Here is a 57217-nt window from a genome sequence, read left to right as displayed (position 1 = left end):
CGGCCGGGTCGCCGGGGACGAGCCTGATGGCGAAGAAGATGAGCGTCGCGACGGCCCAGAGCACGAAGACCGCACCGAGCAGGCGGCCGACGAGCCACCGACCCGCCCGTCGCCACCGCCCCGGACCCACCCGGTCAGCTCGCCTTGTACGCGTCGTACATCGTCGGCGCCTGGACGGGCGGCAGGGCGCGGACGCCCTGGACGGCCGAGCGCACCAGGTAGTGGTTCTGCTGGTCGTACAGCGGCAGGACGTGCCACCCCTCGAGGATGATCTGCTGCGCCTGCTGGTAGAGATCGGCGCGCTCGTCGGCGTCGCTCGTCTCGGAGGCGCGGGTCAACAGGTCGTCGAGGGCCGGGTCGCTCGTCTGCGACAGGTTGGCGAAGTAGCCGCTCGGGGCCGGGGTGATGCCGTCGCTGTCGTAGAGGATGCGCAGCACGTCGGGGCCGACCTTCGTGTACGGCGCACTCACCAGGTCGTACTCGTTCGCGGCGAGGGCGCCGTACCAGCTGGAGAGGTCGAGGGGCTCGAGGGTGACGTCGAAACCGAGGTCCTTCGCACCGGCCTGGACCTGCTCGAAGAGCGACTGCTCGGCGGGGATCGACTGGTTCGTGCTGACCGGGAACGTCGCGGCGAGGCGTACGCCGTCCTTCGTGCGGAAACCGTCCGCGTCGCGGGTGGTCCACCCGGCCCGGTCGAGCAGGTCGTTCGCCGCGTCGGCGTCGACGTCGAAGAGCGACTCGTCGGAGAACGCCAGCGGTTCCACGCTCGACAGCGGGCTGTACGACCGCTTCGCCGTCCCGAAGAAGAGCGAGTCGATGCCCGAGTCGACGTCGACGCCGCGGATGAACGCCTCGCGGACGCTCGGGTCGTCGAAGGGCGCCTTGCCGGCGTTGAGCTCGATGCGGTTGGAGGCGCCCGGGCGCGGGGCGTCGATCTCGTCGAGCGAGTCGTCCTTCGCCGCGGCGACCAGGGTGTCGGGTTGCGCGTTGTCGATCACGTCGACCTGGCCGGCCTGCAGCGCGGCGTAGCGCGACGCCGAGTCGGGGATGAACCGCCAGACGATCTCGTCGAGGTAGGCGGGCCCCTGGTGCCCGGCGTCGGCCGGCGGCGAGCTGTAGTCGTCGTTGCGGGTGAGGACAACCTGCTGCTGCTTGGTCCACGAGTCGACCACGAACGGGCCGGTGCCGACCGGCGACTCGCAGTTGACCTCTTGGCTGCGGGTCAGGGCCTCGGGCGACTCCATGGCCAGCCAGGGCTGTGAGAGGGACTCGAGGAGGGCGCTGTCGGGCTCGCTCAGGTCGAAGCGTGCCGTGCGGGCGTCGACCGCCTCGACGCCCGTGACCTTGCCGAGGGCGAGGTACCCGGTCGACGACAGCGTCGTGGGGTCCTGGAGGTGGGCGACGTTGGCCGCCACGGCGGCGGCGTCGAACGGCGTGCCGTCGGTGAAGGTCACACCGTCCTTCAGCGTGAAGGTCCAGCTGAGACCGTCGGAGGCTTCCTGCCAGGAGTCGGCCAGCCACGGGACGACGTCACCGTCGGCGTCCTTCGACACGAGCGACTCGAGGTACTGCGTCGACACGAGCGCCTGCGGGTAGTTGCCGCCGACGTGGGGGTCGAGGCAGGTCGGTTCGGCGTCGCCCGAGGCGTAGGTGAGCGTGCCCCCGGAGATCGGGGTGGACGAGGCGTCGGGGTCGCCGCCGCTCGTGCAGCCGGCGAGCACGAGGCTCGCGACGGCGGTGGCGGCGATCAGGACGGGCAGGCGGCTGCGCATGGGGCTCCGGGCGTGGGGAGTGACGGGACGTCGGGTCTGATCCGACGACGCCGAGTAGAGGACAGCATTCGTGGACCGGGTGCAACAAGTGCGCCGTCGAGTCTAGCGGCATGATGGTGGCCATGTCAGATGGACCAGGCCCGACCCGCGCCCGACGGCCGGTCGGTCGACCACGCCGCTCGTCCGCCGAGATGCTGGCCGACGCGGCCGCCGAGCTGTTCCTCGAGAACGGCTACGCCGGGACGACCGTCGACGACATCGCCCGCCGGGCCGGCGTCAGCCGCGGCACGTTCTTCAACTACTTCGAGGCCAAGTCCGACCTCTTCTGGCTCGACCTCGACCAGAGCCTCGCCGGACTCGGGGACCTGCTGCGCGCCTCCTCGGGGCTCTCTCCGGTCCGCGCGGTCGAGGCCGCGCTCGTGGCGCTCGCCGAGGCCCACGACCCCGAGCGCGTGCCCTGGGCGCTGACCCAGTCCGAGGCGATGGCTCTGGGCGACGACCTGGTCGCGTCCGCCGCCGTCCGGTTCGTGCGCCAGCAGGGGGCCGTCGCGTCGTACGTCGCCGAGCGCTCGGGCCGCGATCGGTCGGACCTGTCGGCTCAGGTGGTCGGCTCGGCCTTGATCGCTGCCGCGGCGGCCGCGATCTCGACCTGGGCACGGGCCGGTGTCTCGCGCGGGCCCCTCGGGCCGGTCGTCGCGGCGGCCGTAGGGCCGGTCGCGGACGGACTCGACGCCCGGGAGGCGCGCTCGGCCTAGACGGTCGGGTTAGACGAGGTCGACGGCGACGTGGGGGAGAGCACGTCGACGAGCTCGGCGCGCTCGGGGAAGACGAACTTGTTCATCGCCCAGTACCGGAAGACCATCGCGATCATGGTGCCGATCACGGGGCCGCTGACGAAGTCCGCTACCTCTTGGTGGGTGCGCGTGACGTTCGGCACCTCGAGGTGGAAGCCGTAGCGAGAGAGGTAGAGGGGCGCCGAGTTGAGGCCGATGCCGATGACGCTGACGATCACGAAGAGGAACATCTCGTAGCCGGTGTGGCGATCCCCGCGGTCGTCGAACGACCACTTCTTGTTCATGACGTACGAGACGACGGTCGCGATGATCGTGCCGACGGCCAGGGCGGTGACCGGGTGCTGGGGGATGACGAAGAGCTTCAAGCCGTAGTTGATCACCATGGTGATGACGAAGCCGATGCCGCCGACCACGAGGAAGCGGAGGGCGGAGGGGTGGGCCTTGGCCAGCCGGATCAACGAACGCACGAATCCAGGCTACCTCCGCTACCTTGCCGAAGACCGTGGGCCCGGGGCGCGTCATCCTCGAGGATGACGCGTGCACGTCAGGCGGATGGACTCGGGCGGATGGACGGATGAACTGGTGAGTTCTGCTCGTCTGTCCGGCGAGCGAACCGATAGGTTCGGGTCATCGCCGCTCGAAGGGCTGCGGGAGCAGCGTCCGGGGGTGAGTCGGGGGGCGTTGTCGACACGCCCGGCTCACAGGACAGGACCACCATGAACAAGCCCTGGGAGGCGCTCCTCGCGACCTCCGCAGTCGTCTCCATCGCCCTGGGGGGCGTCGTCGTGACCTCGGTCTCCGCCTCGGCGGCGGACCTGCCGGTCACCGGCACGACGGAGGTGCCGGTCGACGTGGCCGCGCCCGGGACGGCACCGGTCGGGGCGGCCGCGCCTGCCGAGGCTCCCTCGCCCGCGGCGCCCGCAGCACCGGCGCCCGCCGATGTTCCGCCCACCGACGTCCCGGTCGCCGACGCGCCGACGGCGGAGCCGGTCGAGCCCGACGCCGCGCCCGTCGCCGACGGGGCCGCGGCTCCGGACGCCGCTGCTCCCGCCGCCGACGAAGAGATCGCCGCCGCTGCGCTCGCGCCTGCTCCCGATGCACCCGTCCTCGACGGCGGGACCATCGGTCTCTACGAGGTGACCCGCGCACAGGGGGCGACCGACACCGACGTCCCCCTGACCTTCACCGGCACCGGCCTCGCCGGCGCCGTCGTCAGCCTCGACTTCGCCCGGGCGGACGACGTCACGGACGCCGTCGACCCCGACGTCTCCGTCGTCGTCGGGGCGGACGGCCGGTGGTCGGCGTCCGTCCGCATCTCGGCGGGAACGTCGGTCTACACGGCCACCCAGCACACGGTCGACGCCGACGGCGCCGCCACGAGCGAGGAGTCCGCACCCTCCGCCGAGCGGCGCATCGTCGTCATCGCCCAGGTGCTCCCGCAGTGGGGCGTCGTCGACCAGGAGAGCGACGAGAAGTGGGTCGCCGACATCGTGTCCGACGACGGTGTCGAATACGCCGAGGTCTTCGTCAACGGCACCACCGGCACCCTCTACCGCGCCGAGATCAGCCTCGTCAGCGTCGACCGCTCGACGACCTACGAGGTCGTGCGTCCCGAGGAGTACGCCGACGGGAAGTGGGCACACTCGTTCGCGATCACGCCCGGCCAGTACCGCATCGCCGTGCGCCAGATCAGCGACGAGCCCGGCACCTTCCCCCGCTACAACTCGGGACTGAACTACTCGCCCGTCATCACCGTGGTGCCGTCGAGCGACGTCGTGGCGAGCGCCCCCGTCGTCACCACCCCGGGCAACGGCTCGACCCTCGTCGTCCCCGGCGGCCGTGACGGCACGCCCGTCACGCTGGCGGGGACGGGGCAGCCGGGGTATCAGGTCGTCGCGTACGCCGAGCCCCGCGACGAGGACGGCACCTACGCCTACTTCGACGGGGCGGGCGACGGTCCGCTCCTCGTCGGTGCCGACGGGCGCTGGTCGGCCGCCGAGCAGGAGCTGCCGGCGGGGGTCTACGACGTCACGGTGTACCAGTACGACTCGAGCCTGCAGAACCCCACCGCGTCCGAGACGACCACGCTGACCTTCGAGGTCCGTGCCGCGACTGCCGTCACCCCCGCGGGCACCGGCAGCGCCGTGCGTCCCTCGGCCGGCGGATCGTTGGCCTACACCGGCTCCGACGACGCGACCCGGTCTCTCGTGGGCGGCGGGCTCGCGATCGCCTTGGGCGCCCTCGGCCTCGTCGTGGCGCGCCTGCGCCGACGCTCCGCCACGGAGTCCGACGTGACGACGCTCTCGTAGTCGCGAGCGTGCCTCTGGCACGCCGTACCAGCACCAGGCAGGAGGCGGTGGTCGCCCCCGGGCCGGACGGGCACGTGCCCTTCCTGCCCGGTCGACCACCGCCTCCTCGTCCTCCCGGGGCGCACCGGGCCCGTCCTGCACCGGGGAGCACCGTCGTCCCGTCATCCGCGAGGTTGAGGAGAGCTCATCTCCAGGTCGCGTCATGTTCGTGGATCTGGGGACAGCGCCCCCCGAGGGGCCACGCCGGTGCGTACGGTCATCCCAGGCGGTCCTTTCAGCGGCCACCTCGCGGGGCCCGGGGGTGGGGCGAGAGCGCCGCGTCAGCATCGGCCCACACGAGAGAGAAGACCATGAAGAACACCCTGTCGGCCGCCGTGGCGCTGCCGACCGTCGTCGCCATCGCCCTGGGTGGACTCCTGATGGCAGCGCCGGCGGCATCCGCCGCTCCGGCTCCCGTCGAGCAGAGCGTCGGAGGCGCGGTGCCGGTCGACGAGACCGCCCCGGCCGAGGCGCCCGCCCCGCCCGCGACCCCGGAGCGGGCTCCCGTCGACGAGCCCGGCGACGTCGAGACGGAGGCCCCCGTGGTTGACGAGCCCGCTGCCGCCGCCGACGATGCGGTGGCCTCCACGCCGACCGCGGACGCCGCGACGACGCCGACCGCCGCCGAGGTCCCGACGGCCGAGGCCGCCGTCGAGCCGGCCTTCGCCGTCACCAGCCCGGCCCAGGGGCAGGTGCTGGCGTCCGCCGGGGTGCGCGTCGAGGGAACGGCGCCGACGGGCAGCCGGGTGGTCGTGACGTCGTCCGACGACGGCTCCGGGGTCGTGGTGCCCGTCGTCGACGGGACCTTCGCCGAGGCCGTCTCGCTCCCGGCGCTCTCGACCGCTGAGTCGTACACCGTCACCGTCCAGGTGACGGGGGCCGACGGTGCCGAGCTGGGCGTGATCGAGCGCACGGTCGTCGTGGCAGGGCTGCCGACCAACGCCGCTCCCACGATCTCGACGCCCGGCGACGGCAGCGTCGTCGAGGGCATCCCCTACACCTCCGGTGACTTCGACACTGGGGCCATCGAGATCACGGGCACGGGCACGCCCGGCGCGATCATCGACCTCGACCTCGACGGGATCGACCCCGACGTCTCCTACGGCTACGACTACGAGCCCGCCGTGGTGAAGGCCGACGGTACCTGGGCCGAGGCCGGCTACCGGCCGTACGGCACGTGGCGCGTCTCGATCCGACAGCTCACGGTCGACGCCGACGGCTTCGTGACGGCGCTGCCCTCGAGCTACGTCTCGGTCGTCGTCGACGTCGTGCCGCCCGCTGCCGCACCCGCCGCTGCTCCGGTCGTGACGTCGCCAGCCCAGGGCAGCACCGTCGTCGGTCGACCCGACCGCAGCCAGGGCGCGGGCGCGTCCCCGCTCGAGTTCACCGTCAGCGGCACCGGCACGCCCGGCAGCGCGATCGCGATCTACGGGTACTTCGACGACGGACGAGCCGCCATCGACCGCTACGCCGCGGCTGCCCGCGGAGAGAGCATCGGCGACGGCGAGTTCGAGCCGCTCGTCGCCGGCCTGGCCCCGATCGTCGTCGCTGCCGACGGGACCTGGACGACGACCCAGAGCCTGGTCGGCCCGGGGACGTACTCGTTCGCCGCCTTCGCGCTGACCGGAGACCTCTCCTTCTTCCCGACCATGTCCGCCCCGAGCGACGTGGTGACCTTCACGCTCGTGGTTCCGACGGCCACCGCGACCACCGCCTCCCTCGCCTTCACGGGTGACGACGGCGTGGGTCCGTGGCTGGCCGGCGGCGTCCTGGCGATCGGCCTCGGGGCGGCCGCGCTCGCCCTGGTCCGCCGTCGCGGACGGCGCGTCAGCGACGCGGCTGCAGGCTCGGTTCGTCGGGTGTAGCCAGGGTCAGCACCGCCTCCTCCACCGCGTCGTGCTGCTCGAGCTGACGCTCCACGCGGCGGAGGGCCACGGCCACGTGCTCCTCGCTGTCGTCGCCCGTCATGTCGACGGCGGCGACCAGGTAGAGCCGGCCCGGTCCGACGAACTCGGTGTGCAGATAGGTGACCCGCTCGATCTCGGGTCGGGCCAGCAGGCGTTCGAGCACGGTCGACTCGAGTTCGTCCGAGGGACTCTCGCCGACGAGGAACCGCCGGTTGCGGTCGATCAGCACCAGCGCGACCACCCCGAGCAGCACGCCGACGGCGATCGAACCGATCGCGTCGAACACCGCCGACCCGGTGACCTGGTGCAGGAAGATGCCCAGGAAGGCGATCAGCAGGCCGATCAGGGCCGCCGCGTCCTCGGCGAACACCGCCCGCAGGGTCGAGTTCGAACTGCGCAGCACGTGCCGCAGCGTCGGCACCCGGCGTTCGGCCGCCGAGCCGCGGGCCTGGCGGAAGGCCTGCAGGAACGACGTGCCCTCGAGCACGAAGGCGATCGCGAGGACGACGTAGTTGATCAGGTAGTCCTCCGCCTCTTCCTCGGCGGTCAACTGCGAGATGCCGTGCTGGATCGACACGACGGCGCCGACGGTGAACAGGCCGAAGGCGGCGAACATCGACCAGACGTACGTCTCCTTGCCGTAGCCGAGAGGGTGCGCGTCGTCCCGGCGCTTGACGCCGCGCTTGTCGGCGATGAAGAGGAAGACCTCGTTGCCCGTGTCCGCCCAGGAGTGCGCCGACTCGGCGACCATCGACGCCGACCCCGTCAGGAAGGCGGCGACCGTCTTCGCGACGGCGATCAGCAGGTTGGCGAGGAACGCCACGATCACGGTGACCGTGCTCTCGGGCTTGGCCGGTGGGGCGGACGGGGTGGAGGACATGGCCTCGATCCTGCTCCTCGGGACGGCCTCGCGCCTCCCCGGCTCTGACGGTAGGATCGACCACGCATCGATCCGGCCATCACCGGGGAGCACCCGGAAGAAAGCGACCGGCGGGCCACGGCCCGGTGGTCGTCGGTAGAACCGGGCGGGGCAGGCCCGTCACAGCCGCAGCAGAGCGGTCGCGGTCACCGTCCGAGAGGGCGACGACGGCGGCAAGCGGGGTGGTACCGCGCCACCCGGGTCAGGCACCCGGTCGGCGTCCTCGTGGTCAGAAGGTCCCTCGGCCAGTGCAGCGGGGGCGACCCACCGCACGACCTGGAGAACCGATGACCTACCCCAAGGGTTCCGACGCCACCGGCGTCCCCGCCTCCCCGCGCTTCCCCGAGATCGAGACCGGCGTCCTCGCCTTCTGGAAGCGCGACGACACCTTCGCCGAGTCGATCCGCGCCCGCGAGGGCTGCGACGAGTGGGTCTTCTACGACGGCCCGCCGTTCGCCAACGGCCTGCCGCACTACGGACACCTGTTGACGGGCTACGCCAAGGACGTGTTCCCGCGGTACCAGACCATGCGCGGCAAGCAGGTGCACCGACGCTTCGGCTGGGACACCCACGGGCTGCCCGCCGAGCTCGAGGCGATGCGCCAGCTCGGTCTGACCGAGAAGCACGAGATCGACGACATGGGCATCGACGTCTTCAACGCCGCCGCCCGCAAGTCGGTGCTGCAGTACACCGACGACTGGCAGCAGTACGTCACCCGTCAGGCGCGCTGGGTCGACTTCGACCACGACTACAAGACCCTCGACGTCGACTACATGGAGAGCGTCGTCTGGGCCTTCAAGCAGCTGCACGACAAGGGCCTCGCGTACGAGGGCTTCCGGGTGCTGCCGTACTGCTGGCACGACCAGACCCCGCTGTCGAACCACGAGCTGCGCATGGACGACGACGTCTACAAGAACCGCCAGGACCAGACGGTCACCGTCGCCTTCCCGCTCGTCGGCGCCAAGGCCGAGGCGCTCGGCCTGACCGGCGTCGAGGCGCTGGCCTGGACGACCACCCCATGGACCCTCCCGACCAACATGGCGCTCGCCGTGGGGCCGGCCATCGACTACGTCGCCGTGCCCCACGCCCTGCTGCCGGGCGAGCGCACCGGTGACCAAGAGCTGCTGACCGGCAGCGTGTTCCTGCTCGCCGCCGACACGCTCGGTGCCTACGCGCGCGACCTGGGCTACGAGTCCGCCGAGGCCGCCCAGGCCGCCGTCACCGCGACCTTCACCGGTGCCGAGCTCGAGGGCGTCGAGTACGACCGCATCTGGGACGTCTACGCCGACACCGAAGCCTGGGGCACCGAGAACGCCTGGCGCCTGCTGGTCGCCGACTACGTCGCCACGGGTGAGGGCACCGGCATCGTGCACCAGGCCCCGGCCTACGGCGAGGACGACCAGCTGGTCTGTGCCGCCGCCGGCATCCCCGTGATCGTCTCGGTCGACGACGGGGGGCGCTTCCTGCCGATGTTCGACGAGCTGGGCGTCGCCGGCCTGCAGGTCTTCGAGGCCAACAAGCCGCTCGTGCAGCGCCTCCGCGCCGACGGTCGCCTGCTGCGCCTCGCCAGCTACGAGCACAGCTACCCGCACTGCTGGCGTTGCCGCAACCCCCTGATCTACAAAGCGGTGTCGAGCTGGTTCGTGCGCGTCACCGAGTTCCGCGACCGCATGGGCGAACTGAACCAGCAGATCACCTGGGTGCCCGACAACGTCAAGGACGGCCAGTTCGGCAAATGGGTCGGCAACGCCCGCGACTGGTCGATCTCGCGCAACCGCTACTGGGGTTCTCCGATCCCGGTGTGGAAGAGCGACGACCCCGCCTACCCGCGCGTCGACGTCTACGGCTCGCTGGCCGAGATGGAGGCCGACTTCGGTCGCCTCCCGCTGAACGCCGACGGCGAGCCCGACCTGCACCGCCCCTACATCGACGAGCTCACCCGCCCGAACCCCGACGACCCGACCGGGCAGAGCACCATGCGCCGCATCGAGGACGTCCTCGACGTCTGGTTCGACAGCGGCTCGATGCCGTTCGCCCAGGTGCACTACCCGTTCGAGAACCAGCAGTGGTTCGACGAGCACAGCCCGGCCGACTTCATCGTCGAGTACATCGGTCAGACCCGCGGCTGGTTCTACACGCTGCACACGCTGTCCACCGCGCTGTTCGACCGTCCGGCCTTCTCGAACGTGGTCAGCCACGGCATCGTGCTCGGCTCCGACGGCCAGAAGATGTCGAAGAGCCTGCGCAACTACCCGGACGTCAGCGAGGTGTTCGACCGCGACGGGGCCGACGCCATGCGTTGGTTCCTCATGTCGAGCTCGGTGATCCGCGGCGGCAACCTCGTCGTCACCGAAGAGGGCATCCGCGAAGGCGTCCGGCAGTTCCTGCTGCCGCTCTGGAGCACCTGGTACTTCTTCTCGCTCTACGCCAACGCCGCGTCCGGAGGCGCGGGTCGTCACGCCGCCCCCGGTTACGACGCGCAGTGGCGAACCGACTCGAGCGACGTCCTCGACCGCTACCTGCTCGCAAAGACGCGCCTCCTGGTCTCCGACGTCGAGGCCGCGCTCGACGCCCTCGACACGCCGCGGGCCACCGCGACGCTGCGCGACTTCGCCGACGTGCAGACCAACTGGTACGTCCGGCGCTCGCGCGACCGGTTCTGGTCGGGCGACGACGTCGACGCGTTCGACACCCTCTTCACGGTGCTCGAGACGCTCACGCGGGTCGCGGCCCCGCTCGCACCGCTCGTCGCGGACGAGGTCTACAAGGGCCTCACCGGGGGTCGCTCGGTGCACCTGACCGACTGGCCCGACGCCTCGGCGTTCCCGGCCGACGACGCCCTCGTGGCCTCGATGGACGCCGTCCGCGCCGTCGCGTCGAGCGGTCTGGCGCTGCGCAAGGCGCAGGGTCTGCGCGTCCGTCTGCCGCTGGCCCGTCTGACGGTCGTCACGCCCGACCCGGCGGGCCTCGAGGCGTTCGCCGACATCGTGCGCGACGAACTCAACGTCAAGCAGGTCGTCGTGACCCGCCTGACCGAGGAGAGCCTCGGCGAGTACGGCGTCACCCGCAAGCTCACCGTGAATGCCCGGGCCGCCGGCCCCCGCATCGGCAAGCAGGTGCAGCAGGTCATCCCCGCGGCCAAGAAGGGCGACTGGCAGCCCGCGGGCGAGAACGTCGTCGTCGGCGGTGTCGAGCTGCTGCCGGGCGAGTTCACCCTCGAGCTGGCGGTCGCGGACGCGTCGAGCGCCCTCGCCTTCGTCGGCGACGGCGGCTTCGTGCTGCTCGACACCGCGACCACGCCCGAGCTCGAGGCCGAGGGCCTGGCTCGTGACGTCGTCCGCGCCGTCCAGCAGGCCCGCAAGGTCGCCGACCTCGACGTGTCCGACCGCATCACGACGACGCTCACGACCGACGCCGTCGCGGCCGCCGCCGTCGAGGCGCACCGGGAGCTGATCTCTCGCGAGACCCTGACCACCGAGTTGATCGTCGACGTCCACGAGGGCGTCGGCGAGAGGCCCGAGAAGACCGTCGTCGGATCGGGCCCCGGCTCGGCCGTCGTCGTGGAGGTACGACGCGCATGACACCCAAGAAGAACGACCGCACCGGCGAAGCCGCGGACGACCGCGGGGGTGAGTTCGCGGCCGGCGCGCAGCGCGTCTCCGACGAGCTGACGGCGCGCATCGGCGAGCAGGCCCCGCAGCCCCGGCTCGAACCGACCCGGCGCGCCGTCGAGCTGCTCGGCGACCCGCAGCGGGCCTACCCGGTGATCCACCTCACGGGCACCAACGGCAAGACGTCGACCAGCCGCATGATCGAGAGCATCCTGCGGGCGCACGGCCTGCGCACCGGCTTGATGACGAGCCCACACCTCGTGCGCCTCAACGAGCGCATCGTGATCGACGGCGAACCGATCAGCGACGAGCGCCTGGTCGCCAACTGGGACGACATCCAGCCCTACCTGACCATGGTGGACACCGACCTCGAGGCCTCGGGCGAGCCCGCCCTGACCTTCTTCGAGGCCCTGACGGTGCTCGCCTTCGCCTGCTTCGCCGACGCCCCCGCCGACGTGGTCGTGCTCGAGGTCGGCATGGGAGGCGAATGGGACAGCACGAACGTGGCCGACGGCCAGGTCGCCGTCTTCACCCCGATCGCGCTCGACCACCAGAACCGACTCGGCTCGACCGTGGCCGAGATCGCCCGCACCAAGGCCGGCATCGTCAAGCCCACCGCCGCCGTCGTCTCGGCGTCGCAGACCCCCGAGGCACTGGCCGAGCTCGCACGCGCCGTCGAGCTGAGCGAGGGGTCGCTCGCGGTCGAGGGCACCGCCTTCGGCGTCGAGTCGACCACCGTCGCGGTCGGCGGCCAGGTCGTCACCATCCGCGGGCTCGCCGGTCGCTACGACGACCTGCTGCTGCCGCAGTTCGGTGACCACCAGGCCCAGAACGCGGCCGTGGCGGTCGCGGCCGTCGAGTCCTTCCTCGGCGGCGGGTCGCAGCCGCTCGACCACGAGGTCCTCGCCGAGGGACTCGCGAGCGCGACCTCTCCCGGTCGCCTGCAGATCGTGGCCAACGAGCCGACGATCCTGGTCGACGCCGCGCACAACCCGCACGGCGCCCGCGCCCTGGCCAAGGCGCTCGACGACTACTTCCAGTTCGGCGGCGTCGTCGCGGTGCTCAGCGTGCTGGCCGACAAGGACGCCGCGGGCATCGTCCGCGCCCTGGCGCCCACGGTCACCCAGTTCGTCGTGACCAGCTCGCAGTCCGACCGGGCGATCGACGCCGACGAGCTCGCCGCCATCGCGGTGGGTGTCGTGGGTGCGGACCGCGTCGTCGTCGAGACCGACCTCGTGGCGGCCCTCCGCACGGCGCGCGACCTGGCCGACGAGGTCGAGGGCGACGAGCCCGGCGGCGTCGTCGTGACGGGTTCGATCACGCTGGTCGGCGACGTCATCGCCCTGTCGCAGCAGCCCGAGGGGCTCTCGTGACGGCCACACCGCCTCCTGCCGGAGGGGGAGCCGGACCCGGCGCCGGCGGGCGATCGCGTCGCCCGCGCCGACGTCGCGGGGCGGCCGAGAGCCTGCTCTCGATCGTCCTCGTGCTCGAGGCCATGACGCTGTTCTTCGTCACCCTCGTGGTCTTCGGGCGGCAGTTGTTGCCGGCCGGCGTCGCCTGGAGCGGTGGCCTCGGCGCGATCGTGCTGACGCTGATCGTCTCGCAGACCCTGCGCTGGCGCTGGGGCGTCGCCCTCGGCTGGCTCGTCCAGCTCGGCCTGGTGGCCTGCGGGTTCCTCGACCCGGTCATGTTCGTCGTGGCCGCCCTGTTCGTCGCGATCTGGACCTACTGCCTCGTCAAGGGCACGCAGCTCGACCGCATGAACGCCGCCCGGCTGCGCGACGCCCCCGGCGACGGGGCCTGAGCCGGCACCCACCGACCCGTTCGCCGGGCGTCCGCCCGCGAGCCACCCGCCACCCACCGAAAGAGGAGCAATGTCCGATCTCGAAGAAACCCTCGTCCTCGTCAAGCCCGACGGCGTCGCCCGCGGCCTGACCGGCGAGATCCTGCGCCGCATCGAGGCCAAGGGGTACTCGCTCGTCGACGTCCGCCTCGTGCAGGCCGACCGCGACCTGCTCGCGAAGCACTACGAGGAGCACGTGGGCAAGCCCTTCTACGAGCCCCTCGTCGAGTTCATGCAGAGCGGCCCGACCGTCGCGCTGCGGATCGCCGGCAACGCCGTCATCGCGGGCTTCCGCTCGTTGGCCGGCACGACCGACCCCACGACCGCGGCTCCCGGCACGATCCGGGGCGACCTCGGCCGCGACTGGGGCCTGAAGGTGCAGCAGAACCTGGTGCACGGCAGCGACAGCCCCGAGAGTGCCGCGCGAGAGCTGGCCCTCTGGTTCTGAACCACCCGCCGGCGTGACGCCGGAGACCACCGAGCCCGCGCCTCCTGATCGATTCAGGAGGCGCGGGCTCGGTCGCGTCGACGGCTCGCGTGGTCAGGGGGTCGGCGTCGCCGTCGATCCCTCGGTCTCGCCCGTGCTGGTGTCGTCGGTCGAGGCGCCGTTCTGCACCTCGGCGACGAACTGGGCGAAGGTGCTGGCGTCGGTCAGCGAACCCTGGTACTGCTGGCCGTTCACCAGGACGAGCGGGGTGCTCGCGAGCTTGTCGAGCGACGAGTTCGGGATCGGGTCGTTCAGCGCCCGCTGGGTGGCCGAGGCGACCCAGTCCTCGAAGTCACCGCCCTTGATGCACGAGGGGATCTGGTCGTCGGTCGCCCCGGCACCCTGCACCAGGGTGACGAGCTCGTCGTTCGTCAGGCCCCGGGTGTTCTCTTCGGGCTGTTGCGCGAACAGGGCCGTGTTGACGTCGAGCGCCTTGTCGGGCTCGTAGTTGGCGACGCAGGCGAAGGCGTTGGCGGCCCGGGTCGAGTACCGGCTGCCCTGCGAGGCGTTGTCGAGGAACCCGATGGGGTGGATCGCCAGCGTCGCAGCGCCGCTCGAGACGGCTTCGTCGAGCTGCTGGGCGTTCGTCGTGTCGAACTGGCCGCAGAACGGGCACATGTAGTCGAGGTAGACCACGATCGACGGCACGTCACCGGAGGCGCTCGGGGCCGGGGTCGGCGTCGCGTCGGCCGCGAGGGCGCCGCTAGGGACGGCGGTGACCGCCCCGTTCGAGCCCTCGAGCACGAGGCCGTCGCTCGCCATGTTCGCGGGGCCGGGACCGGCCGGCTTGATCGACTGCGTGATGACGAGGGCGACGATGGCGAGGACGGCCACCACGCCGACGACCAGGCCGCCCTGCAGGAGCCACTTGTTGCGTCGGCGCCGTCGGGCCTCGGCCTCACGGGTGATGCGGGCCTTCTCGCGGGCCGCCTCTCGGCGTTCCTTCTTGCTGGCGGGGGAGTCGGTGGGTGGCGTCATCAGTCCTCGTCGTGGCTCGGGGGTCGTCGGACCAGACTGGCGAGGCCGTCCTGGATTCTGCTGGGAGCACCCTGAGTGCGACGCGCGGTGTCGGCGCGACCGCGCCGGGGACGAGAGGAGGCGCGGGTCACCCGAACAACGTCGGCAGCAGCAGCGGGAACACGACGACGATGGTCGTGGCGACGACGATGTAGTTGAGCACCGGCAGCACCCACGAGTAGGGGAGGAACCGTGCCGCCGCCCGCTGGAGCGGCCCCTCGGGGACGGTGACGCCCCGAGCCGCGCCCCACACCGTGAACACCCAGAACAGTGGGATGGTGAAGAGCCAGACGAGCATGCACCACGGGCAGAGCGCGCCGATGACGAACACCGTCTGCGTGAAGAGCCAGGTGACGAAGACCCAGGCGAGCAGCAGCCCGAGGTTGAACGCCAGCCAGAACCACCGAGCGAAGCGGGCGCCGGCGAGGAGGCCCAGGCCCACCGCCACGGGGGCGGCGAAGCCGATCAGGCCGAGGATCGGATTGGGGAAGCCGAAGAGCGAGGCCTGCCAGCTGTTGATGACCGGCGAGCAGCCCACGAACGGGTTGACGTCGCAGCCGAGCGCCGCGCCCGGGTTCTCGAGCAGCCGGAACTTGTCGAGGGTGAGGGCGAAGGCACCGACCAGGCCGCCGAGACCGGAGACGATCAGCAGCACGGCGGCCACGAACGGGGTGCGGCCGGTGGGCAGGGTCACGGCCCGAGGCGTCTCGACGGTCACGCTCAGCAGTATCGCACGGGCCGTCGAGGCGTCCGCTTTGACCCCACCCCGGCGTGGGCGTGCGATAATCGAGCCAGTCGTGGGGCCCAGGCCCCGAGATCCAGGCTTACCGGGCACTGCCGGCCGTCGTCGTGACGCGAGAGATCGCGTTCTCGACCAGGTCGAGCCGAAACCGGGCCAGAGCGCAGGCGCTCATCGTCGGATGGCCAGTTCCGAACCAGCAAGAGCGACACGAAGAACAGCACGTCGACGAACGACACCGAGGGCGACGACCGCAGGTCGGTCGACACCCCGGGTGACCGAACGTGACGTGTCCGACAAGGCGCGCCGTGAGAGGGCGCGGTGGTCAGGGGCAGGTGCCACGTCACCGCCCGACCACGACACGAGAATTCCTGCCGACGGCATGGCCTCGGCGGGGCGAGGAGCGCACCGCAAGTGGTGAACGACAACACAGACAACGACGGACGTCCGAAGAAGAGAAGGGGATTGTTCGCAGGCCTGAGGGCTCGCCAGGCGGCGGTCGACGCCGCCTCGGCGACGACCCCGGCCGCGCAGCAGCCAGCACTCCCTTCACCCGTCCGGACGACAGACGACGCCCAGGAGGCATCACCCGTGACCCACGAGACCGAGACCACCGACGAGCAGGTCGCGGCCCAGGCCCCGACCTCCGAGCCAATCACCACCGACGCCGTCGCCGAGGCGTTCGTCGCCGCGGCGGCCCAGCCGGCCCAGGCCGATGACGAGTCGTCCGCGTCGCCGATCCCGGCGAACCTGACGACCACGTCGCTGATCTTCCACGCACCCGAGATCACCGTCCTGCCGGCACGCCCCGGGCGACGACAGCGCGACGATCGCGACGACCGGTACGACCGCGACGATTCGTGGGACGACGACCGCGATGGCGACGACGACCGTGACGAGCGCGACGACCGTGACGAGCGCGACGACCGCGAGCAGCAGCCCGCCTCGCGCCGCCGTCAGCGCGGCCGCTCGCAGGACCGCGAAGAGCGCGACTCCGAGACCCGTGGTCGTGATCGCGACCGTGCGCCCCGCCAGGCGGAGCTCATCACCGAGCCGCAGCGCATCAAGGGTTCGACGCGTCTCGAGGCGAAGAAGCAGCGTCGCCGCGACGGCCGCGACGCCGGGCGCCGCCGCACCGTCATCACCGAGGCCGAGTTCCTCGCCCGTCGCGAGAGCGTCGACCGCAAGATGATCGTCCGCTCGTCGGGCGACCGCATCGAGATCGGCGTGATGGAGGACGGCACCCTGGCCGAGCACTACGTCGCCAAGGCGCAGAACGTGTCGCTCATCGGCAACGTCTACCTCGGTCGCGTGCAGAACGTGTTGCCCAGCATGGAAGCCGCCTTCGTCGACATCGGACGTGGCCGCAACGCCGTCCTCTACTCGGGCGAGGTCGACTGGGACTCCCTGTCGACGGGCAACCAGCCCCGTCGCATCGAGCTGGCCCTCAAGCCCGGCGACCGCGTGCTCGTCCAGGTCACGAAGGACCCCGTCGGCCACAAGGGCGCTCGTCTCACGAGCCAGATCTCGCTGCCGGGTCGCTACCTCGTCTACGTGCCCAACGGCTCGATGAACGGCATCAGCCGCAAGCTGCCCGACACCGAGCGTGCGCGTCTCAAGAAGATCCTCAAAGAGGCCCTGCCCGAGAACACCGGCGTCATCGTGCGCACGGCGGCCGAGGGTGCGACCGAAGAGCAGCTGACCCTCGACGTCAAGCGCCTCACGAACCAGTGGGCCGACATCGAGAAGAAGGTCGCGGCGGGCAACGCCCCGAACCAGCTGCACTCCGAGCCCGACCTGCTGATCAAGATCGTGCGCGACGTCTTCAACGAGGACTTCCACGAGATGGTCATCGACGGCGACGAGGCGTTCGAGACGCTGCAGTCCTACCTGGCGGCCGTGGCCCCCGACCTCATGGACCGCGTCAAGCGCTACGAGGGCGACAAGGACGCCTTCGACGAGTACCGCCTCAACGAGCAGATCGAGAAGGCGCTCGACCGCAAGGTCTGGCTGCCCTCGGGCGGTTCGCTCGTCATCGACCGCACCGAGGCGATGACCGTCGTCGACGTCAACACCGGCAAGTTCGTCGGCTCGGGCGGCAACCTCGAAGAGACGGTCACCAAGAACAACCTCGAGGCTGCCGAAGAGATCGTCCGTCAGCTGCGTCTGCGCGACATCGGCGGCATCATCGTCGTCGACTTCATCGACATGGTGCTCGAGTCCAACCGCGACCTCGTGCTGCGTCGCCTGGTCGAGTGCCTCAGCCGCGACCGCACCAAGCACCAGGTCGCCGAGGTCACGTCGCTCGGGCTCGTCCAGATGACGCGCAAGAAGCTGGGCCTCGGCCTGGCCGAGTCGTTCTCCGAGGCCGGCAGCGCCGCGCGCGTCCAGGAGCAGCAGCCCCGCAAGGGCGGCCAGCAGGGCGATCGCCGACGGGGCGGCCAGGCGGGCGGGTCCGGCAAGTCGGGCGGCAACGGCCACAACACGGGCGCCGGTGCGGGCACCGGGCCCCAGTCCGGTCGCGGCGGCCCCTCGGCGCCGACCGGTGGGGCGCACCCCACGACGGGCACCCACGCCATCACCGACGACGTGAAGAACGCCCTCTCGCGCATCGCGGCGAGCACCATCGCCCACGCCGAAGAAGGCGGCGTCAAGGACGACGACGCGGCCAGCCAGGCCGCGGCGGCCGTCGAGGCCGCCATCGACGCCGCAGCGGCGGGTGCCACGAAGGTCGAGCCGTCTGCCGAGGCCGCCGGTGACACCGCGGACGACGGCCGTCGCGGTCGTTCGGGCCGCAAGGGTCGCCGTGGTTCGTCCCGCGCCGCCCGCGAGGCTGGCGAGACCACCGACGAGTCGGCGCGCGCCGAGTCGGCACGCGCCGAGTCGACGACCACCGACTCGAGCGCCGGCGTCATCGAGATCCCCGCGGCGGCCCCGGCCGAGCGGTCGGCCCCGGCCGCTGCCGAGGCCGCACCCGTCGACGAACCCACGGAGGCGCCGGTCGCGAAGACCACGGAGCGTCGCCGCTCGTCGGCCACGGTCTCGACCCCGGACGCCACGGTCGCGATCCTCGACATCCCCGTGGCGACCACGCGTCGCGAGCCGCGTCGCATCAGCAGCCAGGACGCCGAGCAGCTGCTCGACTCGGTGTTGGGTGCGTTGCCCGAGCCGAAGCAGCCCGGACAGGGGCGTTCGCGTTCGCGCCGCGCCTCCAGCCAGGGAACGACCGCGGCGGCTCCGGCCGAGCCGACGACGTCCGGCGAGTCCGGGCCGTTCATCCTGGGCGTGGGGGTCAGCTCCGACGATCTGTGAGTCGTCTAGGGTGACTTCGTGCCTCTGACCCAGCCCGGAACCCCGACCGTCAGGTCGAGGTTCCGGGCTGCGTCCGTCTCGGCCTCGGGGCCCGAGGGGCGCGAACGTCTGCTCGTGGCGGGCACGGCCCTCGTCGTCGTCCTGGTGGCCCGCTTCGCCCTCGGTCTCGTCGCCCTCGTCGGGTCGGCGGTCGGCTTCTCGGTGACGGCGTTCCCCAGTGGGTTCGTCGCGACGCCGGTCGGGCAGTTCCTGGGCAGCTTCGTGCTCTACCCGTTCCCGTTCTACGTCGCCTCGTTCGTCGTGCTCGTTGCCGTCCGGCCGCTGACGCCGCGGTCCGACCTCCGGACGGTGATCCGCCACGCGGTCGTCGCGGGCGGCGTCGGGACGATCGCGCTGGCGGTCGTCGGAATCGTCCCGGGCATCGTGCTCTCGATCGACGGCGGCACCTGGGTGAACCTCGCCCTCTACCTGACGACCATCCCGCTGTCGGCCGGCATCGTCGACACGGCCCTGCTCGTCGCCGGCGCCGTGCTCGCCCGACTGTGGCTGGGCGGCGGCGACGGTGACGAGGTCTGGGCGGTCGAGCCCACGCCCCGGGTCGCCGAGGCCGGGGCGGGCGACGACGCGACCGACGCCGAGGACCACACCGCGCCTCCTGCCGTCGCGGACGACCGGCTCACCCGCGTCCCGACGACCGTTGCCGCGGGACCGTCGGCCCCCGTCGCCCCGCCCGAGCGTCCCGTCGTACCGGCGCACCCGGCCCCCGCGCCGGAAGACTGGTCGCGCTTCGCGCCCCCCACCGGTCCGAGCGAGGACGACCGGTGAGCGCTCCCGTCCAGGAGCGCACCGAGCGCACCGAGCACGGCGTCGGTCGTCGTGCGCGCCGGGCTCCGTCGCGCGTCCCCTTGCTCGTGGCCGGTGGGCTCGTGCTCGGCGTCCTCGTGGCGGTCCGCCTCGCCTCACCCCTCCTCGGCCCGGGGCTGCTGCCGAACGCGCTGCAGGACTTCGTCACGCTGACCATCAGCGTCATCGTCGAGTCCATGCCGTTCGTCCTGCTCGGCATCGTGCTGTCGATCATCGTGCAGGAGTGGCTGCCGCAGGCGTTCTTCTCGTCCTGGCTGCCGAAGAGGGGGCTGCCCCGTCGGGCGGTCATCTCGTTCCTCGGCATGTTCCTGCCGGTCTGCGAGTGCGGCAACGTGCCGTTGGCGCGCGGGCTCGTGCTCAAGGGCTTCACGGTCTCGGAGTCCATGACCTTCCTGCTGGCGGCGCCGATCCTGAACCCGATCACGATCATCACCACGCACCAGGCGTTCGGGTGGGACAACGGCATCCTCGTGGCGCGGCTGATCGGCGGGTTCGTCATCGCGAACCTGATCGGCTGGCTGTTCAGCAAGCACCCGAACCAGCAGAGCCTGCTCACCTCCTCGTTCGCGGCCGAGTGCCGGGTCGACGACGGCCATGCGCACGGGCGGGGTCGCACGGCGAAGAGCGTCGACCTGTTCCGCCGCGAGATGTCGACCATGATGCCGGCGCTCTTCATCGGTGCGGCCATCGCCGGCGCGATCCAGACGATCGTGCCGCGGTCGGTGCTCGTGACGCTCGGCAGCAACCCCGTCTGGTCGGTGCTGGCGATGATGGTGCTGGCCTTCGTCATCTCGATCTGCTCGAACGTCGACGCGTTCTTCGTGTTGCCGTTCGCCTCGACGTTCATGCCCGGCGGCATCGCCGCCTTCCTCGTCTTCGGCCCCATCATCGACGTCAAGATGCTGGCCCTGCTGAGGACGACCTACACACCCAAGGTGCTCGGGCAGGTCACCCTCGTGGTGGCCCTGACGAGTGCCGCGATCGGACTGGTGGTCAACTATGTCGCCTAGCCCTGCTCCCGGCCCCTGGCGCCGACTGCTCGACCGGTGGCAGGGGGTGCTGCTGACGCTCGTCGTCGGCGTCGCCACCCTCTGGCTCGCCGCGACCGGCCAGCTCGTGCTGTACATCCACCCCCGGTACGACGTCTTCACGGTCGTGATGATCCTGATCGGCATCGCGTTGTCGCTGGCCACGCTGGCGTTCTCGCCCGTCCGGGGCGACGACGCGCACGACGGCCACGACCACGACGCCGGCCATGGCCACGACCACGACGGGCGTCGCGACGCGGCCGAGGTGCCCGCGGTCGAGGACGGGTTCCGCCCGCGCCGCCGCCGACCGGTCGCCACGGGTGCCCGCCGCCTCGCCTTCTCGGCGGGCGTCGCCGTCACCGCCGCCATCGCGATCGCCGTCGTCGCCCTGCCCCCGGCGACCCTCACCAGTGCCACGGCCGGCCAGCGCGACGTGAACTCGTCGACCGCGGCGCTCGACCGCACGACCGTGGCCGACGCGACCGGCGCCTCCTCGGACGCCTACCGGTCGTTCAGCGTCCTGGACTGGGCCGGCCTGCTGAGGCAGACGACCGACCTCGCCTTCTACGAGGGCAAGACCGCCGACGTCGTCGGTTTCGTCACGCCGTCCGACACCGACCCCGACGATGTGTTCTACGTGTCGCGCTTCGTCATCACGTGCTGCGCGGTCGACGCCCAACCCGTCGGCGTGCCGGTCTACCTGCCGGGGTGGCAGGACCAGGTCGCCGCCGACGACTGGGTCGAGGTCACGGGTGGCTTCGACACCAACCGCAGCAGCTCGAGCCAGGACCCCGTCGCCCTCGTGCCCGACGACGTGACGACCGTGGGACAGCCCAGTGACCCGTACCTCTACTGAGGGCGGGCGGGGCCGGGGCACGACGGGAGGGGCCACGCCCGACCCGTTCGCGTCCGACCCCGTGTTCCTCACCGAGCAGGACGCCCGTGAGGCCGGTGCCCGCTGGCGCACGCGATGGATCGCCGTCGTCACCGCTCTGGCGGTGGTCTGCGCCGCCTTCGTCGGGCTGACCTACTTCCAGGGTCCGAAGGCGGGCGAGACGCAGGTCGACACGACGGCTGTGGTCGAACGTCCCGGCCAACAGCTGCGGGTGTTCGCCAACCAGGCGCTCGCCCACGTCGACGCCTCGCAGGTGGTCGTGACGCCCGCGGCCGCGTTCACGGTGCAGACCTCGGGCGACGTGGTCGCGGTGACCTTCACCGGCCGGCTCGCCTACGACACCGACTACCACGTCCGCATCGGCGGCGTCTCGAGCGTCTACCAACGACAGACCTCGACCCTGGAGGCGCGGTTCAGCACGCCCCCGGCGACGCTGTACCGGCTCGTGCGGGGTACGGGCGGGGCCGACGACCGCATCGAACGAGCCGGGCTGCGGGGCTCCGATCGCACGACCGTCTGGTCGGCGCCGCGCATCCAGGCCTACGAGGTGTTCGACTCGGCGGTCGCGGTCGTCACGGACGACGGGACGCAGAGCAGCCTCAGCCTGGTCTCGCTCGACGGGGCCGCCGTCGAGACCCTCCCCGTGCCCGACCAGCCGGGCCTGATCACGCGCTTCGCGGCCGACCGAGCCACCACGACGCTGGCGTTCTCGTTCCGTCCCACGGGCTCGGACGTCGAGACGCTCTACACGCTGCCCTTGCAGGGGCAGCGGGCGGTGGCGCCGGTCCTCGGACTCTCCGGGCAGCCCGTCGAACCGGCCGACTGGGCCTTCGTGCCGGGTGAGGACGTCGTCGTCGTCCAGGCCGTCGACGACTCGGTGAGCGTGATCGACCTCTCGGGAGTCGACCCGGTCCGCCCGGTCGGCACGTACTCGCTGCTGCAGGGTGTCTCGCTCGACGGCACCACCCTGATCGCCGCGTCGGCCATCGCGTCCATGGTCGTCGACCTCGCGACGGGGGACGAGCGCCCTCGCGCGCCCGCCCCGGTCGACGGGGTCCTCCCGTTCGCCGGGCCCCTCGTGGCCCTCGACTCCGACCATGTCGTCCAGCAGGTGTCGGTGCCGTCCGACGACGGGCTCACCTACCGCACGCTCGTGGTCGCCGACGACGGCACCACGTCGCGGACGCTCTGGAAGCCCCCGAGTGCGACGGGTGTGATCGAGGGCTTCGACGTCTCCCCGAACGGGCAGTACCTGGCGGTCCAGTCGGTCGGGGACGCGACGACGCCCACGGACTACTCGTACACGATCGACCCCGTGGCCCACGGGGTCACGACCACCATCGTCGACATCGCGTCGGGGGCGGTCGTGGCCAGCTACGAGGGCTTCGACACCACCTGGTGACCGTGCGGGGGCGGGGTCGCCCGAGTGGACGGGTGGCTCAGGACGTGAGACCGCGTTTGACCCGCTGGGACACCCGCAGTCCGCTGCGCTCGAGACGGCGGGCGAGGTCGAGGCCCGTCACGGCGACGGCGCCCCCGGCGATCAAATCGGCCCGTCGTGACTCGGGCACGTCGTAGTGGTCGTGGTCGAACCCCCGGCGGGGGATGCCGTGACGGGCGGCGAAGGCGTGCAACTCGTCGTACGAGTCGTCGCTCACCAGGTGTGCCCACAGGGTGTCGTGGGCCGGCCACACGGCCTCGTCGATCAGGATCACGCCCTGGATGCTAGTCGTCGGCCCGCCGACGGGCGCGCGAGTCCCCGAGCGGAGGAGGCGCGGGGCCGGCCGGCGGACGCGTTGACGGCCCCAGCGGCCCCCTGTACGATGGGCGGTTGGTGCGCGCAGGCTCGAGGCCGTGTCGTGCCGGACACCCCCAACTCTTAAGGAACAGTCATGGTCTACGCAGTCGTGCGCGCCGGTGGTCGGCAGGAGAAGGTCGAGGTCGGCACGATCGTCACCCTCGATCGCCTCAAGGCCGCCGAAGGCGACGCCATCACCCTTCCCGCCGTCCTGCACGTCGACGGTGACGCGGTCACCTCGGCCGCCGACGACCTGGCGAAGATCACCGTGACCGCCGAGGTCCTGAACGACCTGCGCGGCCCGAAGATCGTCATCCAGAACTACAAGAACAAGACCGGTTACAAGCGTCGCATGGGCTTCCGTGCCGACCTGACCCGCGTCAAGATCACCTCGATCAACTGAACCAGGGGCTGAGAACACATGGCACACAAAAAGGGCGCATCGTCCACCCGCAACGGTCGTGACTCGAACGCGCAGCGCCTCGGCGTGAAGCGCTTCGGCGGCCAGGTCGTCCTCGCCGGCGAGATCATCGTCCGCCAGCGCGGCACCCACTTCCACCCCGGCGTCAACGTCGGCCGTGGCGGCGACGACACGCTGTTCGCCCTCGCCCCCGGCGCGGTCGAGTTCGGCGCCAAGGGCGGCCGCAAGGTCGTCAACATCGTCGCCTCCGCGACGGCGACGGTCTAGCACGACCACGCGGCGTCGACACACGACCCGCATCGGCGGCCCCTCGCGGGTCGCACCGTCTGGGGCGAGCTTCCTGCTCGCCCCAGACGTGTTTGACCCGGGCAGCTCGCACCGGCACGCACAGACAAAGAGATCAAGCACCTCATGGCCACATTCGTCGACCAAGTGACCCTCCACCTCCGCGCCGGCAACGGCGGCAACGGCTGCGTGTCCGTCAAGCGCGAGAAGTTCAAGCCGCTGGCCGGCCCCGACGGCGGCAACGGCGGTCACGGCGGCGACGTCGTCATCGTCAGCGACAGCGGGGTCACGACGCTGCTCGGATTCCACCGAGCCCCCCACCGGTCCAGCGACAACGGCGGCTTCGGCATGGGAGACCACCGTGCCGGCACCAACGGCGAGACCCTCGAGCTCGTCGTCCCCGTGGGCACGGTCGTCAAGTCCGCCGACGGCACCGAGCTGATCGACATGGTCGAGCCCGGCATGCGCTACGTCGCCGCCGAGGGCGGCATCGGGGGCCTCGGCAACGCGGCCCTCTCGTCGACCAAGCGCAAGGCCCCCGGCTTCGCCCTGCTGGGCACCCCCGGCTGGGCCGGGGACGTGCTGCTCGAACTCAAGGTCGTCGCCGACATCGCGCTGGTGGGCTACCCGTCGGCCGGCAAGTCGAGCCTCGTCGCCGCCCTGTCGGCCGCGAAGCCGAAGATCGCCGACTACCCCTTCACGACGCTGCACCCCAACCTCGGCGTCGTCGAGTCGGGTGACACGCGCTACACGGTCGCCGACGTCCCCGGGCTGATCGAGGGTGCCAGCGAGGGCAAGGGGCTCGGGCTCGAGTTCCTGCGCCACGTCGAGCGCTGCTCGGCGCTGCTGCACGTCCTCGACTGCGCGACCCTCGACCCGGGCCGCGACCCGCTGACCGACCTCGACGTGATCCTGCGCGAACTCGAGGCCTATCCCGTCCCCGACGGCCAGAAGCCGCTGCTCGAGCGCCCGCAGCTGATCGCGCTCAACAAGGTCGACGTGCCCGACGGTCGCGAGCTGGCCGACTTCGTCACGCCCGAGCTCGAGGCCCGCGGCTACCGGGTCTTCGAGATCTCCGCCGTGAGCCACGAGGGCCTGCGCAACCTGTCCTTCGCCCTGGCCGAGGTCGTCGAGGCCAGCCGGGCCGAGATCGCGGCGCGCCCCGCGCCTCCTCGCATCGTCATGCGCCCCCGCGCCGTCAACGAGAAGCCCTTCGTCATCAGGGTCGAGGGCGGCACGTACGGCAACGTGTACCGCATCCTGGGCCAGAAGCCCGAGCGCTGGGTCGTGCAGACCGACTTCAACAACGAAGAGGCCGTGGGTTACCTCGCCGACCGGCTCAACGCCATCGGCGTCGAGGACGCCCTGTTCAAAGCCGGCGCGCAGGCCGGTTCGACGGTCGTCATCGGCCCCGAGGGCGGCATCGTCTTCGACTGGGAGCCCACCCTCACCTCGACGGCCGAGCTGATGACGAGCGCCCGTGGCACCGACCCGCGCCTGATCCAGAACGACCGTCCGACCCGCAACCAGCGTCGTGAAGAGTACTTCGAGCGCATGGACGCCAAGGCCGAGGCCCGCGCCGAGCTCCAGCGCGAACGCGCCGCCGGCCTGTGGACCGACGACGAGGGGTTCCTGGTGAAAGAGGGCGACGACGTCGAAGGCGACGAGCGGGCGTGACCGGGGGCGTCGTCGACCGCGCCGGCCTCGGCACGGCCCGTCGCATCGTGGTCAAGGTCGGCTCGTCGTCGATCAGCGGTGACAACGCGGGCCAGATCGAGCCGTTGGTCGACGCCCTCGCCGCGACGTACGGTCGTGGCGCTCAGGTGGTGCTCGTCTCGTCGGGAGCCATCGCCACGGGCCTGCCGCACCTGCGGGTCGACTCCCGTCCGACCGACCTCGCGACCCAACAGGCGGCCGCCGCCGTCGGGCAGAACGTCCTCATCTACCGCTACCAGCAGAGTCTGCGCCGCTACGGCATCGTGGCCGGGCAGGTGCTCTTGACGGCGGGAGACATGCAGAACCCCACCCACCGCAGCAACGCCCAGCGCGCCATGGAGCGCCTGCTCGAGCTGCGCATCCTGCCGATCGTCAACGAGAACGACACCGTCGCCACCCACGAGATCCGCTTCGGCGACAACGACCGGCTCGCGGCGCTGGTGTCGCAGCTGATCGGTGCCGACGCGCTCGTGCTGCTCAGTGACGTCGACGCCCTGTACACCCGACCGCCGCACGAACCCGGCGCCGTCGCCCTCGTCGACGTGCCCTTCGGCGACGAGCTCGCCGGGGTCACCTTCGGCGAGGCCGGCGCGGCCGGCGTCGGGACCGGAGGCGCGGGCACGAAGGTCGCGGCCGCCCGGTTCGCGGCCGAGGCCGGCACACCCGTCCTCGTGACGAGCACCGGCAACGTCGCCCGAGCCCTCGCGGGCGAGCAGGTCGGCACCTTCTTCGAGGCGGCGGGAGCCGCGGGGTCGGGACCTGCGGCGGGGGACGCCGGGTCCGCGGGCGAGCGACCGGCCTGACCCGCGCCTCCCGGGGCGACCGGCGCCTCCCGGGGTGACCGGCGGCGATCGTCGGCGGTCTCGCGGGACGGGGGAGCGGCGCATAGGCTTCGTGCATGTCGCTCATCGATGCCCCGGCCCCGTCGCTCACCGACAAGCTGACCGCCGCCAAGGCCGCCTCGCGCGTGCTCGCCACCGCGACGGCCGACCGCAAGGACGCGGGACTGCGGGCCGTCGCGGCCGCCCTGGTCGCGAACGTCGACCGCATCGTCGCGGCCAACGAACTCGACCTGGCGAACGCGCGCGAGAACGGCGTCGGTGCGTCGTTGCAGGATCGCTTGCGACTCGACTCCGGGCGGCTGGCCGGGCTCGCGTCGGCCACCGAGCTGGTGGCCTCGCTCGTCGACCCGGTCGGCGAGTCGGTGCGGGGCAAGGTGCTGCCGAACGGGCTGCGCCTCGACCAGGTCCGCGTGCCGTTCGGTGTGGTGGGCGCGATCTACGAGGCCCGGCCCAACGTGACGGTCGACATCGCGGCGCTCGCCCTGAAGAGCGGCAACGCGGCCGTCCTGCGCGGCGGCAGCGCGGCGCAGCAGTCCAACCGCGTGTTGGTCGAGGTCATGCGCGAGGCCCTGTCCGAGGTGGGGCTGCCCGCCGACGCGGTCGTCACCATCGACGAGTTCGGTCGTGACGGAGCCGGTGAGCTGATGCGCGCGCGAGGGCTGGTCGACGTGCTGATCCCCCGGGGCAGCGCCGACCTGATCGACACCGTCGTCCGCGAGTCGACGGTGCCGGTCATCGAGACCGGCGCCGGGGTCGTGCACGTCTTCCTCGACGCCAGCGCCGACGAGGGGTGGGCCGTCGACATCGTGCAGAACGCCAAGGTGCAGCGGCCGAGCGTGTGCAACGCGCTCGAGACGCTGCTCGTCCACCGTGAGGCGGCGGACCGCCTGCTGCCACCGGTGCTGGGTGCCCTGCGCGCCTCCGGGGTGACGATCCACGGCGACCGGCGCACGCTCGAGGTGTTCCCGGACGGCGTGCCGGCGACCGACGACGACTGGGCGACCGAGTACATGGGGCTCGACCTCGCGGTCCGGGTCGTGGCCGACGTCGACGAGGCCATGGCCCACATCGCCCGGTGGTCGACCCACCACACCGAGTCCATCGTGACCAACGACCTGGCGACCGCCGAGCGGTTCCTCGTCGAGGTCGACAGCGCGGTCGTCATGGTCAACGCCTCGACCCGCTTCACCGACGGCGGCGAGTTCGGTTTCGGGGCCGAGGTCGGCATCTCGACCCAGAAGCTCCACGCCCGCGGACCGATGGGGCTCGCCGAACTCACGAGCACCAAATGGGTCGTGCGGGGCCAGGGCCAGGTGCGCGGGTAGACTGACCGACGATCGTCACCGCCTGAACGGGAGAACCCATGCTCGACGCCTCGCTGCTGCTCGCCGAAGCCCACGAAGAACTCGCACCGCTGATCGCCCCGGCCCCGGTCATCGCCGGCGTCTTCGCCATCGCGTTCCTCGTCCTCGGCTACGTGGTGTTCAGCTACCGCGACGTCGCCAACCGTTCGCTGCGCAAGGCCAACAAGCTCGACCACCACGACGGTCCGATCGACGAGTTCGGTCACCCCGAGAAGCACTGACCGCCGAGGCCACCGAGATGGTCGTGACGGGCGCCACCGTGCCCGACGGCGAGGGCGTCAGGCGACCCCGCGTCGGCATCATGGGCGGCACGTTCGACCCGATCCACCACGGGCACCTGGTCGCGGCCAGCGAGGTCGCGCAGTCGTTCCACCTCGACGAGGTCGTCTTCGTGCCGACCGGCCAACCGTGGATGAAACCCGAGGTCAGCGAGGCCGAGCACCGCTACCTGATGACGGTCATCGCCACGGCGTCGAACCCGACCTTCACGGTGAGCCGCGTCGACGTCGACCGCGAGGGGCCGACCTACACGATCGACACCCTGCGCGACATCCGTCGCCTGCGTCCGACGGCCGAGCTCTTCTTCATCACCGGTGCCGACGCCGTGGCCCAGATCCTCGACTGGAAAGACGTCCAAGAGCTCTGGGACCTCGCCCACTTCGTCGCCGTCTCGCGTCCGGGGCACGACCTCAGCGTTAGCGGTTTGCCCGAGAGCGACGTAAGCTTGCTCGAAGTCCCCGCACTGGCCATCTCGTCGACCGATTGCCGCGCCCGGGTGGGTCGAGACTTTCCGGTGTGGTACTTGGTCCCCGACGGCGTCGTCCAGTACATCTCCAAGCACCATCTGTATCGGAGCGTTTCATGAGCACGTCCGACGGTCAGCCGCCCCTCACCCGGCGACAGATCCGCGACCTCGAGCGAGCCCGCGAGGCCGGTCAGGCCATCACCGGCGCCGTGCCCGTGGTGCCCGCCTCGACCTCCACGCCCGCCCCGCGCGCCGCCGCGGGCTCGACGGGTGACGTGCCGCTGCCGACGCCGGTTCCCTCGTCCGCCGCGCTGCGCGACGTCCCGCCCCCCGCACCGGGCTCGGTCGTCGACCCCGGCACCGGCCTGACCCGCCGACAGATGCGCGCCCTGCGCGACGCCAGCCAGACCCGCGACGCCTCGCCCGTGCCCCTGCAGGCCCCGGCCCCCGAACCCCGTCGTCCGCTGGCCGACGCGCTCAACACCGTCGACGAGATCGCCCCCGCCGCCGACCGTCCGGCCTCCGCGCCCGGCGCGTCCGTTCCGGCTCCGGCAGCGGTCCGCCCCGCCTCGGCCCCCGTGCCGTCCGCTGCGTCGGACGACGACGCCGACTCGTCGGACGACGCCCCCGGGCCCCGCCGCACGGGTGCGGCGCCCACGGTCCCTCCGGTGTCCTCGACTCCCACGCCGGCGTCGACGCCGACGGTCTTCCCGTTCGCGTTGTCCGACGAGCAGGACCGCAGCGGACAGGGCTCGCCGAGCGCGCCTCCTGCCCCGTCCCGCCCCGTGGCGTCGACGACGCCGCGCCCGTCCGGTGCCGCTTCGGCGCCCGAGCAGCGTGACGAGCCGTCCGACGCCGCGCCCGTCGTGCCGTCCGGTCACTGGTCGACCCAGTCCGACGAGCCCGACGCGCAGTCCGTCCCGGGCCGTCAGCTCGGCACCAGCACGGGTCAGCAGAACGCCTTGATCCTCACGGACGCCCAGGTCGCCGACGTGACCGGTGCGCTCAACGCGACCGGCGAGATCATCATCACGGGCTCGATCGACCTGCCCCGCAGCCTGGCGTCGACCGGCTCGCAGGCGCGGATCGACAACTCCGACATGGACCGCATCCTCGAGCAGGGCGACGCCGAGCAGGCGTCGAGCGACGCCGAGCCCGTCCGCGCCAGCCGGGCCATCAGCACGCACACGTCCACCCGCGCCGTCGTGCTGGCCGCGTCGCAGCCCAAGGGCAACCACCTGCCGCTGATCCTCGGCATCTCGGGCGGCGTCGTGGGCCTCGGTATCATCGGCTTGATCATCGGTGGCTTCGCCACCGGGGTGCTGGGCTGAGGCCCGACCCACCCGAACCGACCCCGGTCGGCCCGCATCACCACCTACCCCCTAAGGAACACGTGACAGCCACCCCTCGTGCCATCGAGCTGCTGCAGATCGCCGCACGCGCGGCCGACGACAAGCAGGCCGACGACCTCGTCGCCCTCGACGTGTCCGGCCCCCTGCCCCTGACCGACGTGTTCCTGCTGGCCACGGGCCGCAGCGAACGCAACGTGGTCGCCATCGCCGGCGAGATCGAGGACAAGATGCTCGAGGCCGGCGTCAAGACGCTCCGCCGCGAGGGTCGTGCCGAGGGCCGTTGGGTCCTGCTCGACTTCGGTGACGTCGTCGCGCACGTCTTCCACGACGAGGACCGTCAGTACTACGCGCTCGAGCGCCTCTGGAGCGACTGCCCGACGATCCCTCTCGACGTCCTGACCGAGTCGGCCGCCGCGCAGACCGAGGTCGCAGCGGACGCACCGGCCGAGGCCTGACCGCCCCGCGCCTCCCCTGTTTCGCCGCGTCGGCGAGACGTCACGACATGCCGCTCACCTCTGGAGGTGAGCGGCATCTCGCGTCTTCTCGAGGGCCCGCGACGAGGGCCCCGGTCGGGGTGAACTTGCGTGCTCGAAAAATGTAGTAATGTAGACGAGTTGCTTCCGACGGGGTGAAAACCTCACAAGAGCAACAGTTCTGGGTCTGTGGCGCAGCTGGTAGCGCACCTGCATGGCATGCAGGGGGTCAGGGGTTCGAGTCCCCTCAGATCCACCAGAACGGGTTCGAGAGAACCACACGAAGGCCCCTCCTCGAGAGGGGCCTTCGTCGTGTGTGGGGCATCTGTTCGAGGGCGACGGTGCCGACGCCGCCACGAAGTGAACACTCCGCCACGAGTTCTCGTGGCGGAGTGTTTACTTCGTGGCGGGTCGGGCGGTCGGGCGGGTCGAGTGGATCGGGCAGGCCCTGCGCTCACGCCGACGGGCGCATGCCCCGGCCTGTACCCGAGCCGACGGGCGCAGGGTGCCTAGCAGGCGCAGGGGGCGCAGGGGGCGCAGCGGGCGCAGGAGGCGCGGTTCGCGTCAGACGCGGGCGCGCAGGTCCGCCGATGCCCGGGCCGCGCCCTCGGCGAGCAGACCCTGGTCCGCGTGGACGAGTTCGCCGTCCGTCACGACCGCGTCGCCGCCGACCCAGAGCCGGGCCAGCGGAGGCATCGAGGCCAGCCCGAGGGCGGCCACCGGGTCGGCGATGCCGGCGAACTCCACCCCGTCGACGCGCCAGAGGGCGAGGTCGGCGAGCTTGCCGACCTCGATCGAGCCGAGGTCGGCGTCCCGGCCGAGCACGCGGGCGCCGCCGATCGTCGCCAGGCGAAGGCCCTGCCGAACCGAGAACGCGTCCGCGCCCGAGCGCAGGCGCCCGAACAGCACCGCCTGCCGGATCTCGGTGCCGAGCTGACCGGACTCATTCGACGCGGCACCGTCGACCCCGAGGCCCACGGGTGCCCCCGCGCGCAGCAGGGAGGCGATCGGGGCGATGCCCGCGGCGAGTCGACCGTTCGACGAGGGGCAGTGCGCCACACCCGTCCCCGTCGCCGCGAACCGGCCGATCGCGTGGTCGTCGAGGTGGACGCAGTGGGCCATCCAGACGTCGTCGCCGAGCCAGCCGAGGTCCTCGAGGTACTGGGTGGGCGTGCGGCCGAAGCGCTCGAGGCAGAAGGCGTCCTCCTCGACGGTCTCCGAGCCGTGGGTGTGCAGCCGGACGCCGAGCTGCCGTCCGAGCACGGCGGCCTCGCGGAGCAGGTCGGGGGTGACCGAGAACGGCGAGCAGGGCGCGATCGCGATCTGGACCCGCGCGTCACCGGACGGGTCGTGGAACCGGGCCACCGCCTCCTGACCGGCGCGCAGCGCGGCGTCCGTCGTCTCGACGGCGAAGTCCGGGGGCAGGCCGCCCTGCGACCGACCGAGGTCCATCGAGCCGCGTGTGGCGTGCAGGCGGACGCCGACCGTGCCGGCGGCCCGGACGATGCCGCCCAGCAGGTCGCCGGCACCGGCCGGGAAGACGTAGTGGTGGTCGCCGACGGTCGTGCAGCCCGACCGCGCCAGCACGGCGATCGCGGCGGCGGCCCCGGCCTCGACGAGAGGCTCGTCGATGCGGGCCCAGGTCGGGTAGAGCGCGACGAGCCAGTCGAACAGGATCGAGTCCTGCGCGATGCCGCGGGTCAGCCACTGGTAGAGGTGGTGGTGGGTGTTCACCAGGCCGGGGGTCAGCAGGTGGCCCCGGCCGTCGACGCGCTCGACCGGGATCGGCGCTGCATCCGGTGCCGCCGAACCGGGGACCGACCCGGGTGGGGCCAGCCCGGCGGTGCACCACGCGGGGGCGGGCCCCGGCCCGACGGCGACGATGCGCGATCCGTCGACGACGACGTGCCCGCCGGCGTGCTCGGTGTCGTGGGCGTCGACCGTCGCGACGTGGGCGTTCTCGACGACGAGCCGCTGGACCGGCGCCGCCGAGGCGGAGGCGGGTGCGGAAACGGGCGAGGTCACGCCGCCAGCCACGCCGCGATCTCGGCCGCGGCCCGCGCCTTGAGTTCCTCCGACGCCCCCGAGCACTCGATCGAGCTCAGCGCGCACGCGGCGAGCTGCTCGTCGGACAGGCCGAGGGTCGCGCGGGCCAGCTCGTACTCGGCGAGCACGCCGGGCCCGAACAGGATCGGGTCGTCGGCGTTGATCGAGCACCGCACGCCGGCTTCGACGAGGCGCTTCAGCGGGTGGTCCTCGATCGTGGGGATCACCGAGAGCAGCACGTTCGAGGTGAGGCACACGTCGAGGCAGACGCCCTCGGCGGCCAGGCGGGCCATCAGCGGCTCGCTCTGCACGGCCGTGACGCCGTGCAGGACGCGGTCGGCACCCAGGACGTCCAGCGCCTCCTCGATCTGGTCCGGTCCGGCGAGCTCGCCGGCGTGCGGCGTCGAGAGCAGGCCCGCGTGCTTGGCGATGCGGAACGCCTCCTCGTAGCGGGCCGCCGGGTTGCCACGCTCGTCGTTGGCGAGGCCGAGCGAGACGACGCCGCGGTCGGCGTACGCGGCGGCCAGGTGGGCGAGCTCGTTCGCGGCCTCGACGCTCTCGGTGCGGTCGACCGTGATCATCAGGCCGACCTCGACGCCCCATCGCTCGCCGCTCTCGGCGCAGGCCGCGAGCATCGCCCGCAGCGAGGCGTCGAGCGACCCGAAGGTGTCGACGTAGAACTGCGGGCTCGCCCCGAACTCGACGTAGGCGACGCCCTCGTCGGCGCAGTCCTCGATCGCCTCGTCGATCAGGCGGAAGAGGTTCTCGCTCTCGGCGACGACCACGAGCATGCCCTGGTAGGTCGCGCTGAACTCGCTGAAGTCCCCGAAGCTGGTCGGCATCGGCACGACGACGCCCGACGCCGCCGCCATGTCGGCCAACGAGTCCGGTCGGATCGCCGCCTCCATGTGCAGGTGCAGGTGTCCCTTGGGCAGGGTGCGCAGGTCGCGAACGACGGCGTCGGCGGGCGAGGGAGAGGTCACCGAGGAGGCGCGGGTCGCGTCGGCGGGGGAGGTGGTGGTCACGAGCGGGCTCCGTGGATCAGGGCGTCGACGAACGACGGCAGGAAAAGGTCGGTGTGGACGGCGGTGACCGCCGTCGTGTCGGTGGACGGGTCGCCGGTCGGCACGGGGCCGTCCGGGTGCCAGTCGACCTCGGCGCCGTCGGCCGTGCGCATCACCCGGCCCCGCGTCGCGAAGCCGTCGTGGGTGATGCCGACGGAGCCGGTCACGCTGTCGGCGATCCACTCGGGGTGCACCAGCAGCGCCGCGGCGAGGCCGTCGTGCACGGGGCTGACCCGGCGGCCCCAGGCGTTGCGGTAGAAGTCCAGGTAGGTCGCCAGGACGTCGGCGGCGAAGGTGCCGGTCGGCGTGCCCGAGTCACGGAGCGCGGCGACGTGCGACTCGTCGGTGATCACCTGGGACGTCGCGTTCACGCCGACCATGAGGCGCGAGGTCGCCGGGGCGGCGAAGACCTCGCGAGCGGCCACGCCGTCGTTCTGCACGTTCGCGTCCACCATGTCGGTGCGGCCGAGGGCCGGGAAGGGCCCGCTGCCGCCCATGATCGTCACCGACCGGAACAGCGTCAGGAGGCGCGGTTCGGCCCTCAGCGCCAGGGCCACGTTCGTGAGCGGCCCCAGGGTGAGCAGGTCGATCTCGCCCGGGGACGCCCGGGCGACCTCGACGAGTCGCTCCGCCGCCGGGGTGTCGAGCAGCACGCGGGGGAGCGGCCGCTCGGCGACGACGTCACCGAGACCGTCGTGACCGTGCACGTAGTGGGCGATGTGCGCCTCCGCGTCCAGGGGTCCCTCGGCACCTCGGGCGACCGGCACGTCGTCGAGTCCGACGAGCCCGAGCACGTGTCCGACGTTACGCAGGGCGTCGTCGACCACGCAGTTGCCGTAGACGGCCGTGATGCCCACGATCTCGACGTCGGGCTGCGCGGCGAGCCAGAGCAGGGCGAGGGCGTCGTCGATGCCCGTGTCGGTGTCGACCAGCACGCGGCGGGTCACGCTGCGGCCGGTCACGCTGGGGTCGGTCACGACGCGGTCGCCTTGCCGGCGTTGGGGCCCCACTTCGCGAGCACCGCCGTCTCGACGAACGTCGTGATCGTGTAGAGCACGATCGAGACGAGCGTGATCAGCACGACGATCGCCCAGATCTCGCCGTACTGCGACTGCGACTTGGCGGCCGTGATGGCGGCGCCGAGGCCCTCGTAAGTGAAGAGCCACTCGTAGAGCATCGCGCCGGTGATGGCTCCCGGCACGGCGATGCGCATCGAGGCGAAGAAGTACGGCAGGGCCGTGGGGAACGCGACCTTGCGCATGATCGTCCAGCGGCTGCCGCCGTAGACCCGGATGAGGTCGACCGACTGGGCGCTGACCGAGCGGAAGCCGAGGCTCAGGTTGACCAGCAAGGGGAAGAACACGACCACGCCGCCGATGAAGCCGGCGGTGACGATCCCGTTGCCCAGCACGAGGTAGATGACGGGGGCCATCGCGAGCAGGGGCACGGTGCGCAGCAGCATGGCGATCGGCATGAACATGAACTCGACGGGCCTGATCAGCGTGAAGACGATCGCCACGACCAGCGAGCCGCCGACGCCGAAGACGAAGCCGATCGCGGCGTGCCAGAGGGTCACCCCGAGCAGGCCGGCGATGTGCACGCGGTTCTCGGCCGCCGTGGTCTGGCTGAGCTCGGAGTCGACGAAGAACCAGCGGAACACGTCGGCCGGGGTCTTCGCGATGAACGCGTTGGCCTGCAGCACGACGATGGCGAGGTTCCACAGGATGCCGAGGATGATCGCCGAGATGGCGATCGTCAGCACGGTGCGGCCGATCCGCCGCAGGACGAACCGGGCCGTCGAGGAGGCGCTGGTCGAGTCCGCGGGGGCGGCGACGCGGGTACCGGTGCCCGTGGGCAGGGTCGTGGCCATCAGAACCCCTCTCCGGCGCGGCTGTCGCCCGCCGACCAGGGCGTGACCAGTCGGCTGATCCGCCCGATGACGAAGTAGGCGATCCCGGCGATGCCGCCCGAGATCAGGGCCAGGGCCCAGAGCTTGACCGACGCCGCCGTGGCCTGCGCCGCGAGCAGCAGGATGCCGAGGCCCTGGTCGACGCCGATGAGGAAGTACTCGCCGAGCACCGCGCCGAGGAACGCGGCGGGTGCCGCCAGTTTCAGCGCCGCGAGGATGCTGGGCAGGGCGGCGATCAGACGGACCTTGACGAGCTGCGTCCAGCGCGAGCCGCCGTAGGCCGTGATCACGTCGAGCTGGGTCTCGCTCGCGGCCCGCAGGCCGAGCAGCGTGCCGATCACGGTGGTGAAGATCACGCTGAGCGCGGCCAGGAAGATCGACGTCGTCCGGCCGCCGGCGGGCGACATGAGCGTGACGATCGGCGCGATCGCGGTCAGCGGGATGCACGAGCAGACCACGGCGAGCTGGGTCGAGAGGCCCTCGAACCACGGCACGAGCAGCACGGCGAAGGCCAGTGCGAACGCGATCAGGTTGCCCCAGAGGAAGCCCCAGGCCGCGCTGCCGGCGGTCGCGCCGATGGCGCGCCAGTAGACGAGGTCGCTGAGGTCCGTGACGAGTTGGACGAGCACCTGGCCGGGTGGGGGCACCGACCCGGTCACCGAGAAGAGGGTGACGGCCACGACCTGCCAGATCGCGACGATCAGCACGATGCCGACGAGGGCGCCGACCCACGGAGGCGCGGCGGCCATCGAGCCGAGCACCGACCGTCGCTCACGCCCCCGGGCGGTCTCGGCCTGGAGCGCGACGCTCTGGCCCAGCTCCGCCTCGACCTCGCGCTCGGCGGTCTCGCGCGGCGACGTGTGCAGGTCAGTCATCGGCCACCGTCCCGTGCGAGCCGAACAGGATCTCCGAGATGCGGTCGACGTACGCGTGGAACTCCGGGGTGCGGGTCAGCTCGGGCAGGCGCGGTCGGGGCAGGTCGACCTCGACCACCTCGGCGATGCGGCCGGGCCGGGCGCTCATCACGGCGACGACGTCGGACAGGAACACGGCCTCGGCGATGCCGTGCGTCACCATCAGCGTGGTGGCGGGCTTCTCGCCCCAGATGCGCAGCAGCTCGACGTTCATGCGCTGCCGGGTCATGTCGTCGAGCGCGCCGAACGGCTCGTCGAGCAGCATGATGGTCGGCTGCACGGCGAGGCAGCGGGCGATCGAGACGCGCTGCCGCATGCCGCCCGACAGCTGCGCCGGCTTGGCCTTCTCGAAGCCCTTCAGGCCGACGAGGTCGATCAGGTCGTCGATCAGGCCGGCCGGGGGAGTGAGCCCGGCGACCTCGAGCGGCAACCGGATGTTGTTCTCGACGCTGCGCCAGGGCAGCAGGGCCGAGTCCTGGAACGCGATGCCCGTCTCGTGGCCGCGTTGCACCTCGGCCGCGGTCTTGCCGTTGATGACGACGCTGCCCGACGTGGGCGTCTCGAGCCCGGCCAGGATGCGCAGGATGGTCGACTTGCCGCAGCCCGAGGGTCCGAGCAGGCTGAGGAACGAGTCCTTCTTGGTGCCCAGGTCGATCTGCGTCAGGGCCTGCACGCTCTTCCGGCCGAGCTGGAACGACTTGGTCAGCCCCTGGATGTTGATGCCGGTGGCGAGCTCGGGTCGTCCGGCGGGGTCGCCCGTCGCCGTCGTGAGTGCGGTCGTGGTGCCGTCCGTCATGGTCATGCCGTGGGGATCGTGAAGGTCGTGATGAGGTCGGGGTTCTCTTCGTAGACCTCCTTGATGATGCTGAGGTCGAAGAGGTCGTCGGCCGACACGTCGGTGCCCATGGCCTTCAGCGAGGCGATGTTCTCGGCGACCAGCTCGTCGGTCATCGTGAACAGGCCGTTGGCGTTGACGTCCTCGGTGAGGATGAGGGTGTTCTGCGCCTCGGCCTCGGCGGTCTGCTCCTCGACGTCGAGGTCCTGGTCCTTGCCGTACTTCTCGGCGGCGTACTTCGCGCTCTGCTCCGGGTCCTTCACCGCGTCGGTCCAGCCCTTGATCTCGGCGACCAGGAAGGCCTTGAGCATGTCGCGCTCGTTGTCGATGGTGTCCTGCGTGACGGTGAAGGTCTCGGCGACGAACGGCAGTCCGTTGTCGGCGAAGCCCAGCACGACGGGGGTGAAGCCGTCCATCTCGGCGAGGATCGGCTCGTTCGTGATGTACGACATGTGCGCGTCGTACGCGTTGGTCTCGAGCGGGGCGATGTCGTACTGCGTGGCGACGAGCTCGACGTCGTCGAGCGTCATGTCGTTGGCCTTGAGGAAGCCCTCGAAGATCGTCTGGTTGCCGCCCGACTGCACGCCGATCTTCTTGCCCTTGAGGTCGGCCAGGGTGCGGATCGGCTTCCCCTCCTCGAGGGAGAGCAGGCAGAACGGGTTCTTCTGGAACGTCGTGCCGATGATCTTGAGCGCCGCGCCCTGCGCGACCGAGGGGCCGGTGAGCGAGGCCGACGACAACCCGACCTTGGCCTGTCCGGCGAGCAGCGCCTCCTCGGCTCCGGTCTGTCCACCACCGGCCAGCAGGGTGACCTCGCTGAAGCCCGCGTCGGTGTAGTAGCCCTTCTCCGTGGCGAAGTACTCACCCGCGAACTCGATGTTCTTGATCCATGAGAGCTGGACGGCGATGGTGCCGAACGAGCCACCCGACGCGGCCCCGCCGGATGCCGCGCCCGTGCCGGCCGACGAGTCGGTGCAGGCGGCGAGCAGGGCGGTCGTGCCGACGACGAGGGCGGCCGAACCGCCCAGGCGCAGGAACCCGCGGCGGTCGAGGGACGAGTCGCGGAAGGCGGGAGGAACGGAGAAAGGGCTCATGGGGGAACTCCTGAGGTTCGTTCGGGTGAGGTGTCGAAAAGCTAGACCCGGACTGTTTCATCGTCGTTTCGGTCGTGTTGCCGTCGTCGTCGACCTCGCGGGACGTTAGTTTCGGGTCATGGCCACCCGGGAGTCGTCCGACAAGAGGGCCGAACTCCTCGAGCGCGTCGTCGACCACGTGCTCGAGAACGGGGTCGGCCAGCTCACCCTGCGCGCCCTCGCGACGGCGGTCGGCTCGAACAACCGCATGCTGCTGTACTACTTCGGCAGCCGCGAAGAACTGGTCGTGGCGGCCCTGCACGGCGCCGAACGGCGGTTCCCGGGCATCGTCGGGGTCGTGGACCACCTGGCCGGGCCGGACCTGCCGCTCGACCAGCGCCTCCTCGCCGTCTGGCGGACGGTGTCCGACCCCGTCAACCAGCCCTTCAACCGGCTGTTCTTCGAGGTGTTCGGCCTCGCGAGCTTCGACCGCGAGCGCTACGCCTCACTGCTCGGCGACATCGGCACCGAGTGGGTGGGCCAGGTCGCGGCGGCGTACCGCGCCGAGGGCGTCGAGGAGGCGCGGGCCGAGTCGCTCGCGCACGAGACGGTCGCGCTCTGGCGCGGCTTCCAGGCCACGTTGCTCAGTGCCGGGTCGAGCGCTGCCGTCGACCGCGCGGCGGTCGACGCGATCGAGGCGCTCGTCGCCCGCGTCCGCGCCGCCGCCGTCGCCCGCTGACGGGACACCCGTGTTAAGAGCTTGTTTCGGGGCTGGACTCTGGGTGAACCATCCGGTTCACTGACGGCATGAAGCAGATCCGTCTCGGTGTGTTCGAAGTCGCCGGCCCCCAGGTCGGCGGCACCCTCAGCTGGTCCCACCCGCGCAGCGACTCGCTCGGCTACCACGGGCTCGACCTGTGGATCGGCATGGCGAAGCTGCTCGACCGTGCGGGCTTCGACTTCCTGTTCTTCGCCGACGGGTTCGGCTACCCGTCGATCGACGGCGACCTGCCCGAGACCGCGGCCCGCGGGGGCATCAACTTCCCCGGCATGGACCCCGCCCTGCTGATCCCGACCCTGGCTCGCGAGACCGAGCGTCTCGGTTTCGTCGTCACCTCGTCGACCGGCCTCGACCACCCCGTGCAGTCGGCTCGCCGATTCGCCACGCTCGACCACCTGACGGGCGGCCGCATCGGCTGGAACATCGTCACGGGCGCCTCGCAGAACACCGTCGCCGAGCTCTTCGGCCACGACGAGATGCGCGGCCACGACGCCCGCTACGACCAGGCCGACGAGTACGTCGACCTGGCCATGACGCTCTGGGAGGGCTGCTGGGAGGACGGCGCCTTCCGCGGTGACGCCGAGGCCGGCGTCCTCGCCGACCGCGATCGCATCCACCGGGTCGAGTTCGCCGGCGAGCACTTCCGCTCGTCGGGCTACTTCACGGTCGCACCGTCGCCGCAGCGGACGCCCGTCCTGTTCCAGGCCGGCACGTCCGACCGGGGCCGCGCCTACGCCGCGCGCAACGCCGAGTGCGTCTTCGTGCAGGGGACGACGGTGCCGAAGACCGCGGCGAACGTCGCCGACATCCGGGCCAAGGCCGCCGCCCTCGGCCGTGACCCCGAGTCGGTCAAGATCATGGTCGGGCTGACCGTCACGGTCGCCCCGACCCACGACGAGGCCGTCGCCCTGCGGAAGGAGTTCGACGACCTGCAGACCGACGAGGTCGTCGCGGTCCTCTACGCGGGCAACACCGGCATCGACCTGCTCTCGCTCGACCCGTCACGCGACCTGACGCAACTGCAGGACGACGGCGGGCCCGTCGGGCAGATGGGGCAGAGCAACATCGACCGCTTCCTGCCGAAGGACGGCTCGCCGGCGCCGACCGTGCGCGAGATCCTCGACGACCTGCGCGGCAAGGGAACCCGAGGGCTCCAGCTGGTCGGCGACCCCGTCGAGGTCGCGGACGAGCTCGAGCGCCTGGTCGACGAGACCGACCTCGACGGCTTCCTGCTCGAGCCGATCTTCGGCACGGCCGACCTGGCCGACTTCGCCGACCTCGTCGTGCCCGAGCTGCGCCGCCGTGGCCGCATGCCGGCCGAGCCCGCCACGGGCACGCTGCGCGAGCAGATGCTCGGCCGTCCCGGGCCGCACCTCTCGGCCGACCACCCCGGCGCGCGCTTCGCGGTGGTGCCGGCGACGGTCTGAGGTCGTCCTCGGTTCAGGAGGCGCTGCTCGCCCAGGCGCGGATCGCCGGGTACAGCTCGGGCAGCGTCGTCGCGCGGTGCGTCGGCCGGGCGTCCGGGGCGGGGAACCGCTCCACCAGGGCGGTCGGCGATCCCTGGGCCGCGGCCGGCTCGAGGTCGTTGGGCCAGATGTCGCCCACGCTGAGCAGACGGTCGGGCCGGTCCTCGAGACCCGCGTCGGCCCGGAGCCGGTCGAGCACGGCGGCCAGACCGGTCGGCTTCCGCGCGTCGGTGACGATCTCGTCGACGCGGTCGGCGAGCCCCAGCCGCTCGAGCGGCTGCACGACGCCGTGCTCGGGGGAGTTCGTGACCAGCACCACGTGCACGCGCTCGGGCAGCGAGTCGAGCAGCTCGGCGAGCCCTTCGGGGGCCGTGGTCTCGAGGCGGCCGTCGGCCAGGGCCGCGCGAGCCCCGGCGTAGGCCGCCGAGCGGGCCGCGTCGTCGACGCCCAGGGCCCGCGAGACCCGCTCGGCGACGACGTACCCGTCGGGGGAGCCGTCCGCGTGAGCGATCGCCTCGTCGACCCCGGCCGGCTCGTCGTCGAGCGGGCTGCCCACGAACCGGGCCAGCACCGCCTCGACCAACCGGGGCGGGTGCCGTTCGGCGGTCGCCGCGAGGGCCTCGTCGAGGAGGCGCGCGTAGGTCAGCACCGGACCGTCGCCCAGGCAGACGGTCCCGTCGAAGTCGAGCACGAGGACGTGGGTGGTGGTCATCCCCCGATCCTGCCCCACGAGACGTGGGTCGGCGGGGCGCCGTCGCGACCGGAGCGTGTGGAGGGGCCGTGGTGGGGACGCCGCGACTGAGAGCGCGCCAAGGAATGCTGTGGGCCGACTGTGCATTCCCTCCGCGTCGACGCGAGCGCGATAGAACGGGAGCATGAGCAACGAGCAGGACACCACGCCCACCCCCGACGACCGCCCGCGCCCCGCGTACGGCGAGTACGCGCCGCAGGGCACCGGGCAGCAGCCCGCCGGTCAGCCGGCCTCTCCCGACCAGGGGCAGCAGCCGGGCCAGGTGCCCGGTCAGCAGGGCGCTCCGTACGGCCAGCCCGGCTACGGCCAGTCCGGTCACGGTCAGGCCGGGCCGCAGGCGACCCCGACGACGGGCACGCCCGGCCCCGGTGGCATCGGCGCCTTCGCCGGCGCGGGCTATCCCCAGGTGCTCGCCTCCTTCACCAAGTACGAGGACGCCCAATCGGCCGTCGACCTGCTGTCCGACGAAGGGTTCCCCGTCGAGAGCGTCTCGATCGTCGGACACGACATCCGCACCGTCGAGAACGTCTCGGGTCGGCTGACCTCGGGCAAGGCCGCCGGACGCGGCGCCGGTGGCGGTGCCTGGTTCGGCCTGCTGCTCGGACTGCTGTTCGGCATCTTCGCCCCGAGCGCTGCGTGGATCGGCGTGCTGCTCGTGGCCGTCGGCCTCGGTGCGCTGTGGGGTGCCCTGTGGGGCTTCGTCGGCCACAAGATGCTGCGCGGTCGTCGCGACTTCTCGTCGGTCCGCACCATGGAGGCCGGCCGGTACGAGGTGCTGGTCCGCGGCGAACTCGCCGCCCGGGCGCACCAGACGTTGGCGCAGGGTCGCAAGGTGGCCTGACCGGCGCCCGCCGCGCCTCCTCGGTTCCGCCCGTCCGCGCCCGCCCCGTTCGTCGGGGCGGGCGCGGTCGTGTGTCTCGGACCGCCGCCCTGTCGTTGGGGCACCAATCGTTGGTAGACTAACGACCATGACGAGACCCGAGCGGCACCACGACCACGGCAGCAGGTTCGGCGACCTGGTCGAGCGCATGAACGCCCGGCTGCGGCCCTACATCGGCGGCGCTCAGCTGGGGTTGAAGAACGAGGCTCCGGCGGTCGCGCCTCAGCACGGTGGCGTCTGCCCGCTCTGCGGTGCGCCGATGGACGAGCACGTCGTCGATCGGACGGGCGTCCGCACCATGGTGCACTGCCCGGTGCCCCGGGCATGAGCGCCGCCGGTGCCGCGGGCATGAGCGCCGCCGGTGCCACGGGCACGAGTGTCGCGGGTACTGCGGGCAGGGATGCGGTCGGCGACGCGGGTTCCGGCGCAGCCGGGGGCGCGGACCCGCTCGAGCTCGAGAGTCAGATCTGCTTCGCGCTCTCCGTCGCGTCGCGGGGGGTCGTGGCGGCCTACCGTCCGGTGCTCGAGCCTCTCGGGCTGACGCACCCGCAGTACCTCGTCATGCTGGCCCTGTGGCAGCACGCACCGCTCTCGGGTCGTGAGCTCAGCCGTCTGCTGCGGCTCGATCCGGGCACGCTCAGTCCGCTGCTGAAGCGGCTCGAGGCCCAGGGGCTGCTGACCCGCGGGCGACGGGCCGACGACGAGCGGGCGTTGTCGATCGAGTTGACCCCGGCGGGTGCCGAGTTGAGGCGCGAGGCCGAGAGCATCCCCGGCCGCATGATGGCGCGGCTCGGGGTGACGCACGACGAGCTCGTCGTGCTGCACCGCACGATGACGAAGTTGATCGTCGCCGCCGACGCCGAGGGCGACTGACCTCGTCGGTCTCCGTCGCGCCTCAGCGCAGCGGTGCGGGCACGGTCGCCGACCGCGACCACACGACGTCGACGGTGCGCCCGAGGACGCGGGTCGCGATCTCGCCGGCCAGCGCCTCGCGGAAGTGCGTCGCGGCCCGCTCGTCCGAGACGACGACGTCGACCCGGAGGCCCGCGAGCTCGTCGGTCACGAGAGCCGGGCCGTCGGCGAAGCGGACCAGGTACTGGTGGTCCTTCACGGGCACGTTCTCGTAGTGGTCGCGGAGGCTCTTCTCGAGCAGGCGGACCGAGTGGATTCCGTCCTTGGGCTTCACGAGGGCGCTGAGCGAGATCATGCGTCGATGCTGCACCCCGGGGGCGACCGGGGCGTGAACGGGACGTGACGGGCGCCTGGGCGTTCGCCGCGCCTCCTCGGTGTGTCGGCCGTGCGCGGCGTGCGGGTACGAGCGGCGCCCGGAACCGCCGGGCGGTCGAGGCGTGCCGAACCCGACCGGCCGCAGGGCGCGAGGCGTGCCGAACCCGACAGGGACCGAGCGACGCGCCGCCTGAGAGGGGCGTCGGGCGGCGTGTCGCAGTCGAGTGGTCGCGAATTACACAGCGGGAGGCAATTGCCGGCCTGCATTCGGCGGGAAGACAGGAGGCGCGGGGCAGGCGGGGATGGGAAGTGCCGGAGGCGCGGGTCAGGTCGCGGGGGAGCCGCCGGACTCGGCGACGAACTCGTCGACGGTCGTGTCGATCAGCTGCCACGAGCGGGAGAAGGCGGCGTCCGCGTCGCCGGCCCGGATCGCGAGGGCCAGGTCGAGGTGCAGCTCGGCCGCCGCGGGCGTGTACTCGGTGATGGTGAACCGGCGTTCTTCGGTGCGGGTGCGCAGCAGCGCCTCGACGGTCGAGGCGAAGTGCCCGATGACGTCGTTGCCCGAGCCGCGCAGCACGGCCGTGTGGAAGGCGACGTCGGCCTCGAGGTAGGCGCGGCCGTCCCCGGACTCGGCGGCCGCCACCATGGTGCGCGCCGCGTCCTCGACGGCCGAGGCCTGGTCGGGCGTGAAGGCCAGGGCGCTCAAGCGGGCCGCGACCGGCTCGAGGCCGAGTCGCAGCTCGAGCAGCTCGCGCATCTGGACGAAGTACTCGGGGCTGCGGCCGCGCCAGAGGATGATCTGCGGGTTCATGAGGTCCCATGAGGTGCGGGGGAGCACCTGCGTGCCGATGCGCTGGCGCGGTTCGACCATGCCGAGCGACTGCAGCACCCGCAGGGCCTCGCGCAGCACCGACCGCGAGACGGTGAACCGGGCCGCGAGGTCGTCGAGGTTGAGGATGGAGCCCACGGCGAGCCGGCCGTCGACGATCTCGGTGCCGAGGACGTCCACCACGCGGGCGTGCAGGCCGCGTTCTCGTGATGCGGAGAGTCCGGGTGTCATCGTCGACTCCTAGGGGAGAGGGGTGCGGAAAGGAGGGGTGGCGCGGTCGTGGTGACTGTGGCACACTTCATAAGTCTGATTATTCACACTAATCAGACTCGTCCGCGAGACAAGACTGCCAGACATCCGTCGGGCGCAGCCGGACGACAACCCCACGGGCTCCGGCCCACGACGAAGAGGTCGCAGTGAAGCGTCCTCGGAAGGACGCGACGGAATGCACCTCCTCGCTGCGGCGACCGCCGCCCCCACGCCCTCGGGCACCGACGCGCAGTTGATCATCGCGGCCCTCGTGGGCATCGTCGTGATCGTCGGCCTCATCACCTGGCTGAAGGTCCACCCCTTCCTCGCGCTGCTGCTCGGCGCCGTCGGGGTCGGCATCGGCGCGGGCCTCGCCCCGGGCGACGCCGTCACGAGCTTCGGCACCGGCTTCGGCTCGACCATGACGAGCGTCGGCATCCTCATCGGACTCGGTGCGATGTTCGGCAAGCTGCTCAGCGACTCGGGCGGAGCCGACCGCATCGTCGACACCCTGATCTCGCGCTCGTCCCAGAAGGCACTGCCCTGGGTGATGGCCCTGATCGGCGCGCTGATCGGCCTGCCGATGTTCTTCGAGGTCGGCCTCGTGCTGCTGATCCCGGTGATCGTGCTCGTCGCCCGCCGCTCGGGCCTGCCGCTCATGCGCATCGCGATCCCGGCGCTCGCCGGCCTCTCGGCGATGCACGCCCTCGTGCCCCCGCACCCCGGTCCGCTGCTCGCCGTGTCGACCGTCGGCGCCGACCTCGGTCTCACCCTCGGACTCGGCGTGCTCGTGGCCATCCCCACCGTGATCGTGGCCGGGCCGCTGTTCTCGAAGCTCGCCGCGAAGTGGGCTCCCGTTCCGGTGCCCGACCTCTTCGTCTCGAAAGAGGAGGACGGCGGCGAGGGCTCGGCCCGCAAGCGCCCCAGCTTCGCGAACGCCCTGGTCGGCATCCTGCTGCCCGTCGTGCTGATGCTCGCCCGATCGATCCGCGAGGCGGCACTGCCGACGGCCACGGGCACCTGGGTCGACCTGCTCGAGTTCCTCGGGACGCCCATGGTCGCGCTGACCGTCGCCGTGCTCTACGCGATGGTCTTCTACGCCCGCGCCGGGGGCATGGACAAGGCCGCCGTCTCGAAGACGCTCGGCTCGTCGTTGCCCGACGTCGCCGGCATCCTGCTGATCGTCGGCGCCGGCGGCGGGTTCAAGCAGGTGTTGATCGACACCGGCATCGGCACCGTCATCGGCGACGCCGTCTCGGAGTCGGGCGTCAGCGTCCTGCTCGTCGCCTGGGTCGTCGCGGCCCTCGTGCGCGTCGCCACCGGGTCCGCCACCGTCGCCACGGTCACGGCCGCCGGCATCATGGCCCCGCTCGCCGCCGACATGTCGACCCCCGAGGCGTCGCTGCTGGTGCTCGCCATCGGCGCGGGCTCGGTCTTCCTGTCGCACGTGAACGACGCCGGCTTCTGGCTCATCAAGGAGTACCTCGGCACCACGGTGGGGCAGAACTTCAAGACCTGGAGCCTCATGGAGTGCGTCCTCAGCCTCACGGCCCTCGCCGGGGTCATGCTCGCGAGCGTGTTCATCTGATGCCCGTCCTCGAGAACGCGGACCGCGCCTCCTCGGGTGCCGCGACGCACGCAGGAGGCGCGGTGCCGGCGGGCGGGCCCTACGCCGCCGATCCCGTGCTCGTCGTCATGGGCGTGTCGGGTTCGGGCAAGTCGACGGTCGCGGCCCTGCTCGCCGAGCGGCTCGGCTGGGACTCGTACGAGGGCGACGACCTGCACCCCGACGAGAACGTCGCGAAGATGGCCGCCGGCACCCCGCTCGACGACGACGACCGGGCTCCCTGGCTCGACACGGTCTCGTCCTGGATCGTCGAACACGCCATGGCGGGCGTGCCGGGCGTGATCACCTGCTCGGCGCTGAAGCGGAAGTACCGCGACGTGCTGCGCGAGCACAACGTCGTCTTCGTCTACCTGCGCGGCAGCCGCGACCTGCTCGGCGACCGCATGGCCGCCCGTGAGGGACACTTCATGCCTACGGCACTGCTCGACTCGCAGGTCGCGACGCTCGAACCGCCCGAGGCCGACGAACGCCACGTCGTGGTCGACGCCGGTCGCTCGCCTGAGGACGAGGCCGACGACGTGATCCGGGCGCTGGGACTGACGCCGGTCGCCTGACCCGACCCGCGCCTCCTGCGCTCCTGCCGGTGTTCGTGACCGGTGTTCGTGACCGGTGTTCGTGACCGGTGCTCGAGTGGGCAGAAGGCGCTGGTCACGAGGTGGGCGACGGCATCTTCCGCCCTCTCGGCGGATCGGCGCGTTCACCCGGTGGACGCCGGGGGTTCGCCGGGCCGCCACCCGCCCTGCCTAGGCTCGTGGCGTGCACCGGCGGCCGGGTGCGAGGGGTGGGGGACGATGTCGAGGGCGACGCAGGCGGGGCGGCTGCGGGTCGACCCGATGCGTCCCGTGCTCGACGGCCACGACGTGTGCCTCGACCCGCCGGCGACGGCACAGGTCTGGCTCGGCACGGGACTCGGCTTCAGCGAGATCGCGGTGCCCGGCGTGCGCCTGGCGCGGGGGGACGCCCTGGTCGCCGTCGAGCTCGCCGCCTTCGGCCCGGACGAGGTGCTCGCCCTCGTCGGCCGTGGTGCGGCGTCCCTGCCCGTGGTGCCGGGCGGCTCGGCGGTCGGGCGGGTCGTCGAGGCCGACGAGCATGCCCGGGCGCACGACGGTCGTCGGCTGCGGTCCGGCATGCGCGTCGTCTGGTCCGGCGCGGTCGCGTGCGGGCGGTGCGTCCCCTGTCATCGGGGTCTGGCCTCGGCGTGCGTCTCGGGCGAGCGGTACGGCGAGGAGCGCACGCGGCGCAGCTGGCAGCTGTCCGGCGCGGTCGCGAGCCACGTGCACCTGCGCCGGGGGACCGCCGTGGTGGTCGTCGCCGACGACGTGCCTGCCGCCGTGCTCGCCCCGATGGCGCGCGTGACCGCGACGGCCGCGGAGGTGCTGCACCGCGCCTCCTCGGTGATCGGGCTCTCGGGGGTGCCGTCGCTCGCGGGGCAGGTCGTCGTCGTGTCCGGCGCAGGCGCCGTCGGACTGGTCGCGACGGCGATGGCCGCCGACGCCGGGGCGCGCGTCGTGGTCGTCGACCCCCAGGAGGCGCGGCGCGAGCGGTCGCGCGCGTTCGGCGCCGTCGCCGTGGCCGACCCCGCGGCGTCGACCGGGTCGCACGCCCTGTCACGGGTGCTCGCGTCGGTCGACCGGTCGGGGCGTCACCGCACGGTCGGACTCTCGTTCGAAGGGGTCGCCGGGGTGTCGGCCCTGGTCGGACAGGTGGCCGTCGGGGGAGTCGTGGTGTCGGCGGGGTCGGCGGCGGCGGCGGGCGGTCGGGAGGTGAGCGTGAGCGGCGCCCGGCTGGTCGAGGGTCTCGTCACGGTCACCGGCGTGCGCGACGCCGAGCCCGAGCGGCTGGATGCGGCCGTGGCGTGGGCGTCCGCAGCGTGGCGGCGGTGGCCGCTCGAGTCGCTCGTCGGCAGGACGATCCCGCTGGCCGAGGTGGGCGAGGCGCTCGTCGCGACGGACGCGGACGACGGGCTGACCGGGGTCGGGGTCGGCGACGGGCCCACCACGCGATGAACCCCGTTCCGTGCGGAGAACCCCGTTCCTTCGTGGTTCATGGCGCGGAACGGGGTTCCCGGCGGGGTCAGGAGGCGCGGCTCAGCCGGTACAGCACGTGCGGTCGCAGCGCGTGGCCGGGCGGCAGCGCGGGGTGCTCGAAGTCGTCGGCGGGGTCGTGCGTCATGCCGAGGCGGCGCATCACGCGGCCGGACGGTTCGTTGACCGCCGCCGTGAAGCTGATCAGGCCGGGCAGGTCGGCACCGGACGGATCGAACGCGAACCGGACCACCTCACGGGCGGCCTCGGTGGCGAAGCCCTGACCCCAGGCCTCGCGGGCGAGGCGCCAGCCGATCTCGACCTGCCCGACGAGCGCCGGATCGAAGGTCGGGCGGGACAGCCCGACGAAGCCGACGAAGGTCGCCGAGTCGCGACGTTCGACGGCCCACAGCCCGAAGCCGTCCGCCTCGATCGCGGCGTCGAGCCGGTCGACCATGGCGTCGCTCTCGGCGCGCGTACGGGTCGCGGGGAAGTACCGCATCACCTCGGGGTCGGCGTTGAGGGCCGCGAACGGCTCGCGGTCGGACTCGCGCCAGCGACGCAGCAGCAGGCGGTCGGTGGTGAGCACCCCGCGACGCTAGCAGCGGGGCCGGACCCGCATCGAGAGCGCCGCCGCGACGAAGAACCCCGTTTCGAACGATGAACCCGGAAGAAACGGGGTGCATCGTTCGAAACGGGGTTCGAGGGGGAGGCGCGGTGCGGCGCGGCGCCTCAGCCGCGGTCGCGCGGGCGACGCAGCCGCAGGGCGACCCCGAGCGCCACGATGAGGAACGCCGCGACGGCGATGCCGATCCACTCGCCCGAGCCGGTCCACGCGAGCCCGGCCGGCGACGCCACGACGGTGCCGCCCGAGCCGGAACCCGAGCCCGAGCCGCTGCCCGGCCCGCCACCACCCGGCGTGCCGGGCGTCCCGCCACCCGGCGTCCCCGGGTCACCCGGCACCGTCGCGGCGAGCACGGTCAGCGTGGCACGGGCGATCTGCCCGGGCCCCTCGAGTTCGACGACGTGCGTCCCGGGCTCGAGGTCGGCCGGCACGACGAACCGCAGCACGCCGACCCCGGCCGCCGTGGCCGTGGTCCCGCCGATCGACTGCGGCTCGGAGAACACGGTGCCCGCGAGGTCCTCGCCGGCGCCGAAGCCGGTCGCCGTGATCGACACCGTGTCGCCCGGGCGGGCGGTGGAGGGGTCGAGCGTGCCGGGCACGACGTCCTTGGTCGGCTCGGCGACGCCCAGGTCGATGCCGAGCGCCGAGGCGAACCGCGCGAGCGCCACGTCGGGCAGCCCGCGCTGCAGCGCGTTCTCGGCGTCGGCCGTCAGGGCCGCCGATCCGTCGGCCGCCGTGCCGTCGACCATCGCCTGCTGGGCGAGGTCGCGGGCGACCGACACGAGGTCGTCCGCCGTGGCCATCGTGCCGAGGTCGGTGCCAGCGAACGGGGTGACCGCGGCGAGCAGGAGGCGCAGCGCGGCGGCAGCGTCCGTCGCCGCACCGTCGCCGTCCCACACGTCGGCGTCGAGCACGGCCTGCACCGCGGTACGGGACGCACCCTCGGGCAGGGAGGCGACCAGCGCCTCCAGCCGCTCGCGGGCACCGTCGGTGCGCAGACCCCAGCCGTACGGGTAGAGCGGCTCGTAGTCGGCGTCGCCGACGTTGATCGGCACCTGGTCGGCGCGGGCCGCCCAGGTCACGGGCAGCCGCCCGGTGAAGGGCCGGTCGCCGAACAGCACGTCGGCGACGCCGGCGCCCTCGGAGCCGGGCAGCGACGAGGCGACGACCGCGTCGGCCACGCTCACGACGTCGCCGAGCAGCTGCGGGCGGCCCGAGACCACGAGCACCACGCACGACGCGGTGGCGGCGCAGACCTCGTCGACGATCGCCTGGTCGGACGCCGTCAGCGACAGGCTCGAGCCGTTGTTGGGCACGTCGCCCTGGCCCTCGGCGTACGGACGTTCGCCGACCACGACGACACCGGTCTGGCCGGCCCCGATCGGGGCCGAGGCGTCGGGGCTCAGCGTGACCGACGCACCGGGCGCCACCTCGCGGATGCCCTCCGCGATGCTCGTGCCGGTCGTCGTGTCGCCCGATCCGCCCTGCCAGCTGATCGTCCAGCCGCCCATCTGGCGGCCGAGGTCGTCCGCGCTCGAGCCGGCGACGTACAGGTCGGCGTCCGCGGCCAACGGCAGCGCGCCTCCGGCGTTCTTCAGCAGCACCTGCGACTCGCCTGCGGCCTGACGGGCCACGGCGCGGTTCTCGGCCGAACCGACGCCGTCGACGTTGGTCCGGTCGGCGAAGGGCTGCTCGAACAGGTTCAGGTCGAACTTCTGCGTGAGGATGCGCCGTACGGCGTCGTCGACCCGCGACTCGGCGACGTCGCCCGAGCGGACGGCGGCCACGATCGCGTCGATGAACGCCCCGTAGTTGTAGGGCGCCATCGCCATGTCGAGTCCCGCGTTCACCGAGCGCACCGCCTTGTCGGCGTAGTCGCCGCCGGGCAGCTTGTCGATGCCCTCCCAGTCGCTGATCAGGAAGCCCTGGAAGCCCAGGTCGCCCTTCAGCAGGCCGTTGTTCAGCGCAGCGTTCTCGTGCATGCGCACGGGCCCGTCGCCCAGGTCGACCGCCGAGTACGACGGCATGATCGTGCCCACGCCCGCCTCGAGCGCCGGCAGGTACGGGTCGACGTGCAGGCGGGTGAAGTCCTCGAGCGAGTCGGCGTTCGTGACGCCCTGGTCGATCGGGTACGCACCCGTGCCTGCGACGGACTCGTCGTAGCTCGTGCCGCCGTCGCCGGCCCAGTGCTTGGCCGTGGCGAGCACCTCGTCGGCGCCGCCGATGTCGGTCGGGTCGTCGCCCTGCAGGCCGATCACCGACGGGGCCGCGAACGTGCGCACCAGGTCGGGGTCCTCGCCGAACGACTCGTAGCTGCGGCCCCACCGCTCGTCCCGCGAGACGCACAGGCAGGGGGCGAAGGTCCACGGCACGCCGGTCGCCCGGACCTCGGTCGCGGTGACCTCGGCGATCCGCTCGACGAGGGCCGGATCGCGGGTCGCACCGAGGCCGGTGTTGTGCGGGAAGATCGTCGCGCCCACCACGTTGCTGTGGCCGTGCACGGCGTCCACGCCGTAGACCATGGGGATCTGCAGTCGCGTCGAGAGCGCCTCGCGTTGGTACGCGTCGACCATGTCGGCCCACGCCACCGCAGTGTTGCCCTCGGGCACCGAGCCGCCGCCGCTCAGCAGCGAGCCGAGCGCGCGTCCGCTGACGTCCTGCGGAGACGACAGGCCGAGCCGCTCGGCCTGCGCCATCTGCCCCACCTTCTCGTCGAGCGTCATGCGCGCGAGCAGGTCGGCCACGCGGTCGGCCGTCGGCAGCGACGGGTCGAGGTACGGCAGGTCGTGCGCGCCGATCACGACGCGCGGGCCGTCGCCGACCTTCGCCGTGGTCGAGGCCAGCGTCACCGCGAACTCCTTCGACTCGGCGGCCCCCGAGGAGGCGCGGGTCGACACGGTCACGGATTGCGCCGTCCCCGAGGCGGTCCCCGCCGCGAAGGTCACCGTGCCGGACGCCGCCTCGTAGTCGGTGCCTTCGACGGCCGTGCCGTCCGCGGTCGACCAGTCGACCGACACGTCCGACGCCAGGGGCTCGTCACCGGCCGTCGTCACCGTCAGCGGGATCTCGACCGAGCCGCCCGCGTCGACCAGGTAGACGTCCTGCGACGGGTCCACCGTGACGGACGCGGCGCTCGCCGGGGTGCCGTAGAGCTGCGTGTCGTCGATCGCGAACCCGACCGGGGCGGGCGTGCCCGGGGTGAAGGTGAACGAGTAGCCGAACGCGCTCGTCAGGTCGAGCGTGCCGTTCGTCGTCGCCGCGTCGCCCGGCTGGTAGCCCGACGGGGTGAACGCCGAGAAGGGCAGTTCGACGAGCTTCCAGCGGCTGGTGCTGCTGCCCCAGTTGTCCTTGAACGTGGTGGCCCAGAGCTCGCTGGTCTCGGCGGTGTCGCCGCCGGCCGGGTCGCCGTCCTTGATCTCGACCTTGATGTCGGCACCCGCCGTCGGCGAGGCCGGGTTGTTCGCCTGCGAGGCGTACCACCAGAAGCGCAGGCCCTGGTAGCTCGACCAGTCCTGACTGTCGGACAGGTTGTGGCTGAGCCCGCCGTAGCCGCCCGTGGGGATCGACGAGGTGCCGCTCAGCACGTTGTTGTCGGCGCGGCCGTCGCGCTCCTGCACGGTGACGTCGCGGCTGATCGTGGGCTCGAGCGGGGCAGGGGAGCCCCAGGTGAAGAAGCCGACCGGGTCGGCGGTCGTGCCGAGCGGGACGTCACCCTCGAAGTCCTCGATCATCGTCGCGCGCTCGAACAGGGCGACGTCGTCGAACTGCCAGGTGCCGGCGCCGAGGGGGGTCAGGGTGACGGCGAAGCCGGTCGAGGCCGACGGGTCGAAGCGCAGGTCGCTCGACGGCTGGCCCTTCTGCCGCAGGTCGGCGAACAGCACGCTGACCTGCTTCCAGTCGACGCTGTCGTCGACGACGGTCTGCTCGAAGAGGGCGCCGTCGCCGTTCTTCAGCTCGTAGCGCAGGGACAGGCCCGAGGCGGTGCCCTTGAACCAGAACGAGAAGCCGTCGTGGTCGCTCCAGTCGGTGGCGGGGACGTCATGTGAGAACCCGAACCAGCTCTCGGCGGTGGTCGGGCCAGCGACGGTGGCACGCAGGGCCCGGACGCCCGTCGCTCCCTCGCGCTGCGCCTCCACGGTGTCGAGCGCCGGGGTGACGGCGGGGCTCTGGCCCCAGCCGAAGTAGCCGGTCGGCACGCCGCCCTCGAAGTCGTCGAGCACGGTCGTCGCGCCGACGTTCGGCAGGGCGCCCGTCGGGGTGAGCGTCACGGTGAGGGTGGCGCGCGTGCCGACGACGGTCGGGTCGCTCGGCTCGGACGCGGTCAGCTCGATGGTCCTGCGCGGGCTGAGGGCGCCCGTCGAGGTCGTGACGAGGGCGACGGAGGCGCTGGTCTCGCCGGGCGCGAAGGTCACGGTCTCGTCGAGGGCCGCGTAGTCGGTGCCCGCCGTGGCCGTGCCGCCGGTCGAGCGCACACGGACGGTGACCGGTTCGTCGCTCGGACCGGTGAGGCTGAGTCCCGCGGTCAGGGTCTGGCCGGCCGCGACGGTCGCGGTCGACCGGTCGAAGGTGACCGAGCGGGTCTGTGCCTCGCCGAAGACCTGCAGGCCGAAGGCCGAGTAGCCGTAGAAGTGCTCGCGGTTCGGGTCCCAGGTCGCGGCGGCACGCTTCAGCATGCTGACCCGGACGTAGCGAGCGTCGGTCGGGGTCGACAGCGTGACGTCGTCGCGCCCGCCGTCGCTCGTGACGGTCTGCGCGGTGGTCCAGCTCGCGGGCAGGGTCGGGTCGCCCGACGTGACGTCGACCGTGTAGTCGGTCGCGTACGAGGCCTCCCAGTCGAGGCCGATCGCGTCGACGCGCGCGGTGCCGCCGAGGTCGACGATCACCGACGCGGTGAACTCGACGTCCTCGTCGGGGCCGTTGCCGCTGGCCCAGCGGGTCGCCGGGTCGCCGTCGATCAGGGCGTCGGCGGGGAACGTGCCGTCGCCGTCGGCCTGGCTCGCCGAGGCGGTGACCGTGCCGAAACGGGCGAGGTCGACCGGGGCGGCCTGCGCGGCGATCGCGGGCAGGCCGCTGAGCAGCAGGGCCGCGGCGGCGGTCCCGGCGGCGAGCGCGAGGCCGCGGCGCGGACGGCGCGCGGGCCGGACGGGCCGCGATCGGGGCGTCGAGGAAGGGCGGGCAGGGGCAGCGGACACGATTACTCCCTTGTAATCACGGCTGTCTCACGACAGAGCTGGAGCCACCCCCGAACGAGGGCGGCTCACGTCTGGCTCATCGTAGGGTCACAGGCGGCTCAGGGCAATGGGTGCTGTAGGGCCCCGTGCGGCCGACCGATCCACAGCGCACCGCGTTCCGTGCACGGCACCTCGTCTAGACCGGGTGCGGTGCACGAAGCGCGGTGCGGTGCAGCTCGCCCTGTCCTGTCCGGCCCCGTGCGGCTGGTCAGGCTGATGGGCATCGCCGCACCCCGTTCCGTGCACGGCGCCTCGTCTAGACCGGATGCGGTGCACGAAACGCGGTGCGGTGACTGGCGCGGCCCGGCCCGGCCCGGGGCGGCCCGGCCCGGGGCGGCCGGGCCGGGCGGGGCGGTGGGGCGGCGCGCGGCGTCAGGCCGACGCGGCGCCGGGGGTCCGGCCGCTCGCGGCCCGGGCCCGTGCGGTGTCGCTCCGCGGACCGACCGGCACCGACCGGGTCGCCTTGGCCAGCCCCGACGGCGCCATGCCCACGTACAGGCTCTCGGCCCGCTCGACCACGAAGGTCTCGTGCCAGATGCCGACGGCTCCCGGGGCCTTGCGCGCCCGGCGGTTGAACGCCGTCCAGGCCGGTCGGTGGGCCTGCTTGGGCGAACTCGCGTACGCGTAGAGCTTCTCGAGCGAGGTCCAGTACTGCACGAGCACGGGGCCGCCGTGGCCGATCGTCAGGCGCGTGCCGGCGAGTCCGCTCTCGGGGTCGCGCATCAGCTCGGTCAACATCGGGGTCATCGCGCCGAACACGGGCAGCCACAGGTCGGGTCGCCACCAGCGGTTGATCGTCATGCCGATCAGGAAGACGACGAGCTCGCCGTCGTGCTCGTGCGTGGTGCGGCCCGGGTTGACTCGCGGCATGATGTCTCCTTAGATGGATAGTGGCGCTCTCCAATATTGGAGAGTCACGCTATCCAATGTCAAGGGGCAATCCGTGCGCATCTCCCAGCTCGCCGAGACGACCGGGGTGCCTGTCGCCACGATCAAGTACTACCTGCGCGAGGGGCTGCTGCCCGAGGGCGAGCGCACCAGCGCGACGCAGGCGCGCTACGGCGACGAGCACGTGCGTCGGCTGCGGCTCGTGCGGGCCCTGCTCGGTGCGGGCGGGCTGAGCGTCGCGGGGGTCCGAGCCGTCCTCGGGCAACTCGACGGTGAGCACGAGAGCGTCGCCGAGGTCCTCGGCGTCGCACAGACCGCGGTCACCGCGACGGCCCCCGAGGGCGTCGACCTCGGGCGTGCCGAGGCGCTCGTGGCCGGCTGGGGGTGGACGATCGACCCGGGGTCGGTCGACGTGCTCGCCGCGCTCGAGGCCGCGGTCGACGGGCTCGACGCCGCGGGGTTCGAGCTGCCCGACGGAGCGCTCGACGGCTACGCGCGGTCCATGGCCGAGGTCGCCGAGGCCGAGATCGCGGGCATCCCGGTCGACTCCGTGGACGCCGCGGTGCAGTACGTCGTGCTCGGCACCGTGCTCGTCGAGCCGCTGCTGCTGGCCCTGCGTCGCCTGGCCCAGCAGGACGCCTCCTGGCGCCGCTTCGGGGGCTGACACCGCGCCTCCTGCCGGTCGCCTGGTGGGCGCGACCCCGCTCAGGAGGCGCGGGTGCGGTCGCGCAGACCGACGAACGACACCAGCGCGCTCACCCCGAGCAGCACGGCGACCACGATCACGACGCGGTGGAACCCGCCCACCGTGAGCGCGCCTCCGGCGATGACGCCCAGGAACGCGACCGCGACGAGCCCGGCCACCCGTGAGATCGCGTTGTTGACCGCGGAGGCGATGCCCGACTGCGCCGCCGGGATCTGCGAGAGCACCGTCGAGGTGAGCGGAGCCACGGTCACCGACAGGCCGAAGCCGAACAGGACCACGCCGGGCACGACCTGCCACCAGACGTCGATCGGATCGCGCACGAGCAGCATCCAGAGGAACCCGCTCGCGGTGATCAGGGGCCCGACGGTCATGAAGAGACGCGGGCCGTGGGTGGCGGCGAGCGTGCCGAACAGGGTCGAGAACGCCAGCGACACGATCGTCGTCGGTAGGGTGACGAGCCCGGCCAGGGTCGCCGTCAGACCCGCCAGCTCCTGCACCACCAGCGGGATGGTCAGGGTGCCGAGGCTGAGGGCCGCGTAGATGCCGACCGTGGCCAGGTTGCCGACCGTGAAGGTGCGGGTGCGGAACAGCGTGAGGGGCATCATCGGGGAGGGCGTGCGGCCCTCCCACCAGACGAAGGCGGCGAGCGCGGCGAGGCCGACCACGAGCGGCAGGACGACGAACCACGCGCCGAACCCGACCCGCTGCCCCTCGATCAGCGCGAAGACCGGCCCGGCGAGGCCGACCGCGGCCAGCACGGCGCCCACGGCGTCGACCCGCGGGGGAGCGCCGTCGCTCCCCCGGTGGGCGTCGCCGGGCAGGCGGGTCATCAACACGAGGGTGAGGACGACCGGCACGACCACGACGGCGAACACCCAGCGCCAGCCGAGCGTGTCGACCAGTGCGCCGCCGGTCAGCGGGCCGATCAGGAACGCGACGCCGGTCCAGGCCGTCCAGCTGCCGATGGCCTTGCCCTGCGCCGGTCCGCTGAAGGTCGAGGTGATCAGGGCGAGGCTGCTCGGCACGAGGAGGGCCGCGGTGACGCCCTGCAGGGCCCGGGCGGCGATCAGCAGGCCCGGGTCGGGCGCGAGCGCGGCGAGCACGCTCGTCACGGCGAACCCGATCAGCCCCGAGCGCAGCACCCGCACGCGCCCGAACGTGTCGCTGAGCGAGCCCGCCACGAGCATGAGCGACCCGAGCGTCAGCAGGTAGGCGTCGACCACCCACTGCTGCAGGGCGAGGCCGGCACCTCCGTCGCCGGTCGCCGCGGCGTCGCCGGACGTACCGCCGCCGAGCTCGCGGGCGATCGCGGGCAGGGCCACCGTGACGATCGACCCGTCGAGGAACGCCACGAACGAGGCCAGCACGGCGACGACGAGCACGATCCGCCGCCCGCGCAGGGTCGCGGCGTCGCTCGGGGCCGGGGGAGGTGTGCTCATGCTGCACTCAACACCCGACGGGCGCAGACCGATACCCCGCTGTCCCCATGTCCCGCCACGAGATGAACACGCCGCCACGCAATCGGGTGGCGGTGTGTTTACTTCGTGGCGGCGTGGCGGC

Annotated in this window: 51 protein-coding genes and 1 tRNA gene (1 of these 52 cut by a window edge); 31 read left to right on the top strand and 21 right to left on the bottom strand. The window is 72.2% G+C overall.

Translation table 11 applies throughout. The features are described from left to right. Positions 1-130, bottom strand: partial view of an ABC transporter permease gene (locus BIV04_RS12470; protein WP_071256632.1) — the beginning only. Its footprint begins 821 nt before the window's first position; only the first 130 of its 951 coding nucleotides appear in the window; its start codon is at positions 128-130; its stop codon lies off the left edge, out of view. 4 nt (positions 131-134) lie between these two features. Further along, on the bottom strand, positions 135-1772 hold the full coding sequence (locus BIV04_RS12465; protein WP_071256631.1) for an ABC transporter substrate-binding protein: 1638 nt from the start codon (positions 1770-1772) through the stop codon (positions 135-137). Between the two features lie 122 nt (positions 1773-1894). Between BIV04_RS12465 and BIV04_RS12460 the strand changes: the two genes are divergently transcribed. Continuing rightward, on the top strand, positions 1895-2527 hold the full coding sequence (locus tag BIV04_RS12460) for a TetR/AcrR family transcriptional regulator (protein WP_071256842.1): 633 nt from the start codon (positions 1895-1897) through the stop codon (positions 2525-2527). On the opposite strand, the gene BIV04_RS12455 is transcribed toward BIV04_RS12460, so the two are convergent. After that, complete coding sequence (locus BIV04_RS12455) at positions 2524-3033, bottom strand: GtrA family protein (protein WP_071256630.1); 510 nt, start codon at positions 3031-3033, stop codon at positions 2524-2526. The genes BIV04_RS12460 and BIV04_RS12455 overlap by 4 nt on opposite strands. 249 nt (positions 3034-3282) lie before the next feature. On the opposite strand from BIV04_RS12455, the gene BIV04_RS17185 reads away from it, so the two are divergent. Next, entirely contained in the window at positions 3283-4875 is a 1593-nt protein-coding gene (locus BIV04_RS17185) for a hypothetical protein (RefSeq protein WP_071256629.1), read from the top strand. 350 nt (positions 4876-5225) lie between these two features. Further along, a complete protein-coding gene (locus BIV04_RS12445; protein WP_071256628.1) occupies positions 5226-6779 on the top strand; it encodes a hypothetical protein in 1554 nt (517 codons plus the stop codon). Here the strand turns inward: BIV04_RS12445 and BIV04_RS12440 are convergent. Next, complete coding sequence (locus BIV04_RS12440) at positions 6742-7701, bottom strand: cation diffusion facilitator family transporter (protein WP_071256627.1); 960 nt, start codon at positions 7699-7701, stop codon at positions 6742-6744. The two genes, BIV04_RS12445 and BIV04_RS12440, sit on opposite strands and share 38 nt — an antisense overlap. A gap of 326 nt (positions 7702-8027) precedes the next feature. Between BIV04_RS12440 and ileS the strand changes: the two genes are divergently transcribed. From ileS to ndk, 4 genes are all read left to right on the top strand, one after another. Then, positions 8028-11321, top strand: coding sequence for an isoleucine--tRNA ligase (gene ileS / locus BIV04_RS12435; protein WP_071256626.1), 3294 nt, complete (start codon positions 8028-8030; stop codon positions 11319-11321). Then, on the top strand, positions 11318-12724 hold the full coding sequence (locus tag BIV04_RS12430) for a folylpolyglutamate synthase/dihydrofolate synthase family protein (protein WP_083396433.1): 1407 nt from the start codon (positions 11318-11320) through the stop codon (positions 12722-12724). Before ileS ends, BIV04_RS12430 begins: the two co-directional genes overlap by 4 nt. Then, positions 12721-13155, top strand: a complete 435-nt coding sequence (locus tag BIV04_RS12425) for a DUF4233 domain-containing protein (RefSeq protein WP_071256625.1) — start codon at positions 12721-12723, stop codon at positions 13153-13155. Before BIV04_RS12430 ends, BIV04_RS12425 begins: the two co-directional genes overlap by 4 nt. Before the next feature lie 70 nt (positions 13156-13225). Continuing rightward, a complete protein-coding gene (gene ndk, locus BIV04_RS12420) occupies positions 13226-13642 on the top strand; it encodes a nucleoside-diphosphate kinase (RefSeq protein ID WP_055973686.1) in 417 nt (138 codons plus the stop codon). A 93-nt stretch (positions 13643-13735) separates the two neighbouring features. Here ndk and BIV04_RS12415 read toward each other — a convergent pair whose 3' ends face one another. Then, the gene (locus tag BIV04_RS12415) at positions 13736-14659 is read right to left on the bottom strand and encodes a thioredoxin domain-containing protein (protein WP_054145971.1); all 924 of its coding nucleotides are present in this window, start codon (positions 14657-14659) and stop codon (positions 13736-13738) included. Positions 14660-14786: 127 nt separating this feature from the next. Further along, complete coding sequence (locus BIV04_RS12410; protein WP_255364281.1) at positions 14787-15416, bottom strand: vitamin K epoxide reductase family protein; 630 nt, start codon at positions 15414-15416, stop codon at positions 14787-14789. Positions 15417-15902: 486 nt separating this feature from the next. Between BIV04_RS12410 and BIV04_RS12405 the strand changes: the two genes are divergently transcribed. From BIV04_RS12405 to BIV04_RS12385, 5 genes are read left to right on the top strand one after another with little or no spacing between them, the layout of a single operon-like run. Further along, positions 15903-18749 carry an Rne/Rng family ribonuclease gene (locus BIV04_RS12405; RefSeq protein ID WP_255364280.1) on the top strand — a complete coding sequence of 949 codons (2847 nt, stop codon included), beginning with the start codon at positions 15903-15905 and terminating at the stop codon, positions 18747-18749. A gap of 18 nt (positions 18750-18767) precedes the next feature. Then, positions 18768-19574 carry a hypothetical protein gene (locus BIV04_RS12400; RefSeq protein WP_071256623.1) on the top strand — a complete coding sequence of 269 codons (807 nt, stop codon included), beginning with the start codon at positions 18768-18770 and terminating at the stop codon, positions 19572-19574. Continuing rightward, the gene (locus BIV04_RS12395; protein ID WP_071256622.1) at positions 19571-20623 is read left to right on the top strand and encodes a permease; all 1053 of its coding nucleotides are present in this window, start codon (positions 19571-19573) and stop codon (positions 20621-20623) included. Before BIV04_RS12400 ends, BIV04_RS12395 begins: the two co-directional genes overlap by 4 nt. Beyond that, on the top strand, positions 20613-21497 hold the full coding sequence (locus tag BIV04_RS12390; RefSeq protein WP_083396432.1) for a TIGR03943 family protein: 885 nt from the start codon (positions 20613-20615) through the stop codon (positions 21495-21497). Before BIV04_RS12395 ends, BIV04_RS12390 begins: the two co-directional genes overlap by 11 nt. Then, positions 21478-22938 carry a hypothetical protein gene (locus BIV04_RS12385; protein ID WP_177174819.1) on the top strand — a complete coding sequence of 487 codons (1461 nt, stop codon included), beginning with the start codon at positions 21478-21480 and terminating at the stop codon, positions 22936-22938. Before BIV04_RS12390 ends, BIV04_RS12385 begins: the two co-directional genes overlap by 20 nt. Before the next feature lie 37 nt (positions 22939-22975). Here the strand turns inward: BIV04_RS12385 and BIV04_RS12380 are convergent, their stop codons facing one another. Beyond that, on the bottom strand, positions 22976-23251 hold the full coding sequence (locus BIV04_RS12380) for a DUF4031 domain-containing protein (protein ID WP_369825321.1): 276 nt from the start codon (positions 23249-23251) through the stop codon (positions 22976-22978). A 177-nt stretch (positions 23252-23428) separates the two neighbouring features. Between BIV04_RS12380 and rplU the strand changes: the two genes are divergently transcribed. The 10 genes from rplU to BIV04_RS12330 all read left to right on the top strand — a co-directional run bounded on the left by rplU (position 23429) and on the right by BIV04_RS12330 (position 30791). Further along, entirely contained in the window at positions 23429-23737 is a 309-nt protein-coding gene (rplU, locus tag BIV04_RS12375) for a 50S ribosomal protein L21 (RefSeq protein WP_071256619.1), read from the top strand. A gap of 18 nt (positions 23738-23755) precedes the next feature. Next, on the top strand, positions 23756-24022 hold the full coding sequence (rpmA, locus tag BIV04_RS12370) for a 50S ribosomal protein L27 (protein ID WP_071256618.1): 267 nt from the start codon (positions 23756-23758) through the stop codon (positions 24020-24022). A gap of 144 nt (positions 24023-24166) precedes the next feature. Beyond that, positions 24167-25717, top strand: a complete 1551-nt coding sequence (obgE, locus tag BIV04_RS12365; RefSeq protein ID WP_071256617.1) for a GTPase ObgE — start codon at positions 24167-24169, stop codon at positions 25715-25717. Further along, complete coding sequence (proB, locus tag BIV04_RS12360) at positions 25714-26559, top strand: glutamate 5-kinase (protein WP_071256616.1); 846 nt, start codon at positions 25714-25716, stop codon at positions 26557-26559. Before obgE ends, proB begins: the two co-directional genes overlap by 4 nt. A 95-nt stretch (positions 26560-26654) precedes the next feature. After that, a complete protein-coding gene (locus BIV04_RS12355; RefSeq protein ID WP_071256615.1) occupies positions 26655-27923 on the top strand; it encodes a glutamate-5-semialdehyde dehydrogenase in 1269 nt (422 codons plus the stop codon). A gap of 38 nt (positions 27924-27961) precedes the next feature. Beyond that, positions 27962-28183, top strand: coding sequence for a hypothetical protein (locus tag BIV04_RS12350; RefSeq protein ID WP_043597092.1), 222 nt, complete (start codon positions 27962-27964; stop codon positions 28181-28183). Between the two features lie 17 nt (positions 28184-28200). Beyond that, positions 28201-28827 (top strand): nicotinate-nucleotide adenylyltransferase, encoded by a 627-nt coding sequence (gene nadD / locus BIV04_RS12345; protein ID WP_082383319.1) that lies wholly within the window; start codon positions 28201-28203, stop codon positions 28825-28827. Then, positions 28824-30038 (top strand): hypothetical protein, encoded by a 1215-nt coding sequence (locus tag BIV04_RS12340; RefSeq protein ID WP_071256614.1) that lies wholly within the window; start codon positions 28824-28826, stop codon positions 30036-30038. Before nadD ends, BIV04_RS12340 begins: the two co-directional genes overlap by 4 nt. A gap of 62 nt (positions 30039-30100) precedes the next feature. After that, a complete protein-coding gene (rsfS, locus tag BIV04_RS12335) occupies positions 30101-30514 on the top strand; it encodes a ribosome silencing factor (RefSeq protein ID WP_071256613.1) in 414 nt (137 codons plus the stop codon). A 201-nt stretch (positions 30515-30715) separates the two neighbouring features. Further along, positions 30716-30791 (top strand) — tRNA-Ala (locus tag BIV04_RS12330). A gap of 305 nt (positions 30792-31096) precedes the next feature. Here the strand turns inward: BIV04_RS12330 and BIV04_RS12325 are convergent. The 7 genes from BIV04_RS12325 to BIV04_RS12295 are packed head-to-tail and all read right to left on the bottom strand — an operon-like array spanning position 31097 to position 38394. Further along, positions 31097-32557, bottom strand: coding sequence for an 8-oxoguanine deaminase (locus BIV04_RS12325; RefSeq protein WP_071256834.1), 1461 nt, complete (start codon positions 32555-32557; stop codon positions 31097-31099). After that, positions 32554-33603, bottom strand: coding sequence for an adenosine deaminase (add, locus tag BIV04_RS16840; RefSeq protein WP_218141854.1), 1050 nt, complete (start codon positions 33601-33603; stop codon positions 32554-32556). Before add ends, BIV04_RS12325 begins: the two co-directional genes overlap by 4 nt. Next, positions 33600-34619, bottom strand: a complete 1020-nt coding sequence (locus tag BIV04_RS12315) for a nucleoside hydrolase (protein WP_177174818.1) — start codon at positions 34617-34619, stop codon at positions 33600-33602. Before BIV04_RS12315 ends, add begins: the two co-directional genes overlap by 4 nt. Further along, the gene (locus BIV04_RS12310) at positions 34616-35512 is read right to left on the bottom strand and encodes an ABC transporter permease (RefSeq protein ID WP_054145986.1); all 897 of its coding nucleotides are present in this window, start codon (positions 35510-35512) and stop codon (positions 34616-34618) included. The genes BIV04_RS12315 and BIV04_RS12310 overlap by 4 nt, the downstream gene beginning before the upstream one ends. Then, the gene (locus tag BIV04_RS12305; protein WP_055973638.1) at positions 35512-36426 is read right to left on the bottom strand and encodes an ABC transporter permease; all 915 of its coding nucleotides are present in this window, start codon (positions 36424-36426) and stop codon (positions 35512-35514) included. Before BIV04_RS12305 ends, BIV04_RS12310 begins: the two co-directional genes overlap by 1 nt. After that, positions 36419-37267, bottom strand: a complete 849-nt coding sequence (locus tag BIV04_RS12300; RefSeq protein WP_071256611.1) for an ABC transporter ATP-binding protein — start codon at positions 37265-37267, stop codon at positions 36419-36421. Before BIV04_RS12300 ends, BIV04_RS12305 begins: the two co-directional genes overlap by 8 nt. Beyond that, entirely contained in the window at positions 37264-38394 is a 1131-nt protein-coding gene (locus BIV04_RS12295; RefSeq protein ID WP_071256610.1) for an ABC transporter substrate-binding protein, read from the bottom strand. The genes BIV04_RS12300 and BIV04_RS12295 overlap by 4 nt, the downstream gene beginning before the upstream one ends. A 118-nt stretch (positions 38395-38512) precedes the next feature. Between BIV04_RS12295 and BIV04_RS12290 the strand changes: the two genes are divergently transcribed. Beyond that, positions 38513-39112 carry a TetR/AcrR family transcriptional regulator gene (locus BIV04_RS12290; protein ID WP_055973631.1) on the top strand — a complete coding sequence of 200 codons (600 nt, stop codon included), beginning with the start codon at positions 38513-38515 and terminating at the stop codon, positions 39110-39112. A 68-nt stretch (positions 39113-39180) separates the two neighbouring features. Further along, positions 39181-40581 carry an NtaA/DmoA family FMN-dependent monooxygenase gene (locus tag BIV04_RS12285; protein ID WP_052505346.1) on the top strand — a complete coding sequence of 467 codons (1401 nt, stop codon included), beginning with the start codon at positions 39181-39183 and terminating at the stop codon, positions 40579-40581. 13 nt (positions 40582-40594) lie between these two features. Here the strand turns inward: BIV04_RS12285 and BIV04_RS12280 are convergent, their stop codons facing one another. Further along, on the bottom strand, positions 40595-41332 hold the full coding sequence (locus tag BIV04_RS12280) for an HAD family hydrolase (RefSeq protein ID WP_071256609.1): 738 nt from the start codon (positions 41330-41332) through the stop codon (positions 40595-40597). A 163-nt stretch (positions 41333-41495) separates the two neighbouring features. Between BIV04_RS12280 and BIV04_RS12275 the strand changes: the two genes are divergently transcribed. The 3 genes from BIV04_RS12275 (at position 41496) to BIV04_RS12265 (ending at position 43124) form a co-directional block, all read left to right on the top strand. Further along, positions 41496-42212: a general stress protein gene (locus BIV04_RS12275; RefSeq protein ID WP_255364278.1), complete on the top strand. Its 717-nt coding sequence runs from the start codon at positions 41496-41498 to the stop codon at positions 42210-42212. 127 nt (positions 42213-42339) lie between these two features. Further along, positions 42340-42579, top strand: a complete 240-nt coding sequence (locus BIV04_RS12270; protein ID WP_055973623.1) for a hypothetical protein — start codon at positions 42340-42342, stop codon at positions 42577-42579. Continuing rightward, positions 42576-43124, top strand: a complete 549-nt coding sequence (locus BIV04_RS12265; protein WP_255364277.1) for a MarR family winged helix-turn-helix transcriptional regulator — start codon at positions 42576-42578, stop codon at positions 43122-43124. The genes BIV04_RS12270 and BIV04_RS12265 overlap by 4 nt, the downstream gene beginning before the upstream one ends. Before the next feature lie 22 nt (positions 43125-43146). Here the strand turns inward: BIV04_RS12265 and BIV04_RS12260 are convergent, their stop codons facing one another. Beyond that, on the bottom strand, positions 43147-43458 hold the full coding sequence (locus BIV04_RS12260; protein WP_043596011.1) for a hypothetical protein: 312 nt from the start codon (positions 43456-43458) through the stop codon (positions 43147-43149). 345 nt (positions 43459-43803) lie between these two features. Continuing rightward, positions 43804-44538, bottom strand: coding sequence for a FadR/GntR family transcriptional regulator (locus BIV04_RS12255; RefSeq protein ID WP_071256608.1), 735 nt, complete (start codon positions 44536-44538; stop codon positions 43804-43806). A 214-nt stretch (positions 44539-44752) separates the two neighbouring features. Here BIV04_RS12255 and BIV04_RS12250 point away from each other — a divergent pair, with 214 nt between their 5' ends. The 3 genes from BIV04_RS12250 to BIV04_RS12240 all read left to right on the top strand — a co-directional run bounded on the left by BIV04_RS12250 (position 44753) and on the right by BIV04_RS12240 (position 48189). Then, positions 44753-46144 carry a GntP family permease gene (locus tag BIV04_RS12250; protein WP_071256607.1) on the top strand — a complete coding sequence of 464 codons (1392 nt, stop codon included), beginning with the start codon at positions 44753-44755 and terminating at the stop codon, positions 46142-46144. Between the two features lie 107 nt (positions 46145-46251). Further along, positions 46252-46737: a gluconokinase gene (locus BIV04_RS12245; protein ID WP_231567136.1), complete on the top strand. Its 486-nt coding sequence runs from the start codon at positions 46252-46254 to the stop codon at positions 46735-46737. Positions 46738-46974: 237 nt separating this feature from the next. After that, a complete protein-coding gene (locus BIV04_RS12240; protein ID WP_071256606.1) occupies positions 46975-48189 on the top strand; it encodes an alcohol dehydrogenase catalytic domain-containing protein in 1215 nt (404 codons plus the stop codon). A gap of 67 nt (positions 48190-48256) precedes the next feature. On the opposite strand, the gene BIV04_RS12235 is transcribed toward BIV04_RS12240, so the two are convergent. The 3 genes from BIV04_RS12235 to BIV04_RS12225 form a co-directional block, all read right to left on the bottom strand. Beyond that, complete coding sequence (locus BIV04_RS12235) at positions 48257-48796, bottom strand: GNAT family N-acetyltransferase (protein WP_071256605.1); 540 nt, start codon at positions 48794-48796, stop codon at positions 48257-48259. Positions 48797-48939: 143 nt separating this feature from the next. Further along, positions 48940-54024, bottom strand: coding sequence for a glycoside hydrolase family 3 N-terminal domain-containing protein (locus BIV04_RS12230; protein ID WP_071256604.1), 5085 nt, complete (start codon positions 54022-54024; stop codon positions 48940-48942). Positions 54025-54435: 411 nt separating this feature from the next. Next, entirely contained in the window at positions 54436-54933 is a 498-nt protein-coding gene (locus BIV04_RS12225; protein WP_071256603.1) for a DUF4188 domain-containing protein, read from the bottom strand. Positions 54934-55006: 73 nt separating this feature from the next. On the opposite strand from BIV04_RS12225, the gene BIV04_RS12220 reads away from it, so the two are divergent. After that, positions 55007-55615, top strand: coding sequence for a MerR family transcriptional regulator (locus BIV04_RS12220; protein ID WP_071256602.1), 609 nt, complete (start codon positions 55007-55009; stop codon positions 55613-55615). A gap of 41 nt (positions 55616-55656) precedes the next feature. On the opposite strand, the gene BIV04_RS12215 is transcribed toward BIV04_RS12220, so the two are convergent. Further along, a complete protein-coding gene (locus BIV04_RS12215; RefSeq protein ID WP_071256601.1) occupies positions 55657-57096 on the bottom strand; it encodes an MFS transporter in 1440 nt (479 codons plus the stop codon). Between the last annotated feature and the right edge of the window lie 121 nt (positions 57097-57217).

Source organism: Frigoribacterium sp. MCBA15_019 (genome assembly GCF_001864945.1).
In the GTDB taxonomy this organism is placed as follows: domain Bacteria; phylum Actinomycetota; class Actinomycetes; order Actinomycetales; family Microbacteriaceae; genus Frigoribacterium.
Note: the sequence above shows the minus strand (reverse complement) of the source record. Positions and strands in the feature narration are given on the sequence as shown.

Excerpts from the sequence above, each read along its gene's own strand:
- BIV04_RS12465 (WP_071256631.1), bottom strand. The coding sequence starts at position 1,772 with ATGCGCAGCCGCCTGCCCGTCCTGATCGCCGCCACCGCCGTCGCGAGC.
- BIV04_RS12460 (WP_071256842.1), top strand. The coding sequence starts at position 1,895 with ATGTCAGATGGACCAGGCCCGACCCGCGCCCGACGGCCGGTCGGTCGA.
- BIV04_RS17185 (WP_071256629.1), top strand. The coding sequence starts at position 3,283 with ATGAACAAGCCCTGGGAGGCGCTCCTCGCGACCTCCGCAGTCGTCTCC.
- BIV04_RS12445 (WP_071256628.1), top strand. The coding sequence starts at position 5,226 with ATGAAGAACACCCTGTCGGCCGCCGTGGCGCTGCCGACCGTCGTCGCC.
- BIV04_RS12440 (WP_071256627.1), bottom strand. The coding sequence starts at position 7,701 with ATGTCCTCCACCCCGTCCGCCCCACCGGCCAAGCCCGAGAGCACGGTC.
- ileS (WP_071256626.1), top strand. The coding sequence starts at position 8,028 with ATGACCTACCCCAAGGGTTCCGACGCCACCGGCGTCCCCGCCTCCCCG.
- BIV04_RS12430 (WP_083396433.1), top strand. The coding sequence starts at position 11,318 with ATGACACCCAAGAAGAACGACCGCACCGGCGAAGCCGCGGACGACCGC.
- ndk (WP_055973686.1), top strand. The coding sequence starts at position 13,226 with ATGTCCGATCTCGAAGAAACCCTCGTCCTCGTCAAGCCCGACGGCGTC.
- BIV04_RS12415 (WP_054145971.1), bottom strand. The coding sequence starts at position 14,659 with ATGACGCCACCCACCGACTCCCCCGCCAGCAAGAAGGAACGCCGAGAG.
- BIV04_RS12390 (WP_083396432.1), top strand. The coding sequence starts at position 20,613 with ATGTCGCCTAGCCCTGCTCCCGGCCCCTGGCGCCGACTGCTCGACCGG.
- rplU (WP_071256619.1), top strand. The coding sequence starts at position 23,429 with ATGGTCTACGCAGTCGTGCGCGCCGGTGGTCGGCAGGAGAAGGTCGAG.
- rpmA (WP_071256618.1), top strand. The coding sequence starts at position 23,756 with ATGGCACACAAAAAGGGCGCATCGTCCACCCGCAACGGTCGTGACTCG.
- obgE (WP_071256617.1), top strand. The coding sequence starts at position 24,167 with ATGGCCACATTCGTCGACCAAGTGACCCTCCACCTCCGCGCCGGCAAC.
- BIV04_RS12355 (WP_071256615.1), top strand. The coding sequence starts at position 26,655 with ATGTCGCTCATCGATGCCCCGGCCCCGTCGCTCACCGACAAGCTGACC.
- BIV04_RS12350 (WP_043597092.1), top strand. The coding sequence starts at position 27,962 with ATGCTCGACGCCTCGCTGCTGCTCGCCGAAGCCCACGAAGAACTCGCA.
- nadD (WP_082383319.1), top strand. The coding sequence starts at position 28,201 with ATGGTCGTGACGGGCGCCACCGTGCCCGACGGCGAGGGCGTCAGGCGA.
- BIV04_RS12340 (WP_071256614.1), top strand. The coding sequence starts at position 28,824 with ATGAGCACGTCCGACGGTCAGCCGCCCCTCACCCGGCGACAGATCCGC.
- BIV04_RS12310 (WP_054145986.1), bottom strand. The coding sequence starts at position 35,512 with ATGGCCACGACCCTGCCCACGGGCACCGGTACCCGCGTCGCCGCCCCC.
- BIV04_RS12305 (WP_055973638.1), bottom strand. The coding sequence starts at position 36,426 with ATGACTGACCTGCACACGTCGCCGCGCGAGACCGCCGAGCGCGAGGTC.
- BIV04_RS12300 (WP_071256611.1), bottom strand. The coding sequence starts at position 37,267 with ATGACCATGACGGACGGCACCACGACCGCACTCACGACGGCGACGGGC.
- BIV04_RS12295 (WP_071256610.1), bottom strand. The coding sequence starts at position 38,394 with ATGAGCCCTTTCTCCGTTCCTCCCGCCTTCCGCGACTCGTCCCTCGAC.
- BIV04_RS12290 (WP_055973631.1), top strand. The coding sequence starts at position 38,513 with ATGGCCACCCGGGAGTCGTCCGACAAGAGGGCCGAACTCCTCGAGCGC.
- BIV04_RS12285 (WP_052505346.1), top strand. The coding sequence starts at position 39,181 with ATGAAGCAGATCCGTCTCGGTGTGTTCGAAGTCGCCGGCCCCCAGGTC.
- BIV04_RS12280 (WP_071256609.1), bottom strand. The coding sequence starts at position 41,332 with ATGACCACCACCCACGTCCTCGTGCTCGACTTCGACGGGACCGTCTGC.
- BIV04_RS12275 (WP_255364278.1), top strand. The coding sequence starts at position 41,496 with ATGAGCAACGAGCAGGACACCACGCCCACCCCCGACGACCGCCCGCGC.
- BIV04_RS12270 (WP_055973623.1), top strand. The coding sequence starts at position 42,340 with ATGACGAGACCCGAGCGGCACCACGACCACGGCAGCAGGTTCGGCGAC.
- BIV04_RS12265 (WP_255364277.1), top strand. The coding sequence starts at position 42,576 with ATGAGCGCCGCCGGTGCCGCGGGCATGAGCGCCGCCGGTGCCACGGGC.
- BIV04_RS12260 (WP_043596011.1), bottom strand. The coding sequence starts at position 43,458 with ATGATCTCGCTCAGCGCCCTCGTGAAGCCCAAGGACGGAATCCACTCG.
- BIV04_RS12255 (WP_071256608.1), bottom strand. The coding sequence starts at position 44,538 with ATGACACCCGGACTCTCCGCATCACGAGAACGCGGCCTGCACGCCCGC.
- BIV04_RS12250 (WP_071256607.1), top strand. The coding sequence starts at position 44,753 with ATGCACCTCCTCGCTGCGGCGACCGCCGCCCCCACGCCCTCGGGCACC.
- BIV04_RS12245 (WP_231567136.1), top strand. The coding sequence starts at position 46,252 with ATGGGCGTGTCGGGTTCGGGCAAGTCGACGGTCGCGGCCCTGCTCGCC.
- BIV04_RS12240 (WP_071256606.1), top strand. The coding sequence starts at position 46,975 with ATGTCGAGGGCGACGCAGGCGGGGCGGCTGCGGGTCGACCCGATGCGT.
- BIV04_RS12225 (WP_071256603.1), bottom strand. The coding sequence starts at position 54,933 with ATGCCGCGAGTCAACCCGGGCCGCACCACGCACGAGCACGACGGCGAG.
- BIV04_RS12215 (WP_071256601.1), bottom strand. The coding sequence starts at position 57,096 with ATGAGCACACCTCCCCCGGCCCCGAGCGACGCCGCGACCCTGCGCGGG.